The sequence below is a fragment of the Mycobacterium sp. GA-2829 genome (assembly GCF_001499965.1).
Classification (GTDB): domain Bacteria; phylum Actinomycetota; class Actinomycetes; order Mycobacteriales; family Mycobacteriaceae; genus Mycobacterium.
Map to the genome: position 1 here is coordinate 1 of NZ_LQIT01000035.1, position 56082 is coordinate 56082.

Below are 56082 nucleotides of genomic sequence, written 5' to 3' on the forward strand. Positions count from 1 at the left end.
CCCAAGCTGCCGCCCGAATTCGCCGACCTCGAACAGTTCTCCGACTGGTGTCTGGGGAGCGAGCCGGAACGCTACGCCAAACGCCTGAGCAGCTCGATGCCCCAGATGCAGGCCTTCTACGACGCGATCACCGCACGCGCCGAGGAGGCGATCGCGTTCTGCGACAAGTTCCCCCTCGACGACATGCCCGAGGACGTGCTGAACCTCATGCACCTGCTGTACTCGATGATCCAGGTGTCGTTCCCGGTCGAATGCTGGAAGCAGCCGAAGGTGCCCGACTCGGGGGCGACCAGCTTGGACTGCGACGTCGAGCCCTTCCCGTGACGGTCCTGCGCGCGGCACGCTGGGCCGACGTCGAGGCCGGCGTGGTGCGCGGGCCCGCCGTCGTGGTGGTCGAGGGCAACCGGATCGTGTCGGTGGATCCCGCTGCGGCGCCGCCGGTTTCGGACGAAGACGTGGAACTGGGTGACGTGACCCTGCTGCCCGGCCTGATGGACATGGAACTCAACCTGCTCATCGGGGGCCCCGGCGGCCCCGAGGGGTTGCCCAGTCCCATGCACGGCGTGCAGGACGACCCCGCCTATCGCACGCTGCGCGGTGCGGTCAACGCCCGCACCACACTCGACGCCGGTTTCACCACCGTCCGCAATCTCGGGCTGATGGTCAAGACCGGCGGCTACCTGCTCGACGTCGCACTGCAGCGCGCGATCGAGCAGGGGTGGCACGCGGGGCCGCGTATCTATCCGGCCGGTCACGCGGTCACCCCGTACGGCGGGCACCTGGATCCGACGGTGTTCCAGCGCCTGGCGCCGGGGATCATGCCGCTGTCGGTGGCCGAGGGTATCGCCAACGGCGTCGACGACGTGCGGGCCTGCGTGCGCTACCAGATCCGCCACGGCGCCAAACTGATCAAGGTGTCGGCTTCCGGCGGGGTGATGTCGCACAGCACCGCCCCTGGGGCGCAACAGTATTCGGATGACGAGTTCGCCGCGATCGCCGACGAGGCGCATCGGGCCGGGGTACGGGTCGCCGCGCACGCCGTGGGGGACAGCGCGATCCGCGCCTGCATCCGGGCCGGGATCGACTGCATCGAACACGGCTTCCTCGCCAGCGACGACACCATCGCGATGATGGTCGACCACGGCACGTTCCTGGTGTCGACCACCTACCTCACCGAGGCGATGGCCGTCGACCGCATCGCCCCCGAACTGCGACGCAAGGCCGAGGTGGTGTTCCCGCAGGCCCAAGCCATGCTGCCGAAGGCGATCGCCGCGGGCGTGCGGATCGCCTGCGGGACCGACGCCCCCGCCGTCCCGCATGGGCACAACGCCAAGGAACTGTGCGCGCTCGTCGCGCGCGGCATGACGCCGATGCAGGCGCTGCGGGCGGCGACGATCACGTCGGCCGAACTCATCGAGGCCGACGACGAACTCGGCAGGCTGGCGCCCGGCTACCTCGCCGACATCATCGCCGTGCCGGGGGACCCGTCGGCCGACATCGCGACCACCCTCGACGTGCGATTCGTGATGAAGGACGGCGTCATTCACAAACGCGCAGAGGCTAGCGTCGGAGTATGACCCCACGGCAGGAGCCCGAGCTCACCGACAACATCCTCTGGCTGCTCAAGCAGGCGTGGTACTTCTCGTTGACGACGGTGAACGAGGCGGTCAGCGAGCACGGGGTGAGCACCGCGCAGATCGGTGTGCTGCGGCAGTTGTCGAACGAACCCGGCCTCTCCGGCGCCGAACTCGCGCGTCGGTTGCTGATCACCCCGCAGGGGGTGCAGCTGGCGGTCAAGGCGCTCGAGGAGCGCGGATTCGTCGAGCGCAGACCCGACCCGCAGCACGCGCGCATCCTCAAGGCCTACCTCACCGCCGAGGGGCGCCGGGTGGCGACCGCGGTCGTCAGCGACGCGATCGCCGCCCACGAGGCGGTGTTCGGCGTGCTCACTGCAGAGGAACAGCAGACGCTGCGCGACCTGCTGGCCCGGGTGGTCGTGAAGGGCACCGGCCACACTCTGGCCGAGGACCACGTGGGGGACTGAGCTCAGCGGTTGCCGAAACCGATGTGGCTGCGGATCAACGCGTTCGACCCCTTGAAACCAATGACAAGTACTTGATACTGTGAGCGCGATGTCCGAACCAGCTACCGGCTTCTCGCCGTTGCGCATCAAGCGGGTGGTGCGCGAGACCGCCGATGCGGTGTCGCTGGTGCTCGACGTCCCGGGGGACTGCTCCGGCCGGTTCCGGTATGAGGCCGGTCAGTTCCTGACCTTGAAGGTGACCGTGGACGGGCAGGAGTTGCGCCGCTGCTACTCCATGTCGTCGGCGCCGGTCGAGGAGGAACTCCGGATCACCGTCAAACGCGATCCCGGCGGTCTGGTCTCGAACTGGCTCAACGACACCGCGTGTGCGGGCGTGGAACTGCACGCGGCGCCACCGGACGGCCGGTTCCTGCTGCGCGACAACGGCGGTGAGATCGTCGCCTTCGCCGGCGGCAGCGGCATCACGCCGATCATGTCGTTGATCCGCACGGCGCTGGCCACCTCCGCGCGGCGGGTGCGCCTGTTCTACGCCAACCGCACCCGAGATTCGGTGATCTTCGCCGACGCGTTGGCCGGTCTGGCCGAGCAGTTCGCCGACCGGCTTACCGTCACACACCATTTCGACGACGCCGGTGGTGTGGTCACCGCCGGTTCCGTCGCAACGTTCGCCGCGGGCGCGGCCGATCCGGACTACTACATCTGCGGCCCGGCCGCGTTCATGGACACGGTCGAGGCGGCGCTGACCGTTGCGGGCGCACCCCGCCACCGCGTGCACCTCGAGCGGTTCCAGGTGACGCCGGTCGCTGCCGTCGACATGCCGGAGACGACCGAGGAAGTCGTCATCGAACTCGACCGCAAAACCACCACCGCGGCCTACCGGGCGGGCAACACCCTGCTGCAGACGGCCCGCACCGCCGGGCTGCGCGCCCCGTCGTCCTGCGAAACCGGTTCTTGCGGAACGTGTATGGCGCGGGTGGTGTCCGGCAGCGCCCGGATGCTCAACAACGACGCCCTCGACGACGACGAGGTCGCCGAGGGGTGGGTGCTGACGTGTCAGTCGCTGCCCACCAGCCGCACCGTGCACGTGGTCTACGAGTAGGAGAAGCCAGCCGATGTCGAGAGTCGCGGTGGTGACCGGGGGCGCTTCCGGGATGGGGGAGGCGACCTGTCACGAACTGGGACGCCGGGGCCACCGCGTCGCGGTGCTCGACCTCAACGGCGATGCGGCACAACGGGTCGCCGAGGAACTGCGCGCCCAGGGCGTCGCCGCGCTCGGCGTGGCCGCCGACGTGGGTGACCGCGCCGCCGTGGACGAGGCGTTCGCCAAGGTCCGCACCGAACTCGGCCCGGTCCACATCCTGGTCACCAGTGCGGGTCTGGTGGACTTCGCGCCGTTCCTCGAGATCACCCCGCAGGCCTGGCAGCGCCTCGTCGACGTCAATCTGACCGGCACCTTCCACTGCTGCCAGGCCGCAATACCGGACATGCTCGATGCGGGCTGGGGCCGCATCGTGATGATCTCCTCGTCGAGCGCCCAGCGCGGATCGCCCGGGATGGCGCACTACGCCGCGTCGAAGGGGGCACTGCTGTCGCTGACCCGTTCGCTGGCAAGGGAATACGGCACCTCCGGCATCACGGTCAACAACGTCCCGCCGTCGGGCATCGAGACGCCGATGCAGCACCAGTCGCAGGCCGCCGGACACCTGCCGCCCAACGAACAGATGGCCGCGAGCATCCCGGTGGGCCACCTCGGCACCGGCGACGACATCGCGGCCGCGGTCGGATTCTTGTGTTCCGAGGAGGCCGGCTTCATCACGGGCCAGACCCTCGGCGTCAACGGCGGGTCGGTGATGTGAGCACGTCACCAGAACAGGGAGGTTCACATGGGGCGCTGGCCTAAACCGCAGGAGGGCAGCTGGACGGAACACTATCCCGCGCTGGGGACCGGCCCGGTGTCGTTCCGGGACTCCGTCTCACCGGAGTTCTACGAACTCGAGCGCGAGGCGGTGTTCAAGCGGGCCTGGCTCAACGTCGGCAGGGTCGAGGAGTTGCCGCGCGTGGGCAGCTACCTGACCAAGCAGATCGACGCCGCCAGAGTCTCGGTGATCGTGGTCAAGGGCCGCGACGAGCAGATCCGCGCTTTCTACAACATCTGCAGGCACCGCGGGAACAAGTTGGTGTGGAACGACTTCCCGGGTGAGGAGGTCAAGGGCACCTGCCGACAGTTCACCTGCAAGTACCACGGCTGGCGGTACGGACTGGACGGCGCGCTGAAGTTCGTGCAGCAGCCCGCGGAGTTCTTCGACCTCGACACCGAGAAGCTGGGGCTCGCCCCGGTGCACTGCGACGTGTGGAACGGGTTCATCTTCATCAACTTCGACCGCGAACCGCGGTGGAGCCTGCGGGAGTTCCTCGGCCCGATGATCACCGCACTCGACGACTACCCGTTCGAATTGATGACCGAGCGTTACGAATTCGAGGCGCACAACAACAGCAACTGGAAGATCTTCGCCGACGCCTTCCAGGAGTACTACCACGTTCCGTCGCTGCACTCCCAGCAGGTACCCAGCGCGGTGCGCCAACCCAATCAGACGTTCGAATGCGGCCACTTCCAGATCGACGGGCCGCACCGCCTGGTGTCCACGGCGGGCACCCGACGCTGGCTGCTGGACCCCGAGTTCATGTATCCCGTGGAGCGGGTCACCCGCAGCGGACTCGTGGGGCCGTGGCGCACACCCGAGACACACCAGTCGGCAGGCCTGAACCCCGGGGGCATCGAACCGTGGGGGATCACCAACTTCCAGATCTTCCCGAACCTGGAGATCCTCATCTACCACGGCTGGTATCTGCTCTACCGGTACTGGCCCACGTCGCACAACACCCATAAGTTCGAGGCCTACAACGCCTTCCACCCGGCGCGCACCGTGCGCGAGCGCATCGAACACGAGGTCGCGTCGGTGGTGCTCAAGGAGTTCGCACTGCAGGACGCCGGAATGCTCGGCGGCACCCAGGCGGCGCTGGAGTACGGGCTGGACGAGCCGATCGTCGACGACTACCCGCTGTCCGATCAGGAGATCCTGGTCCGCCATCTGCACCACGAGGCGGTCAAGTGGGTCGAGGAGTACAAGGCCGAGCGCGCTCCGGTGGGGGTGTGACGATGACGTGTCTGCCCAGTGCGTTCGCCGAGTTCGAGCCGTTCGCCGAGAAATGGTGCCTGCCAACCGAAGCCGAGCGGTGGGCGGCCCGGCTGGCCACCCCGATGCCCGAGATCCGGGAGTTCTACGACGCGTTCGCACCCCGCTTCGAGGAGGCGATCGACTACTGCGACAAGTTCCCGCTCGACGACGTGCCCGACGATGCGCTGAACCTGCTGCACCTCATCTACTCGATGATCATGGTCTCGATGGCCGTCGAGATCTTCGGAACCCAGAAACCGACCGACTCCGCCGATGCGGAGATGCACCGCGTCAGCGCGCCGGTGCCGTGACGACCAGGACGGGACGACCATGACTGTGCTGACCATCAACAAGCTCACCGCCTCGGTGGGCGCGGAGGTGACCGGACTGCACCCCGAAGCGCTGGCCGACGACACTCTCGCCGCGGCGGTCCTCGACGCACTCGAGGACAACGGGGTGCTGGTGTTCCCGGGTCTGCACCTCGACCCGCCGGCGCAGGTCGCGTTCTGCCGCCGCCTCGGCGAGGTCGACCACTCCTCGGACGGACACCATCCCGTCGCGGGCATCTATCCCGTCACCCTGGACAAGTCGAAGAACTCGTCGGCGGCCTACCTGCGCGCGACGTTCGACTGGCACATCGACGGCTGCACCCCCACCGGGGACGAGTATCCGCAGATGGCGACGGTGCTCTCCGCGCGGCAGGTTGCCGAAAGCGGCGGGGAGACCGAGTTCGCCAGCTCGTATGCCGCCTACGACCACCTCGACGAGGACGAGAAACAGCGCCTGGGATCGCTGCGGGTGGTGCATTCCCTCGAGGCCTCCCAGCGTCGTGTCACCCCCGACCCGGCACCGGAGTTGTTGGCGCGCTGGCGGTCTCGGCCCACCCACGAACACCCCCTGGTGTGGACGCACCGCAGTGGCCGCCGATCGCTCGTGCTCGGCGCGTCCGCCGACTACGTGGTCGGGATGGACCGGGACGAGGGGCGGGCGCTGCTGGCCGACCTGCTCGACCGCGCCACCCGCCCCGAGCTGGCCTACAGCCACACCTGGTCGGTCGGCGACACGGTCATCTGGGACAACCGCGGCGTGCTGCACCGGGCGGCGCCGTACCCGGAGAACTCACCGCGGGAGATGTTGCGCACCACCGTGCTCGGCGACGAACCGATCCAGTGACGACGTCCTCTCGTTGACGCCGCACCGCCGGTATGAAAACCTGATACGCAAAGATGAGAATCACGTTCTCGCTTCTGGGATCGAATGGAGCACCGAATGGCGGAGGACCTCACCGCAGTCGACTTCTTCCGGGACAGCCGGCTCACCGACGACCCGTACACGTTCTACGCGGCGCTGCGTGACAAGTGCCCGGTCACCAAGGAGAACCACTACGGCGTCACCATGGTGACGGGCTGGCAGGAAGCGGTCGACGTCTACAACGACGCGGAGACGTTCTCGTCGTGCATCTCGGTGACCGGACCCTTCCCGGGATTCCCCATCAAGCTCGAGGGTGACGACGTCACGGAGCTGATCAAGGAACACCGCGACGAGATCCCGTTCAGCGACCAGCTGCCGACCCTGGACCCGCCGACGCACACCAACCACCGCGCCCTGTTGATGCGGCTGATCACGCCCAAGCGCCTCAAGGAGAACGAGGACGCGATGTGGCAGCTGGCCGACGACATCCTCGACGAGTTCCTCGGGCCCGGCGAAGGCGAGTTCATCAAGGGTTTCGCGGCGCCGTTCACGCTGCGGGTGATCGCTGATCTGCTCGGGGTGCCGGACGAGGACCGGCCGGAGCTGCTCGAACGCCTCGCCAAGGGGACCCACGGCGGTGCGCTGGGCAGCGCGGAGAAGTCGCTGACCAAGACGCCGCTGGAGTACCTCTACGACGTGTTCGCCGAGTACGTCGAGGACCGGCGGCGCGAACCGCGCGACGACGTGTTGACCGGGCTGGCGACCGCGACTTTCCCCGACGGCACCATGCCCGAGGTGGGCGACGTCGTGCGGGTGGCGACCAACGTGTTCTCGGCGGGCCAGGAAACCACCGTGCGGTTGCTGTCCACCGCGCTGAAGGTGATGGGGGACCGGCCGGACATTCAGCGGGCACTGCGCGAGGACCGCAGCCTGCTGCCGAACTTCATCGAGGAGTGCCTGCGGATCGAGAGCCCCGTCAAGGGCGACTTCCGGTTGTCGCGGGTGCCCACCACGATCGGTGACGAACCGCTCGGCGCCGGCTGCACGGTCATGGTGATCAACGGTGCGGCCAACCGGGATCCGCGCCGTTTCACCGACCCCGACACCTTCGATCCGCAGCGCAAGAACGCCCGCCAGCACCTCGCGTTCGGCCGGGGCATCCACAGCTGCCCCGGGGCTCCGCTGGCCCGCGCCGAGACCCGCGTCGGGCTCGAGCGGCTGCTCGACCGCACCACCGACATCCGCATCAGCGAGGCGCACCACGGCCCCGCCGGCAACCGGAACTACACCTACATCCCGACCTACATCCTTCGTGGTCTCACCGAGCTGCACCTGGAATTCGATGTGGCGGAGGGCAAGTCGTGAAGGTGCGCGTCGACGAGGACCGCTGCGCGGGGCACGGCATGTGCCTGACCCTGTGCCCCGACGTCTTCGAGATGACCGACGACGGCTGGGCAGTCGCGGATCCGGAGGAGGTCCCTGCCGACCTCGAGAGCGCCGCCCGCGACGCCATCACGAACTGCCCCGAACAAGCCATCGTCGAAATCGACTGAGCAGCAAGGAGACCAGAGTGCCCAAGGCCTACATCCTCATCACCGAGGACGTCAAGGATCCGGCCGGTATGGCGGAGTACGGCAAACTCGCCGCGCAGACGATGGCGGGCTCGACGCTACTGTCGTTCGACGCCAAACCCGAGGTGATCGAAGGGGAGTGGCACGGCACCCAGACGGTGCTGATCGAATTCGAATCCGAAGAGGCCGCCAAGGAGTGGTACTACTCCGACGCCTACCAGGAGGCGCTGAAGCTGCGCCAGGCCGCCGCCGACTGCAAGGGCGTCATCCTGCACGGCCTGGGCTAGTTGTACTGCGCGAGCAGACACAGATTCGCGTGATCCGCGCCCGCGGCACGCGAATCTGTGTCTGCTCGCGGCTACGGGTCGACGGACCGAGATGAACATTCGGGCGCTAAAGTGCGGGTGGTTCCGCCATTTTGTCGATCTCGGCTACGCCCCGGTGCGGACGCTGGACATCACTAGTTCGAGATACGGGCGGTAGAGGTCTTCCCCGTCGAGGTGACTCTCGAGGGTGATCCCGTCGTTGGCCGCCAACACGATCCGGGCGAGTGTCTCGGGTTCCATCGTGAGCGTGCCGCCGATGCGGGCGACGTTGCGGCTGATGAACTCGCCGAGCGCGCGGATGGTCTCGAGGCGTTGAGCGGTCACGCGTTCGCGTGCGTCGGGATTGCGCAGGAGATACAACGTCAGCTCGTACCCCAGGGCCGCCCGGTCGGTTCCGCTGCTGAGCTGGCGCCACCGCTGCGCGAGTTCGTCGAGGTTCACGTCATCGAGGTTGTGAAACGACATCATCACCTCTGCGAAACCGTCGAGGAACCGCTGTCGTTGACGGTCGACGACCGCGAGGAACAGCTTCTCCTTGGCGCCGAACTGCGAGTAGATGGCACCGCGGGTGAAGCCCGCCGCGTCGGCGATCTCCTCGAGCGCCGCGCCGGTCAGACCCTTGCGCGCAAACACTTCCTCAGCCGCGTCCAACAGGATCTGGCGGGTGTGCTCGATACGGCGTTCTTTGGTCCAACGTTCAGCCACGGGGCTCATCCTCCCACCGCTGTCGGTGATCGTGAGCCGGCTCAACGGACGCTGCCGGACAGGTGCATGCTGACGCCCGTGGGCTCGTCGGCCCAGAAGGACTCCCACGGTTCGACGGTCGCGGTGAGGCCGGTGCAGTAGAGCGCCTGTGCCTTGAAGGTCCGCGCCGCAGCGCTGAGGTGGTGCCGCACCGGGTGGAGGCGGCCCGTGGCTTCGGGCGCGGGCCGACCCCAGAGCAGGTGCTGCGCCGGATCTTCCTGCGCCGTTCCCCCGCCGACGACGGAGGCGGAGATGCGAACGTGGGGGTCCGTCGTGCCGACGCCGTCTCCAAGTCCCGGCGACTCGATCACAGCGCCCAGGATGGTCAGTGCGCGCCGATGAGCGACATCGTCGGTGACGACGACGACCCGCCATCCGGCGCGGCCGCGGTCGAATATGAAGCCGCCGACGTGGCGAATGGCCTCGGGGACGCTCTCGGTGACGACGTCGATGCGATAGCCCATCGTGGATCCTTCCGGCTGTGATGTCCACCACGTTTATACACGCTTGTATCGGTGATACGTCGGTGTATAGAGTGAGGACGATCACAAAAACGCACCACGGTGCGCCCCATCACAGCGAGCGGCGCAGAACCGGACCGGCCCTCGTCCGGCGAACACCCTCGCGTTGTGGTCGACGTCGATCAGAGGAGGACTCCCTTGATGCCAGCAACACGCCCCGGTGATTGGCTCGATCCGGCTTCCGGGCTGGGTCTCGGCCTCGATGACGTCGCACCGGGGACGTTCAACACGACCATCGGAACCGACCGCTACACCTGCCCGGAGTATGCGGCGCGCGAACGGGATGCGATCTGGAAGCGGACGTGGCAGATCGCCGGCCGTGTCGAGGACCTGCCGAAGCCCGGCGACTGGAAGAAGTACGACATCCTCGACCAGTCCTTCATCATCGTCCGCGGGAAGGACGGGGTGCTGCGGGGTTTCGTCAACGCGTGCAGGCACCGCGGCAACGCGCTGTGTGTCACCGAGACCGGTAACGCCAAGCGCGGCTTCCTCTGCCAGTACCACCTCTGGTCCTACGACCTGGACGGCAGGCTGAAGGGACTGCTGCGCGAGAACCTCGCCGGCCCCATCGACAAGACCGAGAACTCGCTGCTGAAGGTATCGGTGGACACCTTCGCCGGCTTCATCTTCCTCAACCCGGATCCCGAAGCTCAACCGCTGCGGGAGTACCTCGGTGAGGACGTGGTGACGCTGCTCGAGCCGTACAACATCGACCAGTTCACCACCGTCATGGACGTCACCGAGGCCATCGAGTGCAACTGGAAGGTCGTCATGGACGCCTTCGAAGAGGGCTACCACATCAATGGCATCCATCCCCAGCTGCTGCAGGTGCTGCACATCAATCCCAAGACCGCCCGGTACCGGTTCTTCGAAACCCACAGCGTCGCAATGGCACCGTTCGAGGTGGCCGGCGCAAGCGCACAGGAGCAGGTCGAGGGGATGCTGGCACTGCCGGAGACGTTCCCCGGCACCGTTGCAGTGATCCCGCGGTTCCAGGAGCTCCTGGCGCCGTATCAAGACGAGGACGGAAAGGCGACCTTCCCCGACGGTGTCACCCCCCGCGCGCTGTTGCAGCAGGCCACCCGCGAGGTGCTGACCGGGATGGGTCTGGACGTCAGTGCGCTGACCGACGACCAGATGGTCGACAACCAGGGGTGGGTGCTGTTCCCCAACTACTTCATGACCGTCCGTGCCGGTGAGTGCCACGTCATCATGTCGCGGCCGCACCCCGACGGCGATCCGAATCGGTGCATCTGGCATGTGGCCAGCTACATGTACGTGCCCGAGGAATTCCGCGACGCCGTGCGGGCCGAGGCGATCGTCGTGGACGCCCCGGGTAGCCACAAGTATTTCGAAGCACTGCAACAGGATTACGAGCAGATGCCGCGCCAGCAGAAGGGTCTGCGCAACGACCGGCTCGAACACATGTCGCTGGTGAAGGAAGAAGTCGTCATCGCCCACTACCACTCGGTGGTGGACCGCTACATGGCCGACACCCAACCCGAAAGTAGGACACGTTGAACCTCGAAGAACGCATCGCCCACCACGTCCGGATGGCCGAGGCGTATCGCGACGCCTATCTGCGCCAGGGCGTGCAGGACGGCGAAGCCTTCGCCGACGCCTGGAAATTCGCGGCGGACGGGGTGTATGTATCGCCGTACTTCACCGGCGACCAGGTGTTCAAACTCAGCGAGTTTCCCACCGACACCGCCAAGGCCTCCACGATGGAGGCCAAGGCGTACTCGCTGAAGTTCCCGGACTGGAAGCCGGCGAGCTTCAGCTATTGGGCCGCCGACAACGGCGTCGTGATGAAAACGCGGTGGGAAGGGCACACCACCGACGGGGCGAAGATGGGTTTCTACTCCTACAGCTTCATCGAGACGAACGACGACTGTGAGATCACCCGGTGGGAGACCCACGTCAATGACGAGTACAACGCGTTCCTCGACGTCGCGATCGGTGTGCACGGACCGTTCAACGGCACCGGCGAGTACGTCGAGGCTCTCGAACGCACACTTGCCGCCGCCGGGGTGACGGTGTGACCGCGATCAACGACGTCCTCGCCGGCGCGACGGGCCGGTCGCGTGCCGTACTCGAGTACAGCCGGGTCACGAAGCAGTTGGTCGACAGCGCAAAGCAACCCGGCTTCACCATCGAGAGTTGGGCGCCGCTCGCCGAACTCGTCGCCGTCGACGACTTTGTCCGCATCGGGCCGTTCAAGGAGGTGATGAACTGGGCCGAGTACGCTGAATTCCTCACCAACTGGGCGAAGTCCTCGGACTGGGACTGTTCGTTCCAGCGCATCACCGAGACACCTGATCTGGTGTTCCTCGAGCTCGAGGAACGTAGTCGGATCGGTGATTTCAACAGCGTGGTGAACACCGTGTCGGTCTACGAATTCAACTCCGACGACAAGGTCCGCCGCATCGCCGTCTACCTCCAGATGCAGCTTCCGGATCCGGCCGCGCTGCCCGACTTCCAGGGTGCCGGAGGCGCTGAGTGACGGAGCAGCAAACCTCCGTCGACATCGACGTCGTCGACTTCTTCACCGACAACACCGTCCTGCACGACCCGTACGAATACCTGGCGGCCGTGCGCAACGAATGCCCGGTCCGCCGCGAACCTCATCACGACGTCGTGATGATCACCGGCTACGAAGAGGCCGTCGCCGTTTACAACGACAGCGCGCGCTTCTCGTCGTGCACCTCGGTGACCGGACCGTTCCCGGGATTCCCGGTTCCGCTGGAGGGTGACGACGTCTCCGACCTGATCGCCCAGCACCGCGACCAGCTGCCGTTCAACGACCAGCTGCCGACCCTGGATCCGCCGCTCCACACCGATCACCGGGCGCTGCTGTCGCGGATGATCACGCCCAAACGCCTCAAGGAGAACGAGGAGTTCATGTGGCGGCTGGCCGACCGTCAATACGACGAGGCACTCGCCGGCGGACGTTGCGAATTCGTCGGCGACTACGGCAATCCGTTCGCGATGCTCGTCATCGCCGATCTCCTCGGAGTGCCGGAGTCCGACCACGCCGACTTCAAGGATCAACTGCTCACCTCCACCGGCACCATCGGCAGCAGCAGCGGTGACGCGATGCATCACTCGCCGCTGGAGTATCTCTACGGCAAGTTCACCGACTACATCACCGATCGCCGCGAGCACCCCCGCGACGACGTGCTGACGGGCCTCGCGTCGGCGCTGTTCCCGGACGGCCGGACGCCACCTGTGGAAGACGTCGTGTGTGTGGCCGCCAATCTGTTCGCGGCGGGGCAGGAGACGACGGTTCGGCTGCTCAGCACCGCGGTGATGATGATCGCCGAAGACGCTGCGCTACAGGCGAAGTTGCGCGCCGATCGCGGCCTCATCCCCGGTTTCATCGAGGAGGCGCTGCGGGTCGAGAGCCCGATCCGTGGCGATTTCCGGCTGTCGAAGGTGCCCGTCAGCGTCGGTGGTGTCGACCTACCGGCGGGCACAACGGTGATGCTGAACAACGCCGCGGCCAACCGGGACCCACGCAGATTCACCGATCCCGACACCTTCGACCTCCACCGGTCGAATGCGCGACAGCACATCGCCTTCGGCCGCGGACCGCACAGCTGTCCCGGGGCCCCGCTCGCCCGCGCCGAGACCAAGGTCAGCATCAACCGGCTTCTGGACCGCACCTCCGACATCCGCATCGACGAGGACAAGCACGGTCCCGCCGGCGACAGGCGATACCGGTACCTACCGACGTTCATCCTGCGGGGGCTCACCCGCCTGCACATCGAGTTCTCGTAAGGACCCACCCGCCAATGCCTTTCGAAAACACCACCGCCATCGTGACAGGCGGCGCCCAAGGCCTGGGCCTGGCCATCGCCGAAGCGCTCGCCGCCCGCGGCACCAGGGTCGCCATCTTCGACCTGGCGGGCGACCGGATCGCCGCCGAGGTCGCCCGACTACGCGATGAGGGCGGCACCGTCAACGGGTACACGGTCGACGTCTCCGACCGCAGACAGGTCCGGGCCGCCGTCGAGCAGGTCCGCGCGGACCTCGGTCCCGTGCTCATCCTGGTCAACAACGCCGGAATCGAGCAGTTCGGCAAGTTCGCCGAGATCACCGACGAGCAGTGGGACCGGGTGATGGCGGTCAACCTGCGCGGGCCGTTCATCTGCACCCAGGAGGTGCTGCCCGACATGGTCGACGCGGCGTGGGGGCGCATCGTCAACATCTCCTCGTCGAGCGCGCAGGGTGGTCAATCCCGGATGGCGGCCTATGTCAGCTCGAAGGCCGGCGTCATCGGCTTCACCAAGGCACTGGCACTGGAATTGGGGCCCAAAGGGATCACGGTCAACACGATCCCACCGGGCATGGTGGTCACCCCGATGCTCGAGAAGGCGATCGAGGAAGGCAGGTTCACCGCGTCACTGGACCACTTCGCCAAGATCACCCCGGTGCGCCGGGCGGGGCGACCGGAGGACATCGCCAACGCTGCCATCTTCCTGTGCCAGGACGAATCCTCCTATGTGACAGGGCAGATCATCGGGGTCAATGGAGGTCGCCGCACGTGAACGAAACGCACACCGACGAACCGCTGCTGACGCCGCTGCGTGCCGACGAATGGGGCGACAGGGAGTACGCGGCCTACGGTGCGCTGATGGGCCTACCCGCCGAGAAGGTCCCGCGGGCCGGTTCCGGACATGCCGCGGACCCGCTCAACTTCGACATCATCGGCCTGCTGGCCCGTCACCCGGACATGACCCGACGGTTCCTCGGCTTCAACGGCTGGCTGCTGCAGCGCGGCGAATTACCCGTACGGTTCCGCGAATTGGCGATCCTGCGGGTGGCACGCCTCCGCCGGTCTGCGTTCTTCTGGGGTGAGCACAGCAGGGTGGCCACCGAGGCCGGGGTGCCCGCCGACGACATCGCCCGCCTCGCCGAAGGCAACGAGGGGTTCTCCGGCGTCGACCGGTTGATTCTCGAGGCGACCGACGAACTGCTGACCCACGGTCACGCCGACGCCGCGACCTGGCACCGCCTCACCGGCGAACTCGGCACACACCAGGCGATGGAGCTCATCTTCGTCGTCGGGACCTACGCCATGTTGGCGATGGCCTTCGACACCTGGCGGCTGGCCCCGCCGGAGGGCAGCGCACCGCTACCCGACTGAGCAGACACAGATTCGCGTGAATTGCCCGCAATTCACGCGAATCTGTGTCTGCTCGCGGATGTCACTTGAGCACGCGCACCGGGACGTGGGACCAGCCCGCGACGTTCTGCATGGCCACCCGGCGGCACTCATCCCACAGCACCTCGTAGCGGGGCATGAAGTCCAGCAGCCGCTCGAGGGCGATCGCGCTCTCCATGCGGGCCAGCGCGGCGCCGAGGCAGCTGTGCACCCCGTATCCGAAGCCGAGGTTCTGTGCCTCGGTGCGGTCGCGCTCGATGTCGAACTTGTCGGCATCGGTGAACGCCTCCGGATCGCGGTTGGCCGAACCGCCCAGCAGGAACACGGGTTTGCCCGCCGGGATCGTGACCCCGTGGATCGTCACGTCCTTCATCGACCGCCGCACGTTGTACTGCGCCGGCGCCTCGTAGCGCAACAGCTCCTCGACCGCGGCGGGGATCTTGCTGCGGTCGTCGAGCAGCTTCTGCCACTGATCCGGGAAACGCGCGAACGTGACCGCGGCGTTGCCGATCAGCTTCGTCACGGTTTCGGCGCCCGCACCACCCAGAAGCGTTGCGAAACCGGCGATCTCGAGGTCGTCGAGGCGCTCCATACGCCCGTCCTCACGCTCGATCTCGGCCTGCACCAACGCGGTGAACATATCGTCCTGGGGGTTCTCCCGCCGCTGCGCGATCAGCTCGAAGTACAGACCCATGGCCTCGGCGATGGCCTGCATCCCCTCCGGGGACATCTCCTCCTGGCCGGGTTCGCGGTGCAGCGAGGTGTCCACCCACTGGCGCACCTGCTGGCGGCGATCCTCCGGGACGCCGAGCATCCGGGTGATGACCTCCACCGGGAAGAACGCGGCGAACTCCTGCACGACGTCGAAGTGCTCCGGGTCGGCGGCGCGGAAGCACGAATCGATGGTCTCCTCGACCATCGGCTGGAGTTTCGCGATCTGGCGCGGGGTGAACACCTTGTTGACCAGGCTGCGCATCTGCCGGTGCTCCGGCGGATCCATCAGGATGATCATCTTGAACGGCGCTGGTTCCCCGGTCTTCACCATCGACAGGTCGAGACCGTACGCCGACGAGAACGTCTGGTAGTCCTTGAACGCGGCCGCCACGTCGGCGTGCCGGGAGAGTGCGTAGAAGTCCAGTTCCTCGTTGTAGTACACCGGCGCCTCTTCGCGCATGCGCCGGTAGATCTCCCAGGGCTCGTTGAAGTACTCCTCGGAGAACGGGTCGAAGACAACGTCGGAACTGGTGGTGGGGCGGGTCATTCACTCTCCCGTTCGGCCGCGGCGCGGGTCACTCGTCGCGGATGGATATGGCTTGTCGCGGGCATTGGCGCACCGCTTCTCTGACCTGCTCTTCGTTCTCCGGGGTGACCTCGTCGGTCAACACGTGCAGGTAGTCCTCGTCGTCCAGGTCGAACACCTCGGGGATGATGCCCATGCACACCCCGTTGCTCTCACACAACCCGAAGTCGACCTCGATCTTTTTCGTCATCGCAGCACCCGCACCGGCACATGGTGGTACCCCGCGACGTTCTGCATGTGCACCCGCTCGAGGCCGTCGAAGTCGACCTCGTAGCGCGGCATGAAGTCGAGCAGGTGTTCCAGCGCGATCGCGGTCTCCATGCGGGCCAGCGCCGCACCCAGGCAGCTGTGGATGCCGTAGCCAAGGCCGAGGTTCTGCGCCTGGGTGCGGTCGCGGGTGATGTCGAACGTCTCGGCGTCGTCGAAGGCGCGGGGGTCCCGGTTCGCGGCGGCCTTCATCAGGAACACCGGTTTGTGCTTGGGCACCGTGCCGTTGGGCAGCTCGGCGTCCTTGAGCGTGTAGCGGACGTTGTACTGCACCGGGCCGACGTAGCGCAGCAGTTCCTCCACGGCGGCGGGGATCAGGCTGCGGTCGTCGAGCAGCAGCTGCCACTGCTCGGGGTGGCGGGCGAACTCCACCACCGCGCTGCCGACGAGTTTGGTCACCGTCTCGGCGCCCGCGCCACCGAGCAGCGTGGTGAAGCCCGTGATCTCCAGATCATCGAGCTTGCGCATCTGCCCGTCCTCGCCGGGGAGCTCCGCGGCGATCAGCCGGCTGATCATGTCGTCCTGCGGGTTCTGCCTGCGTTCCTGGACCAGCCCGTAGTAGTACATCCCGGAGTCGATGTTGGCCTGCATGTTCTCCTCGGAGAACTCGACCTGACCGGGTTTGCGTTCGAGGCTGGCGTCGATCCAGGTGCGGACCTGCTGGCGGAACTCCTCGGGCACCCCGGCCATGCGGGTGATGACCTCGACGGGGAACGGGCCGGAGAAATCCTGTACGACGTCGAAGTGGTCAGGGTCGACCTTCGACAGGTAATGCGCGACGAGTTCGGTGATCGTATCCCGCTGGGACTGGATCGCCCGCGGGGTGAACGCCTTGTTGAGCAGGCTGCGCATGTGCCGGTGCTCCGGCGGGTCCATGAAGATGATCGACTTCTGCGGACCCTCTTCGGAGCGCACCATGGTCAGATCGCAGCCGCGCGACGACGAGAACGCCTCGTAGTCCTTGAGCGCGGCGGCCACGTCCTCGTGCCGGGTCAGCGCGTAGAAATCCTGCTCCTCGTCGTAGTAGATCGGAGCCTCGTCGCGCATCCGCCGGTAGATCTCGTACGGATTGTCGAAGTACTCCTGCGACACCGGATCGAATTTCAGCTGCGGCTTGGTCATGGGCTCCTCCTTCGCGGCGGGCTGGCCGGAAGCGTTACGTAAGGCATATTTACTGTAAAGCTAACAGTTTTCGGCTCCGGAAGGCGTGAGTTCGCCGATCACGTCGTTGAGCAGACCGAGGTCGGTCCCGGCCTGTGCGGCGATCGCGCGCACCACGTCGACGTCCTTGCCGACGAACGCGCCCGCCATGTCGAGGAACGCGGTCACCGAGCCGCGTCCGGCGACCATGTTCAGCACTCGGCTCGACGAGCTGCCGTGGGTGAGCGCTTCCAGGAGTTCGGGTTCGGCGACGCCCAGCGCACCGCCGAGGCGCACCGCCTCGCGCAACAGTCCGATCTGGGCGGCGAACACGGTGTTGTTCACCAATTTGACGCTCTGACCTGCACCGAGCGGGCCGACGTGGAGGATCGGATCGCCGTAGGCGGCCAGCGCCGGGCGCACCCGCGCGACGGTGTCGTCGGATCCGCCGACGAACAGCGTGACCGCACCTGCCGCGATGTCGTGCGGCCCCCCGCTGACCGGCGCGTCGACGACCTCGATCCCTCGGTCACGGCCGCGGGCGGCCAGTTCGCGGGCCGTGTCGGGGCTGCCGGTGGTGTGCAGCACCAGCGCGGTGCCCGGCGCCATGGCCGCGAGCAGCCCGTCGTCGAGGCACACCGCGCGCACCTGATCGTCGGTGAACACGCACACCATCACCACGTCGGCCCCGGCCGCCACATCGGCCGCCGTGCCCGCCGCGCGGGCGCCCAGTTCGGCTGCCGCGTCGCGTTTCTCCTGGGTGCGGCCCAGCGCGGTGACGGTGTGGCCGGCGCCGACGAGGCGGCGCACCATCGGTGCGCCCATCCGGCCCGCGCCGACGAAACCGATCCGGCTCACCGCGGATGGTCCATCGACTCCAGGGCCGTGTCGGCCGCGGTGAACACCGAACCCTCGGGCGCCGACGCGGTGGCGGCGATGCTCGCGGCGTGCCGGACGTCCTTCTGCAGTAGCGCCCCGGCGATCGGAGCGAGCCCCTCGACGGTGCCGCCGAACATGCTGATGCTGCCCAGCGCCTTGCTGGTGGCCGAACCGCCGTTGAGCACCTCGGCCAGCCGGACCCGGGGGATACCGAGCGATTCGCCGAGTTCCAGTGTGCTCAGCGCACTTCCGAGGTTCGCGGTGAACAGCAGATTGTTGAGGATTTTGGTGACCTGACCGCTGCCCAGTGGTCCGAGGTGCACGATCGGATCGGCGTACGTCGCGAACACCGGCCGCGCCCGCTCGGCGTCGGCCTCCTCACCACCGACCATCACGAGCAGGTTGCCCTGTTCGACCGCGGGGCCACCGCCGCTGACCGGGGCGTCGATCACCGAGACCCCCTGTGCGGCGGCCTTTTCGGCGATCTCCCTGCAGGTGTCGGGGTGCACGGTGCTGTGGATGGCGATCAGCGAACCGGGCGCCAGTCCGGCCAGCACGCCGGTGTCCCCGTAGAGCACCTCGCGGACGTCGTCGTCGCCGACCACGCACAGGCACACCAGGTCGCTGGCGGCGGCCAGTTCGGCGGGGCTGCCCGCGGTCTTGGCGGCGGTGTCGGCGTACGGTTCCAGGCTCGCGGCGCGCCGCGCCCACAGGGTCAGCTCATACCCGCCCTCGACGATCCGCCGCGCCATCGGGCCGCCCTGACTGCCGAGGCCGATGAATCCCACGCGCATCTAACCCACCTCCACTCTCTGCTCCGCGCCGCGGGAGACGACGCACTCTTCGACGAACGACAGCACCTTGAGGTGATAGGCCGCGGCGGTCACGCCGAGGCTGAGGTTGTGCCCGGCCGCGGTCTGCTCCGCGGTGACGAAACGGGGTGCGGCGGTGAACATGTCCGCGATCTGCGCGAGCGCCTCGGCGTCGGAGCACCAGACCCGTTCGTGCTCGGCGTGGCTGAACCGCACCGGCACCCGCACGTGCGCGGCCACCGCCGGGAAGTCCCGCGCGGGCCAGTCCCGCACCATCGCGGCCTCGTACGGTGCGCCCGTCGAGGAGTTCGTGATACCGGTGAGCACTTCGGCGGGATACAGCTCGGCGGGTTCCCACAGCAGCTGCCGCAACCCGGGTGGGCGCCGCGCCGGCCCGGCCTCGCGCAGAACTTCCGAGGCTTCGGCCTGGTAGCGCAGTCCGGTGCCCGCGAGCTCCACGCCGAGCAGCTCCGCACCCCGCGAGTCGGCGGCCATCCGCAGGGCCAGTTCGCAGCCGTTGGAATGTGCGATCACGAAAAGACCGGCGCCGCGGTCGCGTTCGCCGAGCATCGCGTCGACCGCCCCGTAGGCCAGCGCGACACGCTGCTCCGGTCGTTCCAGCGCGTCGGGATACGGGGCGGAGCTGCCGTAGCCGGGCCGGTCCAGCGCGATCACCGTGAACCCGAGCTGGGCGCCCAGACGCAGCAGCGACAGCCGCGGATGGCCGGGGCAGTCGAAATACGCTGCGGTGCTGGCCCCGCCGTGCAGTGCGACGATCACCGCGCGGGGCTGTTCCGCCTCGGCCATCAGGCCGGACATCGGGATGCCGTCGACCATCACCACCCGCGGGCGCGGCGCGGTCATGCGTCACTCCTGAGCAGCAGCACACCGCTCGGGGTGAGCCCGCCGCTGCTGACGACCGCGACGCGGGCGTCGGCCACCTGGCGTTCACCGGCCTCCCCGCGCAACTGACTGACCGCCTCGTGCATCAGGCCCATCCCGTGGGTGCGACCGTGGGAGAGCTGGCCGCCGTGGGTGTTGAGCGGCAGCACCCCGTCGCGGGCGATGTTGTGGCCGCCGTCGAGGAAGTCCTTCGCCTCACCGATCCCGCAGAACCCCAGCGCCTCGATCCACGACAGACAGTTGAACGTGAACCCGTCGTAGAGTTCGGCGACGTCGACATCGCTGGGCCGCAGGGAGGTTCGGGTCCACAGGTGGGCGCTCTGGCCCAGCACCTGGGGTTCGTGGGTCAGTGTGGTCTGGTCCCAGTCGGTGCGCTCGAGGATCTGGGTGCCGACGGCCTCGATGTACACCGGCTTCTTCGGCATGTCCCTGGCGGCGTCGACGGCGGAGACCACGACCGCGACGGCGCCGTCGCACGGTACGTCGCAGTCGTAGAGCCCGAACGGCGTGGTGATGGGCCGCGCGGTCAGGTAGTCCTCCATCGACATCGGCTCGCGGTAGATCGCGGTCGGGTTGAGCGCGGCGTTGGCCCGCTGGTTGAGCGCGATCCAGCCGAGCGTCTCGCGGGTGGTGCCGTAGCGGTGGAAGTGCCGCTGCGCGTTGAGCGCCAGCGTGTGGGCCGCCGACGTCGCGCCGAACGGCATCTGCCAGCTGGTGGTGCGGCCGCCGCCGGGCGGGGCCATCCTGCCCTCCTTGAGCAGCTGCCCGAAGGTGGCCTCCCACAGCGTGCGGAAGCACAGCACGTGACGCGCCATCCCGGTGGCGACCGCCATCATCGCCGCGATCACCGAACCGCCGGGGCCGAAGGTGTCCATCCCGCCGTTGATCCACGTCGGATGCAGTCCGAGGGCGCCCTCGAGCGCCGTCACACCGCCCTCGCCCATCCCCGCGACGTCGAGGCTCGGGTACGTCGAGAGGCCGTCGATGTCGTCGAACGTCAGGCCCGCGTCGGCGACGGCGGCCTCGCACGCCTCGATGGTCAGCGACAGCGGCGGCACCATCAGCCTGCGGCCCAGCCGCGACGCGCCGATCCCGGTGATCGCCGAGTGCTCCTCGAACTTCTCGGCGCGCAGCATCGGCCGTACGTGGTCACCGAACCGTTCGGGTGCTGTCTCGTCGGCGGGCAGCTCACCCGGTTCGCCCGCCACCGGCCGGAACAGGGGCAGCCACACGTCGGCCACCTGCTCGAACACCACCTCGACGGGTTGTCCGAGTTCGAGCGAATCCGGTTCCGCCTCCACGATGTTGGTGGTGAGCCGGACCCGCGAATCCTCCTCGATCGCCACCTGCGCCACGACGTACGGCGGCGGCAGGTCGGGGAAGCCGAAACGGTGGTTGACGGTGAAACCCGCCAGCGTGCCGCGGCCGGAGACGGTGCGCACCCCGAGTTTCTGGCTGCGGCAGTACCGGCAGATCGGCTGCGGCGGGTGGATCAGCGCCTGGCAGTCCTGGCACTCCTGCAGGCGCAGTTCACCGTCGGCGCCCGCGGTCCAGAAGAACTCGTTCTGCGCGGTGACCTGTGGCAGCGGCCGGCCCGGGATGTCCGTCACGCTCACAGCCCCGGCAGCATGTGCTCTTCGCGGACGGCGGCTGCGTGGTCACCGTTCGCGGCATCGTCGACCGAAGCGGCCCCTGCCGGTGGTTGAGAAGGTCTGTCGTGCAACGGTTCTCCCTCGTGCATCTCGATGATCGCGTGCACCGGGCAGTCGAGCAGCGCCCGGCGCACCGCAGGCTGATCGGCCTCGGGCACGGTGCCGTTGCCGATCAGCGAGGCGTACCCCCAGTCGTCGAGGGAGAAGTACTCGGGTGCGTGCTTGGCGCAGATCCCGAAGCCGTCGCACATCGTGCGGTCGAGGCGGATCCTCACGCGCTCACCACCGCCTCCACTTCGTAGGGTCGTCGGACGTCGAACGGATCGACCGAGCAGCTGTCGCACTCGCCCTGCAGATGCCGCGCGACCACCTGTGGGAACGCGGTGAGCAGGCTCGCCGCGACGTTGGTGGCGGCGTCGAGCGTCGCGCACGCGCCGCGGCCCCGCAGCACCACCGACCAGCGCTCCAGCCGGGCGAGATCCTCGTCGGTGGCGACCCCGTCGCGCAGGGCCTCCGCGACGGCGGCCATCGCCGCGGTCCCGTTGAAGCACGACCCGCACTGTCCGGCGTTCTCCCGGTCGAAGTAGGCGAGCACCGACGCCGCGACCGCGACGGGACATTCGTCGGTCAGCACGCCGACCGCACCGCATCCCAGCCCGCTGCCGAGCCGGCGCAGCGCCTCGTGGTCGAGCGTGGCGTCGAGGACGTCGCGGTTCAGCAGTCCGGTGAAGTACCCGCCCATCAGCACCCCGCTCACCGCGTCGGGTGAGATGCCGTGCCAGGTCAGCACATCGGCGAGCGCGACGCCGTGCGGCAGCTCGTAGAGCGCCGCCGGCCTGCCGCCGCCGGTGATGGTCGCCAGGAACGTCCCGGGGGAGGATGCGGTGCCCGCCGACCGGTAGGTGCGTGCGCCGTGCGCGTGCAGGAACGGCAGGTTGGCGAGGGTCTCGACGTTGCTCACCAGCGTCGGCAGTCCGGCCACGCCCTCCTCGAACGGGCGCGGTGGTTTGTCGGTCGGTTTGGCCGGGCCGCCGTTGACGGCGCGCACCGCGGCGGTCTCCTCTCCGGCGACGTAGCCGGCGTCGACGGTTTTCACGTCGACGGCCACCCCGTCCATGACCGACGAATCCAGCTGTCCCAGCGCGGTTTCCACACTGCGCGCCGACTCCGGATCGGAGACGTAGACGACGGCGCGGTGTGCCTCGACGATGCGGGCGGCCAGTCGCAGCCCGTCGAGCACGAGGTGCGGGCGGTGCCGCAGCAGCCACCGGTCCTTGATCGAGGCGGGTTCGCCCTCTTCACCGTTGGCGATCGCGACGGCGCCCCCGCGGGCGCGGCCGTGGTCGCGTACCGAGCGCAGCTTGACCGCCATCGGGAACGCCGCACCGCCGCGGCCGAGCAGACCGGACAGTTCCACCTCGTCGAGCAGGCGGTCCGCGTCGGTGAGTACGCGGTATCCGCCGGACTGCGCGTAGTCGGCGTAGTCCTCGCGTCCGGTGCCTTCCTGCAGCAGACGGGCGGTGGCGCCGGGCCAGACGCCGGTGGTGAGTTGGGTTGCGGCGGTGGGGTTCATCGGCTACTCCGTCTCCGCGGATAGGCTGACCGGCATGAGGACTGCGGTGGTGCGGGTCGGCGTGGACCCGGCGGGGGAGCTGACCCACGACCAGCTAGCCGAGGGCATGACGCGCCTGCGTGAGCTCGGTGGTGCGGCGGGTGCCGAGGTGGTGGACAACAACCTGCCCGCGATGCCGCCCGGCAGGCGGGAGGCCGAACTGCTGATCGCCGGCGAGGATGCGGACGACCTCACGCAGTTGGCGATCGGACTGTGCGCGCAGGCGTTCGGCACCCAGCCGGTCGCCGGTGTGCTGACCTACATCAGCCGCGGCACCGACGACGACGCGCACGGCGTCCTCGCCGGGTTCGGGCTCACCGGCGACATCGTCAGGACCGTCGACGACGACGGCTGGGACGTCGTCCGCGTGACGCTGCGCAAATCCGATCTCGAACGAATCCCGGAGAGCCGCATACACACCGCACTGGAGGCCTCGCTGAACTGCGAGGTGCACATCCACACCGTCTGACATCTCTACCGTCCCAGGAAGTCCAGGATCGCCGGTGCGGCCTGTACCCACGTGTCGAACAGGCAGAAGTCCTTGCCTCCGCTTCGCGCCATCTTCTCGCCCGCTCGTTCCCAGGCGTCTTCGGGCCATGGTGGATCGATCAGCCTGGATCCTTTGATCAGGCAGTGCACTTCGAGCGACGTGCGCTTGGGATGGTCCCAGTCGTTTTCGCCGCCGCGGATGATGAGGGTGGGCGCCACGAGGTCGTCGAACATCTCGTCGGGAACACCGGGGATCGTCTGCCCCGGCTTGGGGACGAACGCGTTGAGCCAGCGCCGCGACAGCTTGAGGAAGTCGTCGACGTCGAGGTCGAGGATGCGCTGCTCGTTGGCCGGGTTCTGCGCGATGCGTTCACGCCACTCCGGCACGTTCAGCAGTCCCTCGATGCCGAGCCCGCGTACCGCCAGGATGCTCGGCACGACGTAGTGGCCGCCGAGGACGAAACTCCCGTACACACCGCCGACGATGTTCCACACCACCAGCTTTCGCACGATCTCCGGGTACAGCATGGCGGTCAGCATCGAATCCCGCGCACCGCCCGAACCCCCGGCGATGATGCAGGGGCCGATGTCAAGTCCGGTGATCAGCGCATGCAGTGTCTCGGCGCGCATGTGGGATTCGCTCTCGCCGTAGAACTGCACGTCGGACTTGCCGCAGTTCGGCCTGTCCCACAGCAGTACCCGGTAGCCACCGTCGACCAGGGCTTGCGCAAGCGGCCGCAGCCCCGGAATGTCCTTGCTGAACCGTCCCCCCGGGGTGAGTGCGATGAAATCGCCTGATTCACCGAGGATTTCGTACACGACCCGGCCGCCGTTGACCTCGAAGATCCGTTCGCCGCGTTCGAGGGTGGGCCCGGCCGCCTCGTCGGTGGTCGTCATGCCATCACCAGCACATCGTTGCCGACCACGCGGACCGGGTAGGTGCGGATACTCCACTCGGGTTTGACCGCGGTGGTGCCCGTCGCCAATTCGAAACCCCACTGGTGCCACGGGCAGTAGATGTACTCGAGATCGCGCACCATCACCGCGTCGCCGGGCACGTTGTCGTCGACCACGGTGCGCCCGCGGGCGCGGCCCACACACAGCGGACCGCCCTCGTGCGGACAGTAGTTCGCGATCGCGTAGAACGTGCCGTTGACGTTGTAGACGCCGACGCCGTGGCGTCCGATCGGCACGACTTTGTGTGAACCGGGCGGGATCTCGTCGACGGTGGCCACGATGTGTTCACGCCCCTGGGCGAGCCGGGGCGGCTTCTTGTCCTCTGTCATCGCCGTCAGAACACCCGGACCTGACCCTCGAGGGCGGGCACCGTGTCGGGGAGGTGGTAGGTGGCCAGCCCGTTGCGGAACATCACGTTCTCCCTGGCGTGTTCGGGCAGGTGTTTGACCAGCCAGCGCGGATCATCGAAGGTCCAGTGCGGATAGTCCGAGCTGTAGAGCAGGATCTTGTCGCATTCCATCCACTCGAACGCCCGGGACAGTTCGGTCTTGTCCTCGGGGTAGTCCAGCGGCTGGGTGGTGAACTTGATGTGGTCCTTGACGTATTCGGACGGTTTGCGCTTGATGTCCACCCAGTCCTTGCGCGCCTCGTAGAGCGCGTCCATCCGCCACATCAGCGGCAGGATCCACGTGAACGCGTGCTCCACCAATACGATTCGTAGCGTCGGGAAGCGGTCGAACACTCCGTCGAAGACCAGGCTCATCACCTGGTTGGCGGCCAGCAGCGAGTAGGTGACCATGAAATCATGGTTGTAGCTGGGCATGCCGACCGGCGGCATGGGCAGTTCCTCGAAGTGGCTGCGCGACAGGTGGCAACTCACGGTGATGTCGTGTTTGGTCGCCGCCGCCCAGATCGGGTCGTACTTCGGATTACCCCACGACGGCCGCGGTTCGGCCTTGATCAGGATCTGCGCCATGTACGGATGGCCGGCCCAGCGCTCGATCTCCTCGACCGACTTCTCCGGTTCCTCGATCGCCAGGCAGATCGACCCCCGCCACCGCTCGTGCCAGTTGTTGTGGCTGTCGAGCCAGTGGTTGGCCTGCCAGTCGTTGAGCGCGCACGACATCGCGTGCTGCGCTTCGGGGATGCGCGCCGGGTACGCGGCCGGTTCGAGAATCGCGATGTCGGCCCCGGCCTCCATGATCAGCTGCCGGAACGCCAGATCCGGGTCGCTGCCGGGGAACTGGCCGTCGGCCGGGAAGGTGTCGACACGCATCGCGTAGGCGTGCGCGTAGTCGGGGGCGTCGTAGTAGATCTGCTCGCCCACCTTGCGGGTGTTGAAGTACTTGCTGCGCCACGGTTCCGGAAGGTACTGCCCGAGGTCACCGGCGCGGGGGACGGGGTGCACGTCGGAGTCGACGCACCGGACCGCGATGCGCTCGACCGCCGGTTGCCGGGGGGTGGTGGTGACCGTCATCTCGTGTCTCCCTTGATCGCTTCCGTCACTGCCCGACCTCTGCACCGACCTGAATTCCGTAGAGCTCGGCGGCGTTGCGCCACAACAACTTGTCGCGTTGTTCGGCGCTGAACGACGCAGGCGCCGACGGCTCGTTGAGTTGCCAGTGCGGGTAACTCGACCCGTACATGACCATGTCGTCCTTACCGGTGAACGCATGCCACTCGCCGGCGAAGTCGGCGTCGCCGGGGCCGTCGAGCATGCCCTGTACGAAGTGCACGTGCCCGGGCAGATAGTCACTGGGCATCTTCGGCGCCCACGGTGTCTGTTCGAGGTGCGGTCGGCCGAAACAGTCCATCCGCCAGATGAACGGCGTCAGCAGATCCGCGGCACCGTCGGCCCACACGAAGCGCAGCGCGGGCATCCGCTCGAAGACGCCCTCGGCGATCATGTTCATCAGGTGGTACAGGTAGTTGAGCGCCATGAAGCTCGCGTACTGCTCGTAGGTCCTGGTGTTACCCGAAGGCGTCGGCGGCAGCGCGATCCCCGACCCGACCTCGATATGAACGGCCACAGGCAGATTCGCGTCGATCGCGGCCTCCCACAGCGGCCAGTACTGCGGTTTGCCGTACAACTCGCGGCTCTGCAGCGGGACGCCGATCTGCACGACGCGGGGGTGGTCTCGGTACTTCTCGATCTCCCGCAGGGCGCCGGCGATGTCGTCGGGAACGACGCGGATGGTGCCGCGGAACCGCTCGCCGTGCTCGCTGTGCTCGAGCCAGCGGGTCACCATCATCTCGTTGTGGGCGGCGGCGATCGCGGTGCCGAGGTGGCGGTCGGGCATGACGCCGCGGGTCATCGGGTGCAGGACCGCGACGTCCACGCCGCGGTCGACGAACAGATGCCGGGCCACCACGTCGGGATCGGATCCGGGGTACTGGCCGTCGGGACCCTCGGTGCCCTTGGCGTACTCGCCGCCCGGCGCGCCGTACCAGTCCATTTCGTAGTCCGGGAAGCCGCGGCTGCGGAACGGCTCACGCAGGAAGTTCTTGCGCAAATCCTTGGTGGACTTGACGAAGATGTGCACGCTGGCGTCGATCAACGGCGACCGCGTCCCGTCCTGCAGCGTTGTGGCCAAGTTTCGTCCTCCATGTTCGTCCGGCGAAGGCCGTCGAGCGTGCGCGGCGGAGCCGGACACACAGCCAGTGTAAATCGAAGTTCTTCAAAGGCAAGAACCGAGTTCTCGTTTGGCTTACGCGCATCACCGCAGGTAAATCTGTGTGCTGGTCAACCGCGAGGAACACCTTACGCAGAAGCTGATAGCCATCGGGCGAGAATGCGTGTCTACGGCAGGAGAATGCTATTCTCCTGACAGTCGTGACACCGCTCAGGGAGGCGCTGGATGCTACTCGAGTTCGATGCCGATCAGCGGCTGTGGCAGGAGACCGTGCGCGACGCGGTCACCAAACAGTGCCCGGCCTCGCTGGTCCGCGAGATCGCGGAGAACGGTGTCGACCCGACGCCGCTGTGGAAGAGCTACGTCGACGCCGGGTGGACGGAGCTGACCGACCCGGAGAACGCGGTCGAACTGGCGATCGTGCTCGAGGAGATGGGCCGCGCCACCGATCCCACGCCGTTCCTGGCCACCATGACCCAGTACGCCCCGCTGGCCGGCGACCGGTTCGACGCCCAGCAGGCAGGTGCCGCGGTCTACGAGGGCATCAGCGCGGTCCGCGACGCCGAGGGCTGGGTGCTCGACGGCAGCGCCCGCACCGTCCTCGACGGCGACCGCGCCGAACGGCTCGCCGTGGTGACCGATGCAGGCGTCTTCGTCGTCGACACCGCGCTGGCCGTCCGCCGCCGCAGCCCGGTCTTCGACCCGGTGCTGCACATCGCCGACGTGTCCTTCGACGCCGTGCGGGTGCCTGACACCGACCGGGTGCACACCGATCCGGAGCGGGCCCGCCACCTCGCGCTGACCGGGGTCGCGATCACGACGGTCGGCGCCTGCCAGCGCATCCTCGACCTGGCGCTCGACCACGTCAAACAGCGCCACCAGTTCGGGGTGCCGATCGGTTCGTTCCAGGCCGTGCAGCACAAGGCGGTCGACATGCACGTCGCCATCGAACGGGCCCGTGCGCTGGCGTACTTCGCCGCGCTCACGATCGCCGCCGACGATCCGCGGCGCCGGCTGGCCGCGGCGATGGCCAAGGCGGCGGCGGGGGAGTGCCAGTCGCTGGTGTTCCGCCACGGCCTGCAACTCTTCGGCGCCATGGGCTTCACGTGGGAGAACGACCTGCAGTTCGCGCTGAAACGGGCCAAGGCCGGTGAACTGCTGCTGGGCGGCGCGGCCGAACACCGCGCGACGATCGCGAAGGAGTTTCATGCAGCTGACTTTTGATGCCGACGTCGAGCAGTTCCGCGCGGAGTTCGCGGCCTTCCTCGACGCGAACCTGCCGCCCGAGTCGGCCACCCTGGAGCGGCCCCGGTCGGTGTCGCACATGCCGCAGTGGGCCCGCGACTGGCAGCGCCTGCTGTTCGACAACGGCTGGCTGCTACCCGCGCAGCCGCCCGAGTTCGGCGGCCGCAACGCCTCGGTGCTGCAGCAGTTCGTGCACCTCGATGAACTGTGCCGGCGGCGGATCTACCACAGCTTCAACCCGCAGGGCGTCAACATCGTCGCGGCCTCGCTGCTGACGTTCGGCAGCGAGGAGCAGAAGCACCGCTGGGCGGTTCCGGTGCTGCGCGGTGAGCTCACCGCATCGCTGGGGATGAGTGAGCCGAGCGCCGGTTCGGATCTCGCGTCGCTGCGCACCAGAGCGGCCCGAGACGGTGACCACTTCGTCGTCAACGGGCAGAAGGTGTGGACCTCGGGCGCCCACGACGCCGACTACCTGCTGACGTTCGTCCGCACCGACCCGGACGCCCCCAAGCACCGCGGCATCAGCGCGCTGATCATCCCGACCGATACACCGGGCGTGGTGTGCCGGCCGTTCGCCGACCTGTGCGGTGAGGACAACAAGGACTTCAACGAGGTCTTCTTCACCGACGCCCGGGTGCCCGCGGAGAACCTCGTCGGGCCGCTGAACCAGGGCTGGAAGGTGGCCAACGGTTCCCTCGGCCACGAGCGCACGATGATGTGGCTGGGCTTCGCCGACCGCATCGACAACGTGATCGCCGATTTCGAACCGGCCACCGACCTCGAACGCGACCAGTACGCGTCGATGATCATGGACTATCAGGCGCTGCGCGCCATGGGCTCGGCCGCGCTGGCCCGCGCGGCGCGGGGTGAGATGGACACCGCGTCGGTGTCGGTGCTCAAACTGTTCGGCTCAGAGGCCGAGATGCGGGCCGCCGATGCGGCGCTGACAGCGGCCGGGTCGGCCGGACTGGTGCACCCGTCGACGACAGGGCGCTACGAACACATGAACCTCGACCACTACTTCGCGAGCTGGTTCGAGCGCTACGCCCGCAGTTTCTCCGGCACGATCGCCGGCGGCACCTCGGAGATCCAGCGCAACATCATCGCCACCCAGGTGCTGGGGTTGCCGCGCGGCTGAGGTTCAGCCGCGCGGCCACCGCATCAGTAGTTGTTGCAGCTGTTCGCGACGTCCGAGATCGGCCCGAAGTACTGCTGGGCGGTCGGGTTGCCCTGCAGGAACGCCACCGTCGCCTGCCGCTGCTGCGGGGTCGAGGCGAGGAAGCTGCGCACCGCCTGCTGACCGCTGCGCTGCTGCGCGAACTGCGCGGCCAGGTCGGGATGCTGGTCGTTGAGCGCCGCAATCACCTGGTCGTAGCTGCAGGTGGTGTTGATGATCGGGCCCAGGTCCGGCTGCGCGGCCGCGACGCCGGTGGACAGCGGAACCGCCACGGCGAGGCCGCCGAGCGTGATAGCGATGTTTCGGCGCGACAGCTTGCGCATGGGTACACCCTCTTCTTCGGAATTAGATTGTCGAATTCGCATTCACCGGGCACAAGATCACCCGACAGCAGGTACATCGACAGTAACAGCCCGACTGTTACCTTTTCTTCCGTCGAGCAAACCTCGATCAGTCCCCGGTCAATTGATGACGGCGGCTTCCTTGCGTTCGGTGATGGGCCGCGCCAGCTCCTGCTCGTCGCAGATGCGCTGCAGTTTCTCCAGCGTCTCGTCCAGCCCGGGCCCCCGGCGTTCGCCCGGCGTGAACACCGCGGGCAGATTGCGCATGCCCTGGATGACACCGATCGTGTCGTAGTGCACGGTGCCCTCGGGATCGCAGACGTAGTCGGGCATCCGGTCGAGCACCGCGGTCAGCATCGACTTGAACACCGTGCGGGCCACGTTCGAGCCGACGCAGCGGTGCACCCCGATACCGAAACTGAAGTGGCGGTTGCCCTTCCGGTCGAGCTGCACCTCGTTCGGGTCGGTGAACACCGACGGGTCGCGGTTGGCCATGGCCCACGACAGCCAGAGCCGCTCGTACTTCTTGAACCGTTGGCCCTCGACCTCCACGTCGTCGGCGAACGTGCGAGCGTCGCCGGGGGCGGGGGTGAAGAACCGCAGGAACTCCTCGGTGGCCGGGTGCAGCAGCGTGTCCCGTTCCCGGCTGAGGCGCTCACGCTGATCGGGGTTCTCGCCCAGCCATTCCAGGGCGTGGGCGGTGAGCGCGGTCGTCGTGTCGAAACCGCCGCCGATGATCAGGCCCAGATTGCCGAGGATCTCCATGTCCGGCGCCGGCTCCCCGTCGATGCGCAGCTGCAGCAGCGCGTTGACCAGACCAGGGCGCGGATTCTGCCGGATCTCCATCATGTTGTTGATGAGGTCGATCCCCATCTCGCGGTGCTGCTCGTTGATCTTCTCGCGTTCGGGGGAGTGCTCCGGGGTGTACACCGACGCGTGGGTGGGCTCGCTGTAGACGTTCCACTTGTCGAGTGCGATGCCCATCATGGCCAGCGTGAACACCGCGGGCACCACGTTCGCGAGGTGCTCGACGAAATCGATACGGCCCGACTCGATGTGCTCGTCGAGCGCGGCGCGGGTGATCTCGTCGACGAACGGCTCCCACCGCTTGATCGCTGCGGGCGAGAGATACGGGTTCAGCGCGCCGCGGTAGCTGCTGTGCTCGGGTTCGTCCATCTCCAGGATGCCGCCGCGCACGACGGTGGCCCGGCTGGCCTTCGGGAGCGTGATGCCCTGGAACGGGGTCTCACCGCTGATGTCGTGGTGGTTGGACACCACCGGGCAGCGCGACAACTCGAACACGTGCTTGCTGTCGGCGGCCACCCAGTGCCCGCCGTAGGTGTCGCTCCACGCCATCGGGCACTTGGCGTGCATCTCCTCGGTGACCTTCTCGAACTGCAGCCGGTACTCCGGAGTGTGCCGGTCGAAGTGGTACCGATTCTTCTTGCGGTCGCTGTCGGCTGGGTCGCCGAGGACTTCGTCGACGGTGCTCACGTCGTTGGCTCCCTGAGTCATGTCAGTCGTCGTCGATCGAGATCGCTTGTTCCGGACAGGAGGACACCGCCTCACGCACCGCGTCCTGCTGATCGTCGGGCACGATCTCGTTGACCGGTGACGCGGTGCCGTCGATGTCGCTCAGCTCGAAGGAATCGGGCGCGATCATCGCGCAGAGCGTGTGCCCCTGGCAACGGCCCGAATCAACCCTTACCTTCACTGTTCTCCTCGAATGTGTCTGGCCGTCAACGGGTTCGGGTCAGATGTGGAAGTCGTACCACTTGAGGTAGCCGCCGGCGTCGACGCGCAGCTGCGCACCGGTGACGAAGCGGGCCTCGTCGGAGGCCAGCCACAGCACGGCGTTGCTGATGTCCTCGGGCTCGACCCACGGCACCTTCATCGCCTGCTGCACGTAGAACACCGGCTCGGCGTCGGCCTGCTGCGGGTGTTCGAGGTCGGGCCGGAACGACCGGTACATCGGTTCGCTCTGCAGCATGTTCGTGTTGCAGTTGGTCGGGTGCACCACATTGGCACGGATGCCGCGGGCGCTCAGTTCGGTGGCGAGGTCGTGGACATAGTTCGACAGCGCCCGCTTGGAGTGCACGTAGGCCATCCCGCCGGGATCGTTGCCCGGGTTGTCCTTCTTCGAGGTGTCCATCAACGCCGCGGTGGATCCGGTGGCGATGATCGAGCCGCCCTCCTTGAGGTGAGGGAGTGCGACGTTGATCGCGTTGATCGTGCCGATCAGGTTGGTGTTGATGACGTCGACCCACGCCTGCAGCGGCGGGTTGCCCTTCATCCCGGCGATCCCGGCCTGGGCCACGACGATGTCGAGGCCGCCGAACTCGGCGATACCGTTCTCGAGCGCCTCGCGCAGCTGCGACGCCTCGCGGACGTCGGCCTGTGCGGTGAACGCGCGCTGGCCGGTCTTCTCGATGAACTGCGCGGTCTCCTCGAGGTCCTCGGGAGTGGCCATCGGGTAGCCGATGCTGTCGATGTCCTTGCAGATGTCGACCGCGATGATGTTGGCGCCCTCTTCGGCCAACCGGACCGCATGGCTGCGCCCCTGACCGCGGGCGGCGCCCGTGACGAATGCGACCTTACCTTCTACGCGCCCCACAGCTTGTCCTCTCGTCGATCCGGTTGATTCCGTTGATGTCTCGGTGACCGTCAGGTATTGCGTCCGCCGTTGACCCCGAGGATCTGGCCGGTGATGTAGCCGGCTTCCTCGCTGATCAGGAAGGCGCACGCGGCGGCGATGTCCTCGGGGCGCCCGATGCGCCGGACCGGGGTGGCCGCGATCGTCGCGTCGATGTCCCCGAGATAGCCGCGGTCGGCCGCGGCACGCAGCATCGGGGTGTCGATGAAGCCGGGGGGTACGGCGTTGACGGTGATGCCGCTCGGACCGTATTCCAGTGCAAGCGATTTCGTCAGACCGTTGACCGCGGACTTGGCCGCGACGTACGGCGACATGTACGGCGCGCCCGAGTGGGTGCTCGACGACGAGATGTTGACGATGCGGCCCCATCCCGCCTCGAGCATGTCGGGCAGCGCGGCCTGGATGGTGTGGAAGACACCGTTGAGGTTGACGTCGATGACCTTCTGCCAACGGTCGAACGACACGTCGGTGAACCGTTTGAAACAGTCCAGCCCGGCGGCGTTGACCAGAACGGTGACCGGACCCAGCTGCTTGCGGATCGCGGTGAACGCCGCCTCGACCGCATCCCGGTCGGTCACGTCGGCGACGTGGGCGAAATCCCCGTCGCCCGGGTTCAGGTCGATCGTGGCGACGTGCAGTCCGTCGGCCTGCAGGCGCTGCACGATCGCCAGGCCGATTCCGGAGCCGCCTCCGGTGACGACGGCGTTCTTCACAGCGCGCGGTCCTGCACGCGGGCCGGCTCTTTCACGGTCAGCTCAACGTTCAAGAATCATCCTTCCGATTATGAGAACCGTACTCTCGGCATCGATCATTCTGCAAGAAATCGACCAGCTTCGCCGCGCCACAACCTAAGCTCGTTCCGGTCCCGCACGCCTATGACTAGCCACTCTAGGTTTGCTTGAGTTCTCTCGTCCCGAATGTATGATTCGCCGGGAATGAGAATGGAATTTCCATCACACTGAGGAGCACGATGGCTCAGCCGACCACGGTGACCGCAGACAGCCGGAACGCCGCCGACCCGCAGGCCGGCGCACCTCCGGCGGATCGGCGGTTGCTGATCGACGGCAGGTTGGTCGAGACCGGACGGGTGTTCGCATCACTCAACCCGGCGACCGGCCAGGTGCTCGGACACGCACCGGACGCCACCGTCGACGACGCCAGGGCGGCCGTGGCCGCCGCGCGGCGCGCCTTCGACACCACCGACTGGTCCACCGATGTCGCGCTGCGCGTGCGCTGCCTCAACCAGCTGCACACCGCGCTGGTCGAGCACCGCGACGAACTCGCCGCGCTGACCATCGCGGAAGTGGGCGCCACCGAGGCGCTGTGCCAGGGCGCGCAACTCGACCAGCCCATCGAGATCGTCCGCTACTACGCCGATCTGCTCGCCGGCTATCCGATGACCGAGGACCTCGGCAACATCGAAAGCCGCGGAATGCAGCACCACCGCTGGGTGGAGAAAGAGGCCGCGGGAGTCGTCGCCGCGATCATCGCCTACAACTATCCGAACCAGCTGGCGTTGGCCAAGCTCGCCCCGGCGCTGGCCGCGGGCTGCACGGTGGTGCTCAAGTCCGCACCCGACACCCCGCTGATCACCCTCGCGCTCGGCGAGCTGATCGCCGAACACACCGACATCCCCGCCGGCGTGGTCAACGTGCTCTCCGGCGCCGACCCCGAGGTCGGTGCCGTGCTGACCACCGACGCGGGCGTCGACATGGTGACGTTCACCGGGTCCACCCCGACGGGCCGGCGCATCATGGCCGCCGCCAGCGAGACGTTGAAGAAGGTCTTCCTCGAACTCGGCGGGAAGTCGGCGGCGATCGTGCTCGACGACGCCGACTTCAACACCGCCGCACTGTTCTCGGCGTTCAGCATGGTCACCCACGCCGGACAGGGGTGTGCGCTCACCTCGCGGCTGCTGGTGCCCAGGGCGCACCAGGACCAGATCGTCGAGCTGATCAAGAACAATTTCGGGCTGGTGCGGTACGGCGATCCGGCCGATCCGAAGACCTACATGGGCCCGCTAATCAGCGAGAAGCAGCGCGACAAGGTCGACGGGATGGTCCAACGAGCCGTCGCCGCAGGGGCCTCTCTGGTCACCGGTGGGCAGAAGGTGGACCCCGGCTTCTTCTACACCCCGACCCTGCTCGCCGACGTCGACCCCGACAGCGAGATCGCGCAGGAGGAGGTGTTCGGACCCGTCCTGGTGGTGATCGCGTACGACGATGACGACGATGCGGTCCGCATCGCCAACAACTCGATCTACGGACTGTCCGGTGCGGTATTCGGCAGCCAGGAGCGCGCGCTGGCCGTGGCCCGGCGGATCCGCACCGGCACGTTCTCCATCAACGGGGGCAACTACTTCAGCCCCGACAGCCCGTTCGGCGGGTTCAAGCAGTCCGGTATCGGCCGCGAGATGGGCCGGGCCGGGTTGGAGGAGTTCCTGGAATCCAAGACTTTCGCAACGGTGGTGGGTTAGGTATGAGCAGACCGCTTGACGGCATCCGCGTCCTCGAGGTCGCGATGTACGGTTTCGTCCCGTCGTGCGGCGCGGTGCTCGGGGAGTGGGGCGCCGACGTCATCAAGGTCGAGCACGCGGTGACCGGCGACCCGCAGCGCGGGCTGCGCCAGACCGGGCCGCTGCGAGTCGAGGGCGATCCGAACCCGAACATCGAACACGCCAACCGCGGCAAGCGCAGCATCGGCCTGGACATGTCGGTGCCGGAGGGCCGCGAGGTCCTGCTCGAACTCGCCCGTCGCGCAGACGTCTTCCTGACCAGTTTCCTGCCCGGGCACCGGCAGAAGTTCGGCATCGACGTCGACGACATCCGCGCGGTCAACCCCAACATCGTCTACGCGCGCGGCAGTGCGCTCGGCCCGCGCGGCGAGGAGTCGGTCAAGGGCGGCTACGACATGACCGCGTTCTGGTGCCGCGCCGGCACGGCCGCCACCATCACCCCGCCGGGGATCGAGGGGATGATCGGCCCGCCCGGACCGGCCTACGGCGACACGATCTCCGGGACCAATTTGGCCGGCGGCATCGCGGCGGCGCTGTTCCGGCGCGAACGCACCGGTGAGCCGTCGGTGGTGGACGTGTCGCTGCTGGGCAGCGGACTGTGGGCGATGGGCCACACCGTCGCGCTGACCTCGCACCTGAACCAGTTGATGGTGCAGCCGCCCCCCGGGGTGCACGGTTCGCCGATCAACCCGCTGGTCGGCGTCTATCCGACCGCCGACGACCGCTACATCTCGTTCGTGATGATGCAGCCGACGAAGTTCTGGGCCGACGTGTGCAAACACATGGACCTCGACGACTACGCCGACGATCCGCGCTTCGCCACCGCCGAATCCTTCGCCGAACACACGCCGGCCGCCGTCGAGATCCTCACCGAGGCGATGCGCAAACGCCCGCTGCTCGAGTGGAGCGAGCGGTTCTCATCACTGGCCGGACCGTGGGCGCCGGTACAGGACACCCTGCAGGCCGCCCAGGACGCGCAGATCCGGGCCAACGAGTACCTCGTGGCTGCCGGCGAACTGGAACTGGTCGCCAACCCCGTCCAATTCGACGTCACCGCCCCGCAGACCGGCGCCGCACCGGGATTCGCGGAGCAGACCGACGACATCCTCGTCGAACTCGGCCTGGACTGGGACCGCATCATCGAGCTCAAGACGGCAGGTGCCGTCACGTGACAGTGGAGATCTGAATGCCGTTCATCGCTTCGATCGGGACTTACCTCCCGTGTTGGGGCACACCGCATCACCGCATCGCCGGTGACGATGAGGACGCCATCACGCTGGCCGTCGAGGCAGGCCGCGCGGCGTTGAGTGCGGGCGGTGCGGTGGAACGGGTGGTGGTGGTCAGCCGCAACCTGCCGCTGACCGAGAGCAGCAACGCCGCAGTCCTGCTGGCCGGACTCGGGCTGGATCCCGAACTCGAGGTCGACGAACGCCTCGGCGGGGCGCCCGCCACGCTCGACGCGGTCAGTTCGGCACGTCCGCGGTCGCTGGTGATCGGCGTGGACCTCGAACCGGCGGGTGCGGCGGCGATCCTCACCTCCGACCGGGGTAAGCAGGTCCGCACCGCGGCCCGCGTCGCGCGCAGCCTCCCGGTGCGCACCCGCAACGCCGTCGGCGGCGTCCACGACTACGGCGATCCGCGGCTGCTGCACGAACGCGGTCTGCTGGCCTCACTGTCGGCGGCGTGGCTGGACACCCCGGTGGTCGTCGCCGGTGTCGACCACGACAAGGTGACGGCGCTGTGCATCGGAGATCCCCCTCGGCTTCCCACATTCGGAGCGAGTTCTGGGCTGTTTGCCCTCGCGAGCCTCGCCGAGTCCCATACGATTGGGCCCCTGGTCGCGGTGGAGCAGGCGAGTCTGTCCGGCATCACCGTCACAAACGGTGAGGCACAAGTGATTCGACGCGAACCGGCGGCGCGGCCGCTACCCGAGGGGACCGTCACCCCCGGCGCGGATCTCGCGATTTCGCTGGCGGCCTACGAGCGTGCGTTCGAGGCCAAAGTGCGCTGGGAGGCCGGACGGCACACCGGGACGACGGTTCTCGACTTCCCGCCGCGGTACCGCGTCGCCGACGACTGTGTACTCGACACCGACTACGAACTGGTCCCGCTGCCGCGCACCGGCACCGTCTACACCGAAGCGACCGTGGAGATCCCGGTCCCGGGTATGCGGTCGCCCTACTCGCTGGTGATCGTCGAACTCGACGACACCGACGTCCGCGCACTGGTCAAGGTGACCGGCGCCGCGCCCGGCACCGTAGACATCGGCGACCGTGGCCGGATGGTGCTGCGCCGCGTCGCGGTGCGCTCCGGGGTGCCGGACTACGGCTATGCCTTCGAACCCGGGGCCGTCGAACCGGACGCGGCATGAGGCGGGTCGCGATCGTCGGCGCCGGGATGACGCCGTTCGCCGAACATTTCGCACTGGGCATCAAGGACCTGCTGCCGATGGCGTTCGCGGAATGCGCTGCCAGCGTGGACAAGGGCATGTCCAAGGGCGACATCGACGCGGTGTGGTTCGGCGCGATGGGCACCACCGACGGCTTCCCGTCCGGTGTCCTCGCCGACACGCTCGGTCTGTACGACACCCCGGTCACCCACGTCGAGAACTCGTGCGCCACCGGTAACGACGTCGTGCGCAACGCGCTCTACGGCATCGCGGCCGGCGCCGCCGACGTCGCGTTGGTGATGGGTGCGGACAAGCTACGCGAGGTCGCCACCAAGGACATGCTGTGGGGCTGGGAGGCCACCACCAGGGACATGGCGTGGGACTACCCGCTCGGGCTCGTCGCACCCGCCGGATTCGCGCTGCACGTGCGCCGGTACCTACACGAATCCCCGGCCACCCGTGAGCATTTGGCGATGATCGCGGTCAAGAACCACCGCAACGCCGTCGACAACCCCAAGGCCCGGCTGCGGTTCGAGATCACCGTCGAACAGGCGCTGTCGGCGCCGATGGTGGTCAACCCCTTCGGGATATATGACTGCGCACCGCAGAGCGACGGCGCCGCGGCGCTGATCCTGGCGGCCGAGGATGTCGTGGACCGGTTCACCGACCGGCCGGTGTGGGTGCGCGGCGTCGGGCTGGGCCTGGATTCGGTGATGTACCCCCACAAACCGGATATGACGACCTTCCCCGCGACGGTCCGCGCCGCCAAACGCGCCTTCGGGATGGCCGGGCTGAGCCCGTCGGACATCGACGTCGCCGAGGTGCACGACTACTTCACCGGGATCGAGTTGATCAGCTATGAGGACCTCGGATTCGCCGAGAAGTTCGGCGCCCACAAACTCGTCGAGGCCGAGGTGACGAGCATGGGCGGGGCGCTGCCGGTCAACCCCAGCGGCGGACTGAAGGCCAAGGGCCACCCGCCCGGCGCGACCGGCGTCGCGCAATGCGTGGAACTGTTCGGCCAACTCCGCGGCGAAGCGGTCAACCAGGTCGACGGCGCACGAGTCGGGCTGGCGCACAACATCGGAGGACCGACCGCGGTCGCGGCGGTCACCATCCTGGAAGGAACCCGAGTCGATGGCTGAGCGGTGGACACCCGGGATATCGCTGAGCCGCAACCTGTCCGGGCCCATGCAGGCCGTCGGCGGGTTGTTCGCGATGTCGGCCGACGCGATCAAGTACGTGTTCCAGCGGCCGTTCCAGTGGCGGGAGTTCCTCGAGCAGTGCTGGTTCGTCGCGCGCGTGTCACTGGCGCCGACGCTGCTGGTGGCGATTCCGTTCACCGTGCTGGTGAGCTTCATCCTCAACATCCTGCTGCGCGAACTCGGCGCCGCCGACCTGTCCGGCGCGGGTGCGGCGTTCGGGGCGGTGACCCAGGTCGGTCCGATGGTCACCGTGCTGATCGTCGCCGGGGCGGGTGCCACCGCGATGTGCGCCGACCTCGGCTCCCGCACCATCCGCGAGGAGATCGACGCGATGGAGGTGCTGGGCATCAATCCGGTTCAGCGCCTTGTCACTCCGCGCATGCTGGCTTCGGGCCTGGTCGCACTGCTGCTCAACAGCCTGGTGGTCATCATCGGCATCCTGGGCGGCTACGTGTTCTCCGTGTTCATCCAGGACGTCAACCCGGGCGCCTTCGCGGCGGGCATCACGCTGCTCACCGGGGTGCCGGAGGTCATCATCTCCTGCGTCAAGGCCGCGCTGTTCGGGTTGATCGCCGGCCTGGTCGCCTGCTACCGGGGGCTGACGATCTCCGGCGGCGGCGCCAAGGCCGTGGGCAACGCGGTCAACGAGACCGTGGTGTATGCGTTCATGGCGCTGTTCGTGATCAACGTGCTGGTCACCGCCATCGGCATCCGGATGACGACGGACTGACCCATGGGAACGATCACCACGCTGCGGGCGACCTACCCGCGCATCAGCAGACAACTCGGCCGCCCGGCCCAGATCCTCGGTCGGATCGGCGATCACGCGCTGTTCTACCTGCGCGCGCTCGGCGGCACGCCGCACGCCGCGGTGCACTTCCGCAAGGAGATCATCCGGCTGATCGCCGAGATCTCCATGGGCGCGGGCACACTCGCCATGATCGGCGGCACCGTCGTGATCGTCGGATTCCTGACGCTGGCGGCGGGCGGCACGCTGGCGGTGCAGGGGTACAGCTCGCTGGGCAACATCGGCATCGAGGCGCTCACCGGCTTCCTCGCCGCGTTCATCAACGTGCGCATCTCCGCCCCCGTCGTGGCCGGCATCGGATTGGCCGCCACCTTCGGCGCCGGCGTCACCGCACAGTTGGGCGCCATGCGCATCAACGAGGAGGTCGATGCGCTGGAGTCGATGGGCATCCCCCCGGTCGAATATCTGGTGAGTACCCGCATCGTGGCCGGGATGATCGCGATCACCCCGCTGTACTCGATCGCGGTGATTCTGTCGTTCGTCGCCAGCCAGTTCACCACCGTCGTCCTGTTCGGCCAGTCCGGCGGCCTCTACGACCACTACTTCGACACGTTCCTCAACCCGATCGACCTGCTGTGGTCGTTCCTGCAGGCCATCCTGATGGCGATCACGATCCTGTTGATCCACACCTACTTCGGTTATTTCGCCACCGGCGGACCGTCGGGTGTGGGCGTCGCGGTCGGCAACGCGGTGCGCACGTCGCTGATCGTGGTGGTGTCGGTGACGCTGCTCGTCTCGCTGTCCATCTACGGCTCCAACGGCAACTTCAACCTGTCGGGGTAGGGGAGCACTGTGTCGAAGAATCTGGGCCCAGGGCCGATGCACCGATCGGAGACCACGAGTTCCGCGGCACCGGTGGCGTCCTCGGGTGGTCGCCACTTCGGGGTGACCCATTACGCGCGGCCGCTGGCCGGCCTCGGGCTGGTCGTGGCAGTCGTGGTCGTCGTCGCCCTGGCGGTCGGACTGTTCCGCGGCAGCTTTACGGATTCGGTTCCGGTGACCGTCATCTCGGATCGCGCCGGGCTGGTGATGAACCCCGACGCCAAGGTCAAGATGCGCGGCGTCGAGGTCGGCAAGGTCGCCTCGATCGAACAGCGCGCCGACGGTACGGCGGCGCTGCACCTGGCGATGCAACCGTCCCAGATGCACCTCATCCCGGACAATGTCGGCGTCGACATCGAATCCACCACGGTGTTCGGCGCGAAGTCCGTCCAGTTCGTCGCCCCACCGCAGCCGTCGGGAAAGACGCTGCGCGCCGGCCAGGTGCTGCGCGGTGACCGGGTGATGGTCGAGATCAACACCGTCTTCCAGGATCTGGTGGCCGTACTCGACCGCATCGACCCGGCCAAACTCAACCAGACGCTCGGCGCGATCTCCTCGGCCTTCTCCGGCCGCGGCGAGAGCATGGGGCAGACGCTCAGCGATTTCAACGCGCTGCTGGCCGAACTCGAACCGAGCCTGCCCAACCTCGCGCGCGACATGGAACTGACCGCGCCGGTCGCCGCCGCCTACGCGGACATCGCACCGGACCTCATCGCCACCATGAAGAACGCGACGACGATCAGCGACGGCATCGTCGAGGAGCAGAACAATCTCGACGCGTTCCTGGTGAGCGCCGTCGGACTCGCCGACGTCGGCAACGAGGTGGTCGGCGGCAACCGGGAGGCCCTGACCGAGGTGCTCAGACTGGTGGCCCCGACGACCGACCTGTTCAACGAGTACTCGAAGGCGATCAACTGCACGCTCGAAGGGATGAGCTACGTGCTGCACCAGCCGCCGCAGATGGACCCCGGCGTGGTGGTCAACGTGGCGTTCACCATGGGGATCGATCGCTACCGCTACCCCCGCAACCTGCCCAAGGTCGCAGCCAAGGGAGGACCGAACTGTATGGGGCTGCCCTACATCGGATTCGGTAACCGGTCGAAGTATCTGGTCACCGACACCAACGCCAATCCGTGGCAGTACGGCAACCAGGGCATCCTGCTCAACTCCGACGGCCTCAAGCAGATGCTGTTCGGCCCGCTGGACGGTCCGCCGCGCAACACCGCCCAGATCGGACAGCCGGGATGACGAGCGTGCGAGGCACCCTGATCAAGTTCGCGGTCTTCGCCACCGTGATGACACTGCTGACCGCATTCCTGTTCATGGCGTTCAGCCAGTACCGCAGCGGTTCCACGTCGAAGTACTCGGCGGTGTTCAGCGATGCGTCGCGGCTGGACACCGGTGATTCGGTGCGGGTGGCCGGCGTCCGGGTCGGCACGGTGAAAAAGGTGGCGCTGCAAGCGGACAAGACCGTGCTGGTGGACTTCGACGCCGACCAGTCCATTGTGCTCACCTCGGGCACCCAGGCGGCGGTGCGGTACCTCAACCTGACCGGTGACCGCTACCTCGAACTCGTCGACGGGCCCGGGTCCACGCGCAAACTGCCTGCGGGCGCGCAGATCCCGAAGGAGCGCACCACCGGAGCCCTGGACCTCGACCTGCTGCTCGGCGGTCTGCGACCGGTCATCCAGGGCCTCAACGCCCAGGACGTCAACGCGCTGACCTCGTCGCTCATCCAGATCTTCCAGGGCCAGGGCGACACCCTGAACTCGCTGCTGAGCAGGACGTCGTCGTTCTCGAACACGCTCGCCGACAACAACGAGGTCGTGCAGCAGCTCATCGAGAACCTCGACACGGTGGTGGAGACGCTGGCCAAGGATGGCGACAAGTTCTCCGGCGCCATCGATCGCCTCGAACAGCTCATCAGCGGGCTGTCCGACGACCGCGACCCGATCGGCACCGCGATCACCGCACTGGACAACGGAACCGCGTCGATCGCGGACCTCTTGACCGAGGCCAGGCCGCCGCTGGCGCGCACCGTCGACGAGATGAACCGGTTGGCCCCGCTGCTCGACGACCACCAGATCATCCTCGACATGGCCCTGCAGAAGGGTCCGGAGAACTACCGCAAGGTGGCCCGCCTCGGCTCGTACGGCAGTTGGATCATGTACTACATCTGCGGGCTGTCCTTCCGCGTCACCGATCTACAGGGCCGGACCGCGGTCTTCCCCTGGGTCAAACAGGAGGGCGGAAGGTGCGGTGAGCCCTGATGCGTAAGTACCGCGAGTCGAACCTCGTCAAGGCCGGCTTCATCGGCGCGATGCTGATCGTGTTGGTGATCGCCGTCGGTCTGCAGCCCGAGCGAATCATCCAGTGGGCCACCTCGGTTCGGCACCAGGCGCTGTTCACCGAGGCAGGCGGTATCACCGTCGGCAACGACGTCACCGTGTCCGGTATCAAGATCGGGACCGTGACCGACGTGTCGCTGTCCAACGGCGACGCGCTGGTGTCGTTCACCACCGACGGCAGGTATCCGCTCGGCTCGCAGACCACCGTCCACATCCGCATCGGATCACTGCTCGGCGAGCGGGTGCTCACCCTCGAATCCGAGGGCAGCGGATCGTTGAGCCAGTCCGAGGTCATCCCGGTGTCGCGGACCTCGTCGCCGTATTCGCTCACCGATGCGGTCGGCGATCTGACCACCAACTCCGCGGGTACCGACACGACGTCGCTGAACCAGTCGCTCGACACCCTCTCGGCAACCATTGATCAGGTTGCGCCGCAGCTGAGTTCGACCTTCGACGGGTTGAGCCGGCTGTCGCGCTCGCTCAACAGCCGCAACGAGAACCTGGCCGGACTGCTCAAGAGCGCCAGCGAGGTGACCGAGGTGCTGTCTCAGCGCAGCCAGCAGCTCAACACGTTGATACTCAACGCCAACGATCTGCTGGGCGTGCTCAACGACCGGCGGGATGCGATCGTCGACCTGCTGGCCAACACCTCCGCGGTCTCCCAGCAACTCACCGGGCTCGTCGCCGACAACGAGGCGGAACTGGCGCCCACGCTGCAGCGGCTCAACTCGGTCGAGGCGATGCTCGAACGCAACCGCGACAACATCGGCAAGATCCTGCCCAGCCTGAAGAAGTTCATCCTCGCCCAGGGCGAGACGCTCGCCAACGGCCCGTACTACAACGCCTACGTCCCGAACCTGCAGCCCGCGCAGATTCTGCAGCCGTTCATGGACTACGCGTTCGGCTTCCGCCGCGGCACCAACGCCGGACAGCCGCCGGACACCGCGGGTCCGCGCGCCGAACTGCCGCTGCCCTACAACGGCATTCCTGGAGGTTCGCGATGAGGGGACGTAGGCGCCTGACGACGCTGCTGTCGCTTGCGCTGGTCGCACTGCTGGTGGCCGGTGCGGCGGTCCTGGTGCGCCAGATCTACTTCGGACCGCGCACCTTCGAAGCGGTGTTCACCTCCGCGACCGGTATCTATCCTGGCGACGAGGTGCGAGTGTCCGGCGTCCCGGTCGGCACCATCGACTCGATCGAACCCGAGGGCACCCAGACCCGGCTGATCCTGCACGTCGACCGCGACGTGCCGGTGCCCGCCGACGCCAAGGCGGTGATCGTCGCACCCAACCTGATCTCCGCGCGCTACGTGCAGCTCACCCCCGCCTACCGGACGAGCGGACCCACCCTGCCCGACGACGCGGTGATCCCGCTGGAGCGCACCGCCGTCCCGGTCGAATGGGACGAGGTCAAGGAACAGCTGACCCGGCTGGCCACCGATCTCGGACCGCAGAGCGGGGTCGACGGCACCTCGGTGTCGCGGTTCATCGACAGTGCGGCCAACGCGATGGACGGCAACGGCGACAAGCTGCGTCAGGTGATCACCGAACTCTCGGGCGCCGCACGGGTTCTGGCCGAGGGCAGCGGCAACATCGTCGACATCATCAAGAACCTGCAGACCTTCATCTCGGCGCTCAAGAACAGCAACGAGCACGTGATGCTGTTCCAGAACCGGTTGGCGACGCTGACCAGCGTGGTCGACGGCAGCCGCTCGGATCTCGATGCGGCGCTGAAGGATCTGTCGGTGGCCGTCGTCGAGGTGCAGCGCTTCGTTGCGGGCAGCCGCGAGCAGACCTCCGAGCAGGTGCAGCGGTTGGCGAATGTCACCAGCAACCTGCTCAACAACAAGATGGAGATCGAGAACCTCCTGCACATCGCGCCCAACGCGCTGAGCAACGCCTACAACATCTACAACCCGGACACCGGAAGCGCCGTCGGGCAGTTCGTGTTGAACAACTTCTCGAATCCGGTGCAGTTCATCTGCGGCGCCATCGGCGCGGTCCAGAACACCACCGCGCCGGAGACGGCGAAGCTGTGCTCGCAGTACCTCGGGCCTGCGCTGCGGCTACTGAACTTCAACTACCTGCCGATCGGGATCGACCCCTTCCTGAGCCCGTCGGCCAACCCGGAAAACATCATCTACTCCGAACCCAACCTGGCACCCGGTGGCGGCGGATCGCCCCAGCCGCCGCTGATCCCGCCGACGGTCTCGGCCTACGAGGGGGTCGCCCCGGGTCCGGCGCCGTTCACCGGACGTCCGCCGGGTGTGCCCGGCCCGGGCGCGCAGCAGCTCCTGCCGGGTGGGGCGCCGCTGGTGCCGCCGAACATGCCGACCACCATCGAGTCCGTGCTCAACCCGGGCGGGCCGCCGCCCGGCCCGCCGCCTGCCGCACCGGCCCCCGGACCGCTGCTGCCGGCAGAAGGGACACCGCAGCCATGACGGGCGCAAAGGCGCGACGCCTCACCATCATCGCGGGGTCGGCCATCGCGATGACCATGAGCGGCTGCGGTTTCCAGGGTGTCAACACCCTGCCGCTGCCGGGTGCGGTCGGCCGTGGGTCGGATGCAAAGGTGTATCACGTCGAGATCGCGAATGTGGCTCAGCTCGAGCCGAATTCGCCGGTGATGATGAACGACGTGGTGGTCGGCAGCGTGCGGAAGATGTCGGTCAAGGATTGGCACGCCGATGTCGAGATCTCGGTGAAGCCGGAGATCACGGTGCCGGCGAACGCGGTGGCCAGCGTCGCGCAGACCTCGCTGCTCGGTTCGATGCACCTCGCGCTCAACCCGCCGCTCGGCGACGCCCCCGAGGGGGTTCTCGAACCCGGTGCCACGATCGGGCTCAACGACTCGTCGACCTATCCCACCACCGAGCAGACGCTGTCCTCGCTGGCGGCGGTGGTCAACGGGGGCGGGCTCGGCCAGATCGGCGACGTCATCCACAACTTCAGCGCGGCCCTCGACGGCCGCCAGGGCGAGGTGCGCGAACTGCTCACCCGGTTGGACAATTTCGTCGGCACACTCGACGCCCAACGCGACAACATCGTGTCCTCGATCCAGTCGCTGAACCGGTTGTCCTCGACGTTCGCCCAGCAGCGCGACGACATCACCCAGGCGCTGGACCGCATCCCGCCCGCGATCGACGTGCTGGTCCGGGAACGGCCCCGGCTGACCACCGCACTGCAACGGCTCGGCACGTTCAGCGACACCGCAACGCAACTGGTGAACGACTCCAAGGACGACCTGGTCCGCAACCTGAAGAACCTCGAACCCACGATCAAGGCGTTCGCCGACATCGGTCCGGATCTCAACTCGATCCTCGAGTACGCCGCCCACTTCCCGTTCACGCAGAGCTTCATCGACCGTGCCATCCGCGGCGACTACTACAACCTGTTCGCGGTGGTCGACTTCACGATCCCGCGGTTGAAGCGCACGCTGTTCCTGGGCACCCGGTGGGAGCAGGAGGGTGCCGAACTGGTCCCCGCCCCAGGGGATCCCAGCTATCTGCAGTACACCTACGATCCGCTCAAGCTCGGGCTCGATGCGGCCGAATCGGGTGCGTTCCCCGCCGACGAGCCGCCGGCCGAGGCCGCCACCGCGGAGGCGGCCGCACCGTTGCCGCCACCGCCGCCGGTGACCGAAGAGGTCGGGCCCATCCTGCCTGTCACACCGCCGGCTCCGATGTCGATGTTCGGCGGTCCCGCCCCCGCACCGGCGCCCGCGCCCCCGCGGGGCGGTGGTGTGCCGCTGTTCGCCGGGCCGTACGCGAATCCGACGCCGCTGAACCCGATTCCGTCGAATGAAGGGGGTCGCTGATGCTGACGCGGTTCGTGCGGACCCAGCTGATCATCTTCACGATCGCCTCGATCGTCGGTGTCGGTGTGATGGCGTTCGTCTACATGCAGGTGCCGACCCTGCTGGGGGTCGGCCGGATGATCGTCACGGTGGAGTTGCCCGCCTCCGGCGGCCTCTACCAGTTCAGCAACGTCACCTACCGCGGCTCCCAGGTCGGCAAGGTGACGAAGGTGACGCTGACCGACAACGGCGCCGAGGCGACGCTGTCGTTGGACGGTTCGGCCGAGATCCCGTCCGATCTGAAGGCCGAGGTGCGCAGTGTGTCGGCCGTCGGCGAGCAGTACGTCGAATTGCTGCCGAACACCGACCAGCCGCCGTACCTGGAGAACGGATCGGTGATCGCCATGCGCGACACCACGATTCCGCAGGCGGTCGGTCCGATGCTGGATCAGCTGAGCTCCCTGGTGAACACGATCCCGAAGGACAAACTCGGGCAGCTGCTCGACGAGTCGTACAACGCCTTCAAGGGCACCGACTTCGACTTCGGCTCGCTGCTCGACTCGTCGTCGACGATCACCCGCGACGCCAGGGCCGTGGCCGGGCAGACCCGCACACTGACCGACGATGCGGTGCCGTTCCTGAACGCCCAGGCCCAGACGGCTGATTCGATCCGCACGTGGGGGCGCAGCCTGGCGGGTATCACCGATCAGGTCGCCAACAACGATCCGCAGGTCCGGTCGATCCTGCGCAACGGGCCCGGCTTCGCGCAGGAGACCTCGCGTCTGCTCGAACAGGTCAAGCCGACGCTGCCGGTGCTGCTGGCGAACCTGACCACGTTCGGCCAGATCGGGGTCACCTACAACCCGTCGATCGAGCAGCTGCTGGTGCTCGTGCCGCCGTTCGTCTCGCAGATCCAGACCTATGCGCCGACGAACAATCCCAGCGGTCTGCCGAACGGCGACTTCTCGCTCGGCCTCGGCGATCCCGCGGCCTGTACCGTCGGCTTCCTCCCGCCGTCGGCGTGGCGCAGTCCCGACGACACCTCCGTGATCGACACCCCGGACAATCTGTACTGCAAACTGCCGCAGGATTCGCCCGTCGCCGTGCGCGGTGCCCGCAACTATCCGTGCATGGAGCATCCGGGTAAGCGCGCGCCGACGGTCGAACTGTGCAACGACCCCAACGGGTTCACGCCGCTCGCGCAGCGTCAGCATGTGCTGGGGCCGTACCCGCTCGACCCGAACCTGATCAGCCAGGGCGTCCCGCCGGACAGCCGGGTGTTGGTGGACTCCAACACCTTCGGCCCCATCGAGGGCACCCCGCTGCCGCCCGGGGTCACCGAGCGGCCGGCGGACATCCCGCCACCAGCGTCACCGCCGCCGAACTTCGCGGGCACCGGGCCGGGACCGCTGCTTCCCGGCCAACCGCTGTACACGTCGCCACCGGTCAGCCCGCCCGGGCCGGCCCAGGTGACGGTGCCCGACGCCGTACCGACCCCGCCCGCGGACCTGCCGCAGGTCACGCAGGTTCCGGTGCCGCCGGGGATGGCGCCGGGTGAGGTGCCGTTGCCCCCGGGCGCCGAACCGGTGCCCTCACCGGCCCCCGTGCCCGCGCCTGCGGCGTTCCAGGGCGGCGGCGAGTCGGGTCCGTCGGTGGGCGTGGCCAAGTACAACCCGCGCACCGGGGAGTACATGGGCAGTGACGGCAAGATGTACCGGCAGTCGGATCTGGTCAGCCGGCCCAAGAGCTGGCAGGACATGATGCCGACCTGACGGCCGCAACGAGAACCGGCCCGGAAGCGTTGTGCTTCCGGGCCGGATTTCGTTGTGTCTGTGCGGGTCACACCTTCTTCATGTAGAAGGGCATTCGGATCTGCGGCCACTGGTTGCGGCCACACGACCCGCTGGGGCCCAGGGTCTGGTTCTCCCCGGTGTACTCGACGGAGTCCCTGTTGTAGTGCCCGTCGAAGCCGACCGGGTAGATCTTGTAGATGCGCAGACCCTCCACCGGTTGGCCGTCGGCGCAGAACCGCCAGTCCGGCACCGTCCGCTTGACGTACCACAGACCGTTGGTGGTGTAGATGGGCGCGCTCCACCCGGCATCGCTGGTGACCGTGCCCGCACAGTCGTTGGGGGATGAGCACACGGTGGTGATCGTCCACATGCTGCGTTCACCCGGCTGTACTTCGAAGCGTTCGTTGACCTTCGCGCGGTCTCCGTTGGACGACGTGGCGAACGTGCCGTTGATACCCCAGTCGTCGCTGGCGGCCGCGGGCGCCGCGGTGGTCATTCCGAGCACCGCGGTGATTCCGGCGATTGCGGCACCGGCCTTGATCTTGGCCGACATTGGCGTGACTCCTCTGCCCGACAGAAGTGCAGGTCTCGATCGATCAGGCTATCAGTTTCGGCACACAACCGTTGCGCATCAAGCGGATTCGCCCGCTGCGCGGGCAATCTCGGGTGAACCCGTGAGTTCCGAAAGCCGGTGTGGGAAAGTAGGTGTGTGCGTATGACCATGGTGGCGGCGACCGCGGCGGTCGTCGGCGGGATGTTGACCGCACCGCAGGCGAGTGCGGAGCCGCAGACGTGTAACGATCCCTTCTGCGTTCCGGGTATCACGCCGAACGTGGTGCAGGGGTCGTACTGCAACAACACCACCTACTACGTGTTCGGCACGGCGGTCGCCGGCGCCTCGACACGGGCCGGGCGTCTGTTGTTCTGCGGGTCGCCCCGCCGGTACGAGCCGCGGTGGTTCCGCTCACCACCGATGGCCGGTATCCGCACCGAGGGCAGCGACTGCACCAACTACCTGGACCAGGTCGCGCAGGCGCCCGACGGTCTGTTCCTGGCCTGCGTCCCGAAGGACGGCCGGACGCTGTGGCGCCGTGGGGATGTCTGAGTAGCGGCCCTACCAGTTCCGGATCGAGCACAGCGCCCCGCGCGTGCCGCTGGCCGTCTTGACGACCGTACCGTCAACGCTCAGTTCGCAATTCAGCTTCGGGGCCTGCAGTTCCGGCGACTCACCGCTCTGCACCAGGACCAGCGCCCACATCGTCGGATCGGCCAGCCGGGTCTCGAACACCCACGGCCGGTCCGGCCCCACGTCGGCCTCCACCTTCGGGCTGAACACGTACGGGTTGTGGCTGTAGTCGGAGAACGTCGGGGGGTCGACCTCGCGGTAGTAGATGTCGACGTAGAACGGTGCATCGGCGGTGACGGTGTACCGCACATCGTGCAGCACGGGTTGCGCCGCCGCGGGTGCGGCGAGGGCCGTACCGGTCAACATCAACGCGGCGGTGAGCGCCATCGTGGTACGCATCGTCACATCCTCGTCAGGCTGATGGGGTAGACGCGCTGACCGCCGGGCGCACCGTCGCAGCCGGCGCCGAATGAGGAGATCATCTCGCCCGCCAGGGTCACCGCGTCCCACGTGTACACGTCGTGGGTGGGGATGGTCGGCCCGTAGTAGATGTCCCCGCACCGCAATCCGAACGGATCGTCGATGACCATCGTGTACCGACCGTCGGCCAGCCGGGCTTCGGCGTGGGTGTAGAGCGCCTTGGCGATCGGCTGTGGCACGGTCACCACCACGATGCAGTCGGTCCGCTTGGAGTTGTCCGGATTACGGCACGGGGCGATCGCCGAGAAGATCCAGGTGTGGAAGTCCCTGCGGTCCGGGATGTTCAGCCCGTAGTTGCCGAGGTACATCGCCGCCGACGCCGGCGGAGCGCCGAGCACCCCGCCGACGAGGAGCGCGACGCCGAGGACCGCAGCACCCGTGCGGCGGCCGAAAACCGTTGGTCGCCATGGCGTAACCGGTCTTCTCATGGCCGGAGAATACCAACCACGGCGGGGCCGCGACCGGGGAACGGCCGGATGCGGCACACCGGATCACTCGCCGCTGAACGTGATGTGCAGATCGGTCAGGCCGCGCAGGATGAACGTCGGTTCGTAGGTGTAGTGACGATCCTCGCGCGGACCGTGGTGCTGTTCGTCGATGCTGATCTCGCCCAGCCGGTCCAGCAGCCGCTCGATCGACACCCGGCCCTCGACGCGGGCCAGCGGTGCGCCCGGGCAGGAGTGGATACCGCGGCTGAACGCCAGGTGTTCGCGGACGTTGCGGCGGTTGATGTCGAACTCGTGGGGATTGTCGAACCGCCGCGGATCCCGGTTCACCGCACCGGGACTCACCATCACGGTGGTACCGGCGGGAGCGTCGACATCGCCCACCTTGGTGCTCTTGCGGGCCATTCGGAACACCGTCTTGACCGGGCTGTCCATCCGCAGGCATTCCTCGATGAAGTTCGGGATGCGGCTGCGGTCTGTCCGCAGCACCTCCTGCAGTTCGGGGTGGTCACCGAGGACGCGCAGCGCCGCGCTGAGCAATTTGGCCGTGGTCTCCTGGCCGGCCGCGAACAGGAACGTCGCGGTCCGCACCACGTCGACGACGTCGGGCGTCGAACCGTCCGGATACTTCGCGGTCGCGATCGAGGTCAGCACGTCGTCGCGCGGATTGCTCCTGCGGTCCTCGATGTATTGGGCGAACTTCTCGTCGGCCCAGGCCAGCGGATTGGTGACGATGGTCTCGTGGTCGAGCGCGCCGATGCGCGATCCCGGCCGCTCCGCGCCGAACGCCTCGCGGAAGCCTTCGTGGTCCTCTTCGGGGACGCCGAGGAGGTCCGCAACGACCAAGAGCGAGAACGGTTTTGCGTACGCGGCGAGAAACTCACACTTGCCGTCGGCGATGAACTCGTCGATGTGGCGGTCGGCGAGCCGCCACATGAAGTCCTCGTTCTCCTTGAGCCGCTTGGGCGTCAGCAGCCGGGACAGGATCGACCGGGCGTCGGTGTGCTGTGGGGGGTCCATGGTGACCATGTGCTCGAACATCGGGATCTCGGTGCGGTGCGCCTCGATCTGTGCGCAGATGTCGTCGCCCTCGGGGGTGAACGGCATCGGGGTGAACGGACCCATCACCGAGATACACGAGGAGAACGACTCGGTGTCGCGGTAGACCGCGTTGGCCTCGTCCCATCCGGTGACCGCCACGACTCCGTAGTGCGGTTCCTTGACCACCGGGCACTTCGACCGCAGATGGTCGAAGTACGGGTGCGGATCGGGGACGAGTGAAGGGTCGGTGAAGTAGTCGACGTTGTCGAAATCAGTTGTCATGTGCAGAGTTCCTTCCCGAACCTTCGCAACATTGCTGAGCACTTGCTTAGCATGGGGGTAGAGTCGTGGTCAAGGTCGTTCCGCATACGATCGGCGTTGTGGCACGGGCGGTCTCGGACGGGCGAGGAGGCGAGGTGGCGATGACTTCGCAGCGCAGGATCGGTGCGCCCGACGCCAAGAACCGCGGGGTGCTGCTCGACGCCGCCGAACGGTTGATGGTCGAGGAGGGCTACGCCGCGGTCACCTCCCGGCGGCTGGCCGAACGCGCGGGACTGAAACCGCAGTTGGTGCACTACTACTTCCGCACGATGGACGACCTGTTCGAAGCCGTGTTCCGGCGCAGGGCCGAGGAGGGCCTCGAGGTGCAGTCGCGGGTGCTGGCCGCGCCGCAACCGCTGTGGGCGCTGTGGCGCTTCAGCACCGATCCGGCGGCCACGCGGCTGACCATGGAGCTGATGGGGCTGGCCAACCACCGGCCCGCGCTGAGGGAGATGATCGCGGACTACGCCGAACGGTTCCGCGTCGAACAGAACAAAGTGCTCGCCGCCGCGCTCGCGCGTTACGGCGCCGACGTGTCGGAGGTGCCGCCGGTGGTGTGGACGGTGATCGCCACCAGCGTGTCGCGGGTGCTGGTGATGGAACAGGCGCTGGGCATGTCGGCCGGGCACGCCGAGGCGTGGGCGTTCTGCGAGCAGTGGCTGCGCCGGCTCGAAGGCGAGTTCCGGCCCGAGGACGCGGTCTTCTAGTCGCACCACCGGACGCCTGGCGCGCGGCCTCGCCCACAGACCGGTGGTCTGCGTCCCGGTGTGGGCGAGTGTCATCGTCCCCCTAGGTCGTCATACGGACAGGATCGTCGCCGATGCGGTGCCGGGTGCGCCGTACACCTGGGCCAGACCGACTTTCGGTTCACCGGGCACCTGGCGGTCGCCCGCCTCACCGCGCAGCTGGCGGACGATCTCGTGCACCTGACGCAGCCCCGATGCGCCGATCGGCTCACCGTTGGCGATCAGTCCGCCGTCGGTGTTGACCGGGATCGACCCACCGATCTCGGTGGCGCCGTCGGCGAGCAGCTTCTCCTGCTCCCCGTCGGCGCACAGCCCCGTCTCGGCCATGTGGATGACCTCGGCGCCTGCGTCGGTGTCCTGCAGCTGCGCGATGTCGACGTCCTCGGGTCCGATCCCGGCGATCTCGTAGGCGGCGCGCGCGGCGTAGACCGTGGGGGAGACGTCCTCGTCGAGCGGCGCGGAGGTGGCGTGCACCTCGTAGGCGCCGAACGTCCTGGTGCGGATCTCACTGGCGCGCAGGAAGACCGGCTTGTCGGTGAACTTGTGCGCGATGTCCCCGCGGCACATGATCACCGCCGCCGCACCCTCGTCGGGCGCGCAGAACATGTACTGGCGCAACGGGTAGTTCAGCACCGGTGAGGCCATGATCTCGTCGACCGAGATCTCCTTGCGGCGGAACGCGTTCGGGTTGAGCGCACCGTTGCGGAAGTTCTTGTTGGCCACGCGGGCCAGCGTCTCCTCCGAGATGCCGTGCTTGTGGATGTAGTGGTTGGCCTTCATTCCGAAGAACTTGGTGGTGACGAACTGCCCGTTCTCCGCATACCACTGGGGCAGGGCGAGTTTGGCGGGGTCGTCGGTGAACGCGCCGCGGGGATGCTTGTCCAGTCCGATCGCGATGCCGATGTCGTACTTGCCCAGCCGGATCGTGTCGGCGGTCTGCTGGATCGCGCTGGCCGCGGTCGCGCACGCATTGAAGACGTTGGTGAACGTGATCCCCGTCAGGCCGACCAGCCGGGTGACCGCGTCGGGGTTGGACACCTCGTAGCTGCCGCCGAAACCGAACTGGATGTCCTTCCACTCCAATTTGGCGTCGGCGAGCGCGGTCTGGATCGCCTCGGCGCCCATCTGCATGGCGGTCTTGTCGAACCTGCCGAACGGGTGCAGGCCGACGCCGATGATGGCTACGTCGTTCATGTCTCGACTGTTCCTTTCGACCGCGCGGGTCAGACCGGCTGGAAGGCGAACGTGACGACGTCCTCGCCGTCCTCGTCCTTGGTGAACGGGATCATGGTCAGCTCGACCGGCATCCCGAATTCGAGTTTGTCCGGATCGTTCTCAGTCAGCCTGCCCTCGACGCGCACCACGTCATCGAGCTGGACGAGGCCGACCCCGAACGGGACGAAGTCCTTACCGGTCGGCCCCTTGTAGGGCGCCCCGGGCGGGAAACCCTGTGTGGTCCAGGCGATCAGCGTGCCGCGCCGCGGCAACAGCACCTGCGACATCTCGCCGGCGCTGCACTTGGGGCAGTGGTCCTGTACCGGGAAGGTGGTGGCCGCGCAGCGTCCGCAGCGGCTGCCGATCAGGTGGGGCTGATCTTCGGGCCAGGTCGAGATCTCGGGCGCGAGCGCCTTCGCCATGCGTCGTCCTCCGTGTCCGGGCAGGCCGCAACCCCGCGCACCTGCACATCGATGACATTAATGGGAAATGTCATTCTCGTCTAGAGAGAACCGGTCATCGCCGCCGTCGCGACCGCTATGTGGCGCGCTTCATCACCTTGTCGGCGGCCACCCAGTGCTCGTCGGCGACCCAGAGCCGGGCGAAGGCGGCGATGGCCTCGGTCGCGGGCACCCCGTCGATGACCCGCTTGATCTCGCCGGCGGGCCGGTTCGCCAGCGCGCGGGCGATCGCGCGCCACGCCTCGTCGAAGCCCTCGCGGGGCAGCACCGTGTCGACCAGGCCGAGCTCGAAGGCCTCGGCGGCGGTCAGGATGCGGCCGGTGCCCGCCAGCAGCAGTGCCCGGCTCTTTCCGACCAGTTCGGCCAGCCGTTCGGCGCCGCCCCATGCGGGCATGATCTCCAGCGACACCTGGTTGAAGCCGATCCGGATGTCGTCGGCCGCCACCCGGATGTCGGCGGCCACCGCGACCTCGGCGCCGCCACCCAGCGCGTGGCCGTTGAGGGCGGCGACCACGGGGCCGGGGAAGGCCGCGATCCGGTCGCAGATCGTGCGCATCCGCAGCGCCATCGCCGCGGCCTCGGCCTCGGTGCGCAGCGCGCTGAGTTCCTTGAGGTCGCCGCCGGACACGAATGCCCGGTCACCGGCGCCCGTCACGGCCAGCGCCCGTGCCCCGCGGGCCCCGTCGAGCGCCTTCTCCAGCTGCCCCATGGTCTCGAGCGAGATGGCGTTGCGCGCGTGCGGTCGATCGATCGTGATGACGGCCAGACCGTCCTGTACCTCGAGGTCGACCATCAGACGTTCTCCCAGTTCGGTATTGGCATTCTCGGCTGCGGAGAATAGCATCACCGGCAGGGGTGCCGGTGCGAGTAGAAGCGGCGGCGCAAACGGCTGAGGGACTATGCGCACAATTCCGGTTGAGCTGATCAAACGGTACGAGCAGGAAGGGTGGTGGACACCCGAAACGCTGGGCGAACTCCTCGCGCGGCATCTCGCGACCGGGGCGGACGTCGGCTTCTACGTGCACTCGGAGGTCCGCCCCTACCGCGGCACCTTCGGCGACGTGGAACGGCAGGCCCGCAGGCTCGCCGCCGGCCTGCGGCGGCGCGGTGTCGGCCCCGGCGACGTCGTCGCGCTGCAGCTCCCGAACTGGGCCGAGGCGGCGATGGTGTTCTGGGCCTCGGCCTTCCTCGGTGCCGCGGTGGTGCCGATCGTGCACTTCTACGGCCGCAAGGAACTCGGCCACATCATGGCCAGCGCGCGCCCCAAGGTCTTCGTCACGACCGCCGAGTTCGGCCGCATGCAGTTCCAGCCGGATCTGTGTGCCGACGTGCCCATCGTCGCGCTGGTGGGGGAGTCGTCGTTCGACGATCTCTTCGACGCCGAGCCGATGGCCGAGACCAGCCACACCGATCCGGCCGGGCCGGCGTTGATCGCGTTCACCTCCGGAACCACCCGCGACCCCAAGGGCGTGGTCCACAGCCACCAGACGCTGGGCTTCGAGACGCGCCAACTCCTCGAGAACTACCCGTCCGACCGGGGCAGACAGCTCACGGCCACGCCCGTCGGCCACTTCATCGGGATGGTCGGCGCGTTCCTCATCCCCGTCCTCGAGAACACCCCCGTCGACCTGTGCGATGTGTGGGATCCCGGCAAGGTGCTCGGGCTCATCGAATCCGAGGGGCTCTCCGTCGGCGGCGGACCGCCGTACTTCGTCACCAGCCTGCTCGACCATCCCGACTGCACACCCGCGCACGTCGCACGGTTCACCAC

At 67.7% G+C, this 56082-nt stretch carries 62 protein-coding genes (1 of these 62 only partly in view); 35 read left to right on the top strand and 27 right to left on the bottom strand.

Features of this window, described 5'->3' with window-relative positions; all coding sequences use genetic code 11:
• From AU194_RS20545 to AU194_RS20595, 11 genes are all read left to right on the top strand, one after another.
• A partial coding sequence (locus tag AU194_RS20545; protein ID WP_157576336.1) for a hypothetical protein occupies window positions 1-324 on the top strand: 324 nt, incomplete at its 5' end.
• Entirely contained in the window at window positions 321-1577 is a 1257-nt protein-coding gene (locus tag AU194_RS20550; protein WP_231743508.1) for an amidohydrolase family protein, read from the top strand. The genes AU194_RS20545 and AU194_RS20550, both read left to right, overlap by 4 nt.
• On the top strand, window positions 1574-2044 hold the full coding sequence (locus tag AU194_RS20555) for a MarR family winged helix-turn-helix transcriptional regulator (RefSeq protein WP_059091114.1): 471 nt from the start codon (window positions 1574-1576) through the stop codon (window positions 2042-2044). The genes AU194_RS20550 and AU194_RS20555 overlap by 4 nt, the downstream gene beginning before the upstream one ends.
• An 88-nt stretch (window positions 2045-2132) precedes the next feature.
• Window positions 2133-3143, top strand: a complete 1011-nt coding sequence (locus AU194_RS20560; RefSeq protein ID WP_059091177.1) for a ferredoxin--NADP reductase — start codon at window positions 2133-2135, stop codon at window positions 3141-3143.
• A 13-nt stretch (window positions 3144-3156) separates the two neighbouring features.
• Window positions 3157-3900, top strand: coding sequence for an SDR family NAD(P)-dependent oxidoreductase (locus tag AU194_RS20565; RefSeq protein WP_059091115.1), 744 nt, complete (start codon window positions 3157-3159; stop codon window positions 3898-3900).
• Window positions 3901-3927: 27 nt separating this feature from the next.
• Window positions 3928-5199: an aromatic ring-hydroxylating dioxygenase subunit alpha gene (locus AU194_RS20570; protein ID WP_059091116.1), complete on the top strand. Its 1272-nt coding sequence runs from the start codon at window positions 3928-3930 to the stop codon at window positions 5197-5199.
• 2 nt (window positions 5200-5201) lie between these two features.
• On the top strand, window positions 5202-5531 hold the full coding sequence (locus AU194_RS20575) for a hypothetical protein (protein WP_059091178.1): 330 nt from the start codon (window positions 5202-5204) through the stop codon (window positions 5529-5531).
• 19 nt (window positions 5532-5550) lie between these two features.
• The gene (locus AU194_RS20580) at window positions 5551-6393 is read left to right on the top strand and encodes a TauD/TfdA family dioxygenase (protein ID WP_059091117.1); all 843 of its coding nucleotides are present in this window, start codon (window positions 5551-5553) and stop codon (window positions 6391-6393) included.
• A gap of 96 nt (window positions 6394-6489) precedes the next feature.
• Window positions 6490-7776 (top strand): cytochrome P450, encoded by a 1287-nt coding sequence (locus AU194_RS20585; RefSeq protein ID WP_059091118.1) that lies wholly within the window; start codon window positions 6490-6492, stop codon window positions 7774-7776.
• Window positions 7773-7964, top strand: a complete 192-nt coding sequence (locus AU194_RS20590; RefSeq protein ID WP_059091119.1) for a ferredoxin — start codon at window positions 7773-7775, stop codon at window positions 7962-7964. The genes AU194_RS20585 and AU194_RS20590 overlap by 4 nt, the downstream gene beginning before the upstream one ends.
• 17 nt (window positions 7965-7981) lie before the next feature.
• Complete coding sequence (locus tag AU194_RS20595; protein WP_059091120.1) at window positions 7982-8269, top strand: DUF1330 domain-containing protein; 288 nt, start codon at window positions 7982-7984, stop codon at window positions 8267-8269.
• A gap of 144 nt (window positions 8270-8413) precedes the next feature.
• Here AU194_RS20595 and AU194_RS20600 read toward each other — a convergent pair whose 3' ends face one another.
• Together AU194_RS20600 and AU194_RS20605 are read right to left on the bottom strand one after the other, a co-directional pair.
• On the bottom strand, window positions 8414-9013 hold the full coding sequence (locus AU194_RS20600) for a TetR/AcrR family transcriptional regulator (protein ID WP_059091179.1): 600 nt from the start codon (window positions 9011-9013) through the stop codon (window positions 8414-8416).
• A 41-nt stretch (window positions 9014-9054) separates the two neighbouring features.
• Window positions 9055-9516 carry a hypothetical protein gene (locus tag AU194_RS20605; RefSeq protein ID WP_059091121.1) on the bottom strand — a complete coding sequence of 154 codons (462 nt, stop codon included), beginning with the start codon at window positions 9514-9516 and terminating at the stop codon, window positions 9055-9057.
• Window positions 9517-9714: 198 nt separating this feature from the next.
• Here AU194_RS20605 and AU194_RS20610 point away from each other — a divergent pair, with 198 nt between their 5' ends.
• From AU194_RS20610 to AU194_RS20635, 6 genes are read left to right on the top strand one after another with little or no spacing between them, the layout of a single operon-like run.
• Window positions 9715-11094 carry an SRPBCC family protein gene (locus tag AU194_RS20610; RefSeq protein ID WP_059091122.1) on the top strand — a complete coding sequence of 460 codons (1380 nt, stop codon included), beginning with the start codon at window positions 9715-9717 and terminating at the stop codon, window positions 11092-11094.
• On the top strand, window positions 11091-11615 hold the full coding sequence (locus AU194_RS20615) for a hypothetical protein (protein WP_059091123.1): 525 nt from the start codon (window positions 11091-11093) through the stop codon (window positions 11613-11615). The genes AU194_RS20610 and AU194_RS20615 overlap by 4 nt, the downstream gene beginning before the upstream one ends.
• Window positions 11612-12076: a hypothetical protein gene (locus AU194_RS20620; protein WP_059091124.1), complete on the top strand. Its 465-nt coding sequence runs from the start codon at window positions 11612-11614 to the stop codon at window positions 12074-12076. The genes AU194_RS20615 and AU194_RS20620 overlap by 4 nt, the downstream gene beginning before the upstream one ends.
• Window positions 12073-13353, top strand: coding sequence for a cytochrome P450 (locus tag AU194_RS20625; protein WP_059091125.1), 1281 nt, complete (start codon window positions 12073-12075; stop codon window positions 13351-13353). The genes AU194_RS20620 and AU194_RS20625 overlap by 4 nt, the downstream gene beginning before the upstream one ends.
• A gap of 14 nt (window positions 13354-13367) precedes the next feature.
• Window positions 13368-14123 (top strand): SDR family NAD(P)-dependent oxidoreductase, encoded by a 756-nt coding sequence (locus tag AU194_RS20630; protein WP_059091126.1) that lies wholly within the window; start codon window positions 13368-13370, stop codon window positions 14121-14123.
• On the top strand, window positions 14120-14722 hold the full coding sequence (locus AU194_RS20635; RefSeq protein ID WP_059091127.1) for a carboxymuconolactone decarboxylase family protein: 603 nt from the start codon (window positions 14120-14122) through the stop codon (window positions 14720-14722). Before AU194_RS20630 ends, AU194_RS20635 begins: the two co-directional genes overlap by 4 nt.
• A 61-nt stretch (window positions 14723-14783) precedes the next feature.
• On the opposite strand, the gene AU194_RS20640 is transcribed toward AU194_RS20635, so the two are convergent.
• The 9 genes from AU194_RS20640 to AU194_RS20680 are packed head-to-tail and all read right to left on the bottom strand — an operon-like array spanning window position 14784 to window position 23266.
• Window positions 14784-16001 carry a cytochrome P450 gene (locus AU194_RS20640; RefSeq protein WP_059091128.1) on the bottom strand — a complete coding sequence of 406 codons (1218 nt, stop codon included), beginning with the start codon at window positions 15999-16001 and terminating at the stop codon, window positions 14784-14786.
• 28 nt (window positions 16002-16029) lie between these two features.
• Window positions 16030-16230, bottom strand: coding sequence for a ferredoxin (locus tag AU194_RS20645; protein WP_059091129.1), 201 nt, complete (start codon window positions 16228-16230; stop codon window positions 16030-16032).
• Entirely contained in the window at window positions 16227-17429 is a 1203-nt protein-coding gene (locus tag AU194_RS20650; protein ID WP_059091130.1) for a cytochrome P450, read from the bottom strand. Before AU194_RS20650 ends, AU194_RS20645 begins: the two co-directional genes overlap by 4 nt.
• A gap of 60 nt (window positions 17430-17489) precedes the next feature.
• A complete protein-coding gene (locus tag AU194_RS20655; protein WP_059091131.1) occupies window positions 17490-18305 on the bottom strand; it encodes an NAD(P)-dependent oxidoreductase in 816 nt (271 codons plus the stop codon).
• The gene (locus AU194_RS20660; protein WP_059091132.1) at window positions 18302-19120 is read right to left on the bottom strand and encodes an NAD(P)-dependent oxidoreductase; all 819 of its coding nucleotides are present in this window, start codon (window positions 19118-19120) and stop codon (window positions 18302-18304) included. Before AU194_RS20660 ends, AU194_RS20655 begins: the two co-directional genes overlap by 4 nt.
• Window positions 19121-20002, bottom strand: a complete 882-nt coding sequence (locus AU194_RS20665; protein WP_059091133.1) for an alpha/beta hydrolase — start codon at window positions 20000-20002, stop codon at window positions 19121-19123. It lies immediately after the preceding gene.
• The gene (locus tag AU194_RS20670) at window positions 19999-21651 is read right to left on the bottom strand and encodes an OB-fold domain-containing protein (protein ID WP_059091134.1); all 1653 of its coding nucleotides are present in this window, start codon (window positions 21649-21651) and stop codon (window positions 19999-20001) included. Before AU194_RS20670 ends, AU194_RS20665 begins: the two co-directional genes overlap by 4 nt.
• A gap of 2 nt (window positions 21652-21653) precedes the next feature.
• Window positions 21654-21968 (bottom strand): ferredoxin, encoded by a 315-nt coding sequence (locus tag AU194_RS20675; RefSeq protein ID WP_059091135.1) that lies wholly within the window; start codon window positions 21966-21968, stop codon window positions 21654-21656.
• Entirely contained in the window at window positions 21965-23266 is a 1302-nt protein-coding gene (locus AU194_RS20680) for an NADH-ubiquinone oxidoreductase-F iron-sulfur binding region domain-containing protein (RefSeq protein WP_059091136.1), read from the bottom strand. Before AU194_RS20680 ends, AU194_RS20675 begins: the two co-directional genes overlap by 4 nt.
• A gap of 34 nt (window positions 23267-23300) precedes the next feature.
• On the opposite strand from AU194_RS20680, the gene AU194_RS20685 reads away from it, so the two are divergent.
• Window positions 23301-23774: a hypothetical protein gene (locus tag AU194_RS20685; RefSeq protein WP_059091137.1), complete on the top strand. Its 474-nt coding sequence runs from the start codon at window positions 23301-23303 to the stop codon at window positions 23772-23774.
• Between the two features lie 5 nt (window positions 23775-23779).
• On the opposite strand, the gene AU194_RS20690 is transcribed toward AU194_RS20685, so the two are convergent.
• The 4 genes from AU194_RS20690 to AU194_RS20705 are packed head-to-tail and all read right to left on the bottom strand — an operon-like array spanning window position 23780 to window position 27345.
• On the bottom strand, window positions 23780-24691 hold the full coding sequence (locus AU194_RS20690) for an alpha/beta fold hydrolase (protein WP_059091138.1): 912 nt from the start codon (window positions 24689-24691) through the stop codon (window positions 23780-23782).
• Entirely contained in the window at window positions 24688-25080 is a 393-nt protein-coding gene (locus tag AU194_RS20695; protein ID WP_059091139.1) for a Rieske 2Fe-2S domain-containing protein, read from the bottom strand. Before AU194_RS20695 ends, AU194_RS20690 begins: the two co-directional genes overlap by 4 nt.
• Window positions 25081-25085: 5 nt before the next feature.
• A complete protein-coding gene (locus tag AU194_RS20700; RefSeq protein ID WP_059091140.1) occupies window positions 25086-26228 on the bottom strand; it encodes an amidohydrolase family protein in 1143 nt (380 codons plus the stop codon).
• Between the two features lie 25 nt (window positions 26229-26253).
• The gene (locus AU194_RS20705; RefSeq protein ID WP_059091141.1) at window positions 26254-27345 is read right to left on the bottom strand and encodes an amidohydrolase family protein; all 1092 of its coding nucleotides are present in this window, start codon (window positions 27343-27345) and stop codon (window positions 26254-26256) included.
• 264 nt (window positions 27346-27609) lie between these two features.
• On the opposite strand from AU194_RS20705, the gene AU194_RS20710 reads away from it, so the two are divergent.
• Window positions 27610-28608, top strand: coding sequence for an acyl-CoA dehydrogenase family protein (locus tag AU194_RS20710; protein ID WP_059091142.1), 999 nt, complete (start codon window positions 27610-27612; stop codon window positions 28606-28608).
• Entirely contained in the window at window positions 28592-29767 is a 1176-nt protein-coding gene (locus AU194_RS20715; RefSeq protein WP_059091143.1) for an acyl-CoA dehydrogenase family protein, read from the top strand. Before AU194_RS20710 ends, AU194_RS20715 begins: the two co-directional genes overlap by 17 nt.
• Window positions 29768-29790: 23 nt before the next feature.
• On the opposite strand, the gene AU194_RS20720 is transcribed toward AU194_RS20715, so the two are convergent.
• The 5 genes from AU194_RS20720 to AU194_RS20740 all read right to left on the bottom strand — a co-directional run bounded on the left by AU194_RS20720 (window position 29791) and on the right by AU194_RS20740 (window position 33513).
• Window positions 29791-30129: a hemophore-related protein gene (locus AU194_RS20720; RefSeq protein WP_059091144.1), complete on the bottom strand. Its 339-nt coding sequence runs from the start codon at window positions 30127-30129 to the stop codon at window positions 29791-29793.
• Between the two features lie 138 nt (window positions 30130-30267).
• Window positions 30268-31641 carry a cytochrome P450 gene (locus tag AU194_RS20725; protein ID WP_369804179.1) on the bottom strand — a complete coding sequence of 458 codons (1374 nt, stop codon included), beginning with the start codon at window positions 31639-31641 and terminating at the stop codon, window positions 30268-30270.
• A 22-nt stretch (window positions 31642-31663) separates the two neighbouring features.
• Window positions 31664-31861: a ferredoxin gene (locus tag AU194_RS20730; RefSeq protein ID WP_059091146.1), complete on the bottom strand. Its 198-nt coding sequence runs from the start codon at window positions 31859-31861 to the stop codon at window positions 31664-31666.
• Window positions 31862-31900: 39 nt separating this feature from the next.
• Entirely contained in the window at window positions 31901-32761 is an 861-nt protein-coding gene (locus AU194_RS20735) for a mycofactocin-coupled SDR family oxidoreductase (RefSeq protein ID WP_059091147.1), read from the bottom strand.
• Window positions 32762-32811: 50 nt separating this feature from the next.
• Window positions 32812-33513: an SDR family NAD(P)-dependent oxidoreductase gene (locus AU194_RS20740; RefSeq protein WP_059091148.1), complete on the bottom strand. Its 702-nt coding sequence runs from the start codon at window positions 33511-33513 to the stop codon at window positions 32812-32814.
• A gap of 257 nt (window positions 33514-33770) precedes the next feature.
• Between AU194_RS20740 and AU194_RS20745 the strand changes: the two genes are divergently transcribed.
• Genes AU194_RS20745 through AU194_RS20800 form a run of 12 tightly spaced genes read left to right on the top strand, consistent with a single transcriptional unit; the run spans window position 33771 to window position 48454 of the window.
• The gene (locus AU194_RS20745; protein ID WP_059091149.1) at window positions 33771-35276 is read left to right on the top strand and encodes an aldehyde dehydrogenase family protein; all 1506 of its coding nucleotides are present in this window, start codon (window positions 33771-33773) and stop codon (window positions 35274-35276) included.
• Between the two features lie 2 nt (window positions 35277-35278).
• Complete coding sequence (locus AU194_RS20750; RefSeq protein WP_059091150.1) at window positions 35279-36487, top strand: CaiB/BaiF CoA-transferase family protein; 1209 nt, start codon at window positions 35279-35281, stop codon at window positions 36485-36487.
• A 14-nt stretch (window positions 36488-36501) separates the two neighbouring features.
• The gene (locus tag AU194_RS20755; RefSeq protein WP_059091151.1) at window positions 36502-37686 is read left to right on the top strand and encodes an OB-fold domain-containing protein; all 1185 of its coding nucleotides are present in this window, start codon (window positions 36502-36504) and stop codon (window positions 37684-37686) included.
• On the top strand, window positions 37683-38849 hold the full coding sequence (locus AU194_RS20760; RefSeq protein ID WP_059091152.1) for a thiolase: 1167 nt from the start codon (window positions 37683-37685) through the stop codon (window positions 38847-38849). The genes AU194_RS20755 and AU194_RS20760 overlap by 4 nt, the downstream gene beginning before the upstream one ends.
• Window positions 38842-39639: an ABC transporter permease gene (locus tag AU194_RS20765; RefSeq protein WP_059091153.1), complete on the top strand. Its 798-nt coding sequence runs from the start codon at window positions 38842-38844 to the stop codon at window positions 39637-39639. The genes AU194_RS20760 and AU194_RS20765 overlap by 8 nt, the downstream gene beginning before the upstream one ends.
• A gap of 3 nt (window positions 39640-39642) precedes the next feature.
• Complete coding sequence (locus AU194_RS20770) at window positions 39643-40500, top strand: ABC transporter permease (protein WP_059091154.1); 858 nt, start codon at window positions 39643-39645, stop codon at window positions 40498-40500.
• Between the two features lie 9 nt (window positions 40501-40509).
• Window positions 40510-41787 carry an MCE family protein gene (locus AU194_RS20775; protein ID WP_059091155.1) on the top strand — a complete coding sequence of 426 codons (1278 nt, stop codon included), beginning with the start codon at window positions 40510-40512 and terminating at the stop codon, window positions 41785-41787.
• The gene (locus AU194_RS20780; protein WP_059091156.1) at window positions 41784-42809 is read left to right on the top strand and encodes an MCE family protein; all 1026 of its coding nucleotides are present in this window, start codon (window positions 41784-41786) and stop codon (window positions 42807-42809) included. Before AU194_RS20775 ends, AU194_RS20780 begins: the two co-directional genes overlap by 4 nt.
• Entirely contained in the window at window positions 42809-43891 is a 1083-nt protein-coding gene (locus AU194_RS20785) for an MCE family protein (protein WP_059091157.1), read from the top strand. The genes AU194_RS20780 and AU194_RS20785 overlap by 1 nt, the downstream gene beginning before the upstream one ends.
• A complete protein-coding gene (locus AU194_RS20790; protein ID WP_059091158.1) occupies window positions 43888-45327 on the top strand; it encodes an MCE family protein in 1440 nt (479 codons plus the stop codon). Before AU194_RS20785 ends, AU194_RS20790 begins: the two co-directional genes overlap by 4 nt.
• Window positions 45324-46703, top strand: coding sequence for an MCE family protein (locus tag AU194_RS20795; protein WP_059091159.1), 1380 nt, complete (start codon window positions 45324-45326; stop codon window positions 46701-46703). The genes AU194_RS20790 and AU194_RS20795 overlap by 4 nt, the downstream gene beginning before the upstream one ends.
• The gene (locus AU194_RS20800; protein WP_059091160.1) at window positions 46703-48454 is read left to right on the top strand and encodes an MCE family protein; all 1752 of its coding nucleotides are present in this window, start codon (window positions 46703-46705) and stop codon (window positions 48452-48454) included. Before AU194_RS20795 ends, AU194_RS20800 begins: the two co-directional genes overlap by 1 nt.
• A gap of 67 nt (window positions 48455-48521) precedes the next feature.
• Here AU194_RS20800 and AU194_RS20805 read toward each other — a convergent pair whose 3' ends face one another.
• Window positions 48522-49028: a hypothetical protein gene (locus AU194_RS20805; RefSeq protein ID WP_059091161.1), complete on the bottom strand. Its 507-nt coding sequence runs from the start codon at window positions 49026-49028 to the stop codon at window positions 48522-48524.
• A gap of 162 nt (window positions 49029-49190) precedes the next feature.
• On the opposite strand from AU194_RS20805, the gene AU194_RS20810 reads away from it, so the two are divergent.
• Complete coding sequence (locus AU194_RS20810) at window positions 49191-49580, top strand: hypothetical protein (RefSeq protein ID WP_059091162.1); 390 nt, start codon at window positions 49191-49193, stop codon at window positions 49578-49580.
• A 9-nt stretch (window positions 49581-49589) separates the two neighbouring features.
• Here AU194_RS20810 and AU194_RS20815 read toward each other — a convergent pair whose 3' ends face one another.
• The 3 genes from AU194_RS20815 to AU194_RS20825 form a co-directional block, all read right to left on the bottom strand.
• Window positions 49590-50000 carry a hypothetical protein gene (locus AU194_RS20815; protein ID WP_059091163.1) on the bottom strand — a complete coding sequence of 137 codons (411 nt, stop codon included), beginning with the start codon at window positions 49998-50000 and terminating at the stop codon, window positions 49590-49592.
• A gap of 2 nt (window positions 50001-50002) precedes the next feature.
• Entirely contained in the window at window positions 50003-50509 is a 507-nt protein-coding gene (locus AU194_RS20820) for a hypothetical protein (RefSeq protein ID WP_059091164.1), read from the bottom strand.
• Between the two features lie 63 nt (window positions 50510-50572).
• Window positions 50573-51850 (bottom strand): cytochrome P450, encoded by a 1278-nt coding sequence (locus tag AU194_RS20825; RefSeq protein WP_059091165.1) that lies wholly within the window; start codon window positions 51848-51850, stop codon window positions 50573-50575.
• Between the two features lie 140 nt (window positions 51851-51990).
• On the opposite strand from AU194_RS20825, the gene AU194_RS20830 reads away from it, so the two are divergent.
• On the top strand, window positions 51991-52596 hold the full coding sequence (locus tag AU194_RS20830; protein WP_059091180.1) for a TetR/AcrR family transcriptional regulator: 606 nt from the start codon (window positions 51991-51993) through the stop codon (window positions 52594-52596).
• Between the two features lie 90 nt (window positions 52597-52686).
• On the opposite strand, the gene AU194_RS20835 is transcribed toward AU194_RS20830, so the two are convergent.
• The 3 genes from AU194_RS20835 to AU194_RS20845 form a co-directional block, all read right to left on the bottom strand.
• Window positions 52687-53829 carry a thiolase family protein gene (locus tag AU194_RS20835; protein WP_059091166.1) on the bottom strand — a complete coding sequence of 381 codons (1143 nt, stop codon included), beginning with the start codon at window positions 53827-53829 and terminating at the stop codon, window positions 52687-52689.
• 29 nt (window positions 53830-53858) lie between these two features.
• Entirely contained in the window at window positions 53859-54272 is a 414-nt protein-coding gene (locus AU194_RS20840; protein ID WP_059091167.1) for a Zn-ribbon domain-containing OB-fold protein, read from the bottom strand.
• Window positions 54273-54387: 115 nt separating this feature from the next.
• A complete protein-coding gene (locus AU194_RS20845) occupies window positions 54388-55104 on the bottom strand; it encodes an enoyl-CoA hydratase/isomerase family protein (RefSeq protein WP_059091168.1) in 717 nt (238 codons plus the stop codon).
• A gap of 106 nt (window positions 55105-55210) precedes the next feature.
• On the opposite strand from AU194_RS20845, the gene AU194_RS20850 reads away from it, so the two are divergent.
• A protein-coding gene (locus tag AU194_RS20850) for an AMP-binding protein (RefSeq protein WP_059091169.1) crosses the window boundary here: on the top strand, window positions 55211-56082 show its 5' portion. The gene runs 697 nt beyond the window's last position; the window shows 872 of its 1569 coding nt (coding positions 1-872); its start codon is at window positions 55211-55213; its stop codon lies off the right edge, out of view.

Coding starts and splice junctions, on each gene's coding strand:
- AU194_RS20555 (WP_059091114.1), top strand. CDS start 1,574: ATGACCCCACGGCAGGAGCCCGAGCTCACCGACAACATCCTCTGGCTG.
- AU194_RS20560 (WP_059091177.1), top strand. CDS start 2,133: ATGTCCGAACCAGCTACCGGCTTCTCGCCGTTGCGCATCAAGCGGGTG.
- AU194_RS20565 (WP_059091115.1), top strand. CDS start 3,157: ATGTCGAGAGTCGCGGTGGTGACCGGGGGCGCTTCCGGGATGGGGGAG.
- AU194_RS20570 (WP_059091116.1), top strand. CDS start 3,928: ATGGGGCGCTGGCCTAAACCGCAGGAGGGCAGCTGGACGGAACACTAT.
- AU194_RS20575 (WP_059091178.1), top strand. CDS start 5,202: ATGACGTGTCTGCCCAGTGCGTTCGCCGAGTTCGAGCCGTTCGCCGAG.
- AU194_RS20580 (WP_059091117.1), top strand. CDS start 5,551: ATGACTGTGCTGACCATCAACAAGCTCACCGCCTCGGTGGGCGCGGAG.
- AU194_RS20585 (WP_059091118.1), top strand. CDS start 6,490: ATGGCGGAGGACCTCACCGCAGTCGACTTCTTCCGGGACAGCCGGCTC.
- AU194_RS20605 (WP_059091121.1), bottom strand. CDS start 9,516: ATGGGCTATCGCATCGACGTCGTCACCGAGAGCGTCCCCGAGGCCATT.
- AU194_RS20610 (WP_059091122.1), top strand. CDS start 9,715: ATGCCAGCAACACGCCCCGGTGATTGGCTCGATCCGGCTTCCGGGCTG.
- AU194_RS20630 (WP_059091126.1), top strand. CDS start 13,368: ATGCCTTTCGAAAACACCACCGCCATCGTGACAGGCGGCGCCCAAGGC.
- AU194_RS20640 (WP_059091128.1), bottom strand. CDS start 16,001: ATGACCCGCCCCACCACCAGTTCCGACGTTGTCTTCGACCCGTTCTCC.
- AU194_RS20645 (WP_059091129.1), bottom strand. CDS start 16,230: ATGACGAAAAAGATCGAGGTCGACTTCGGGTTGTGTGAGAGCAACGGG.
- AU194_RS20650 (WP_059091130.1), bottom strand. CDS start 17,429: ATGACCAAGCCGCAGCTGAAATTCGATCCGGTGTCGCAGGAGTACTTC.
- AU194_RS20660 (WP_059091132.1), bottom strand. CDS start 19,120: ATGCGCGTGGGATTCATCGGCCTCGGCAGTCAGGGCGGCCCGATGGCG.
- AU194_RS20665 (WP_059091133.1), bottom strand. CDS start 20,002: ATGACCGCGCCGCGCCCGCGGGTGGTGATGGTCGACGGCATCCCGATG.
- AU194_RS20680 (WP_059091136.1), bottom strand. CDS start 23,266: ATGAACCCCACCGCCGCAACCCAACTCACCACCGGCGTCTGGCCCGGC.
- AU194_RS20685 (WP_059091137.1), top strand. CDS start 23,301: ATGAGGACTGCGGTGGTGCGGGTCGGCGTGGACCCGGCGGGGGAGCTG.
- AU194_RS20690 (WP_059091138.1), bottom strand. CDS start 24,691: ATGACGACCACCGACGAGGCGGCCGGGCCCACCCTCGAACGCGGCGAA.
- AU194_RS20695 (WP_059091139.1), bottom strand. CDS start 25,080: ATGACAGAGGACAAGAAGCCGCCCCGGCTCGCCCAGGGGCGTGAACAC.
- AU194_RS20700 (WP_059091140.1), bottom strand. CDS start 26,228: ATGACGGTCACCACCACCCCCCGGCAACCGGCGGTCGAGCGCATCGCG.
- AU194_RS20710 (WP_059091142.1), top strand. CDS start 27,610: ATGCTACTCGAGTTCGATGCCGATCAGCGGCTGTGGCAGGAGACCGTG.
- AU194_RS20715 (WP_059091143.1), top strand. CDS start 28,592: ATGCAGCTGACTTTTGATGCCGACGTCGAGCAGTTCCGCGCGGAGTTC.
- AU194_RS20720 (WP_059091144.1), bottom strand. CDS start 30,129: ATGCGCAAGCTGTCGCGCCGAAACATCGCTATCACGCTCGGCGGCCTC.
- AU194_RS20745 (WP_059091149.1), top strand. CDS start 33,771: ATGGCTCAGCCGACCACGGTGACCGCAGACAGCCGGAACGCCGCCGAC.
- AU194_RS20750 (WP_059091150.1), top strand. CDS start 35,279: ATGAGCAGACCGCTTGACGGCATCCGCGTCCTCGAGGTCGCGATGTAC.
- AU194_RS20755 (WP_059091151.1), top strand. CDS start 36,502: ATGCCGTTCATCGCTTCGATCGGGACTTACCTCCCGTGTTGGGGCACA.
- AU194_RS20760 (WP_059091152.1), top strand. CDS start 37,683: ATGAGGCGGGTCGCGATCGTCGGCGCCGGGATGACGCCGTTCGCCGAA.
- AU194_RS20765 (WP_059091153.1), top strand. CDS start 38,842: ATGGCTGAGCGGTGGACACCCGGGATATCGCTGAGCCGCAACCTGTCC.
- AU194_RS20770 (WP_059091154.1), top strand. CDS start 39,643: ATGGGAACGATCACCACGCTGCGGGCGACCTACCCGCGCATCAGCAGA.
- AU194_RS20780 (WP_059091156.1), top strand. CDS start 41,784: ATGACGAGCGTGCGAGGCACCCTGATCAAGTTCGCGGTCTTCGCCACC.
- AU194_RS20785 (WP_059091157.1), top strand. CDS start 42,809: ATGCGTAAGTACCGCGAGTCGAACCTCGTCAAGGCCGGCTTCATCGGC.
- AU194_RS20790 (WP_059091158.1), top strand. CDS start 43,888: ATGAGGGGACGTAGGCGCCTGACGACGCTGCTGTCGCTTGCGCTGGTC.
- AU194_RS20795 (WP_059091159.1), top strand. CDS start 45,324: ATGACGGGCGCAAAGGCGCGACGCCTCACCATCATCGCGGGGTCGGCC.
- AU194_RS20800 (WP_059091160.1), top strand. CDS start 46,703: ATGCTGACGCGGTTCGTGCGGACCCAGCTGATCATCTTCACGATCGCC.
- AU194_RS20805 (WP_059091161.1), bottom strand. CDS start 49,028: ATGTCGGCCAAGATCAAGGCCGGTGCCGCAATCGCCGGAATCACCGCG.
- AU194_RS20810 (WP_059091162.1), top strand. CDS start 49,191: ATGACCATGGTGGCGGCGACCGCGGCGGTCGTCGGCGGGATGTTGACC.
- AU194_RS20815 (WP_059091163.1), bottom strand. CDS start 50,000: ATGCGTACCACGATGGCGCTCACCGCCGCGTTGATGTTGACCGGTACG.
- AU194_RS20820 (WP_059091164.1), bottom strand. CDS start 50,509: ATGAGAAGACCGGTTACGCCATGGCGACCAACGGTTTTCGGCCGCCGC.
- AU194_RS20825 (WP_059091165.1), bottom strand. CDS start 51,850: ATGACAACTGATTTCGACAACGTCGACTACTTCACCGACCCTTCACTC.
- AU194_RS20830 (WP_059091180.1), top strand. CDS start 51,991: ATGACTTCGCAGCGCAGGATCGGTGCGCCCGACGCCAAGAACCGCGGG.
- AU194_RS20835 (WP_059091166.1), bottom strand. CDS start 53,829: ATGAACGACGTAGCCATCATCGGCGTCGGCCTGCACCCGTTCGGCAGG.
- AU194_RS20840 (WP_059091167.1), bottom strand. CDS start 54,272: ATGGCGAAGGCGCTCGCGCCCGAGATCTCGACCTGGCCCGAAGATCAG.
- AU194_RS20845 (WP_059091168.1), bottom strand. CDS start 55,104: ATGGTCGACCTCGAGGTACAGGACGGTCTGGCCGTCATCACGATCGAT.